The 56485-nt window shown below is 61.7% G+C and carries 57 protein-coding genes (2 of these 57 only partly in view); 48 read left to right on the top strand and 9 right to left on the bottom strand.

What is annotated here, in order from left to right; translation table 11 throughout:
* Positions 1-1165: the start of a ribonucleoside-diphosphate reductase subunit alpha gene (locus OPU96_RS16560; protein WP_226457549.1), read on the bottom strand. 1730 nt of this gene lie to the left of the window's left edge; 1165 of the gene's 2895 nt are visible here — the first part of the coding sequence; the start codon lies at positions 1163-1165; the stop codon falls past the left edge of the window.
* A gap of 684 nt (positions 1166-1849) precedes the next feature.
* On the opposite strand from OPU96_RS16560, the gene OPU96_RS16555 reads away from it, so the two are divergent.
* Both OPU96_RS16555 and OPU96_RS16550 read left to right on the top strand, forming a co-directional pair.
* Positions 1850-2575 carry a response regulator gene (locus OPU96_RS16555; RefSeq protein WP_192300662.1) on the top strand — a complete coding sequence of 242 codons (726 nt, stop codon included), beginning with the start codon at positions 1850-1852 and terminating at the stop codon, positions 2573-2575.
* Positions 2572-4182, top strand: a complete 1611-nt coding sequence (locus tag OPU96_RS16550; protein WP_226457550.1) for an ATP-binding protein — start codon at positions 2572-2574, stop codon at positions 4180-4182. Before OPU96_RS16555 ends, OPU96_RS16550 begins: the two co-directional genes overlap by 4 nt.
* A gap of 98 nt (positions 4183-4280) precedes the next feature.
* Here the strand turns inward: OPU96_RS16550 and OPU96_RS16545 are convergent, their stop codons facing one another.
* Positions 4281-4997, bottom strand: coding sequence for a 4'-phosphopantetheinyl transferase family protein (locus OPU96_RS16545; RefSeq protein ID WP_226457551.1), 717 nt, complete (start codon positions 4995-4997; stop codon positions 4281-4283).
* A 110-nt stretch (positions 4998-5107) separates the two neighbouring features.
* On the opposite strand from OPU96_RS16545, the gene OPU96_RS16540 reads away from it, so the two are divergent.
* Genes OPU96_RS16540 through OPU96_RS16530 form a run of 3 tightly spaced genes read left to right on the top strand, consistent with a single transcriptional unit; the run spans position 5108 to position 7455 of the window.
* On the top strand, positions 5108-5416 hold the full coding sequence (locus tag OPU96_RS16540; RefSeq protein ID WP_192300665.1) for a hypothetical protein: 309 nt from the start codon (positions 5108-5110) through the stop codon (positions 5414-5416).
* Between the two features lie 18 nt (positions 5417-5434).
* A complete protein-coding gene (locus tag OPU96_RS16535; protein ID WP_192300666.1) occupies positions 5435-6112 on the top strand; it encodes a response regulator transcription factor in 678 nt (225 codons plus the stop codon).
* Positions 6109-7455: an ATP-binding protein gene (locus tag OPU96_RS16530; protein ID WP_192300667.1), complete on the top strand. Its 1347-nt coding sequence runs from the start codon at positions 6109-6111 to the stop codon at positions 7453-7455. Before OPU96_RS16535 ends, OPU96_RS16530 begins: the two co-directional genes overlap by 4 nt.
* Positions 7456-7584: 129 nt before the next feature.
* Here the strand turns inward: OPU96_RS16530 and OPU96_RS16525 are convergent, their stop codons facing one another.
* Positions 7585-8583, bottom strand: coding sequence for an AraC family transcriptional regulator (locus OPU96_RS16525; protein ID WP_226457552.1), 999 nt, complete (start codon positions 8581-8583; stop codon positions 7585-7587).
* A gap of 338 nt (positions 8584-8921) precedes the next feature.
* Here OPU96_RS16525 and OPU96_RS16520 point away from each other — a divergent pair, with 338 nt between their 5' ends.
* The 3 genes from OPU96_RS16520 to OPU96_RS16510 all read left to right on the top strand — a co-directional run bounded on the left by OPU96_RS16520 (position 8922) and on the right by OPU96_RS16510 (position 11927).
* Positions 8922-10253: a dicarboxylate/amino acid:cation symporter gene (locus OPU96_RS16520; protein ID WP_192300669.1), complete on the top strand. Its 1332-nt coding sequence runs from the start codon at positions 8922-8924 to the stop codon at positions 10251-10253.
* A gap of 124 nt (positions 10254-10377) precedes the next feature.
* Positions 10378-11331, top strand: coding sequence for an XdhC family protein (locus OPU96_RS16515; protein ID WP_192300670.1), 954 nt, complete (start codon positions 10378-10380; stop codon positions 11329-11331).
* Positions 11328-11927 carry a nucleotidyltransferase family protein gene (locus OPU96_RS16510; RefSeq protein WP_498559373.1) on the top strand — a complete coding sequence of 200 codons (600 nt, stop codon included), beginning with the start codon at positions 11328-11330 and terminating at the stop codon, positions 11925-11927. The genes OPU96_RS16515 and OPU96_RS16510 overlap by 4 nt, the downstream gene beginning before the upstream one ends.
* A gap of 74 nt (positions 11928-12001) precedes the next feature.
* On the opposite strand, the gene rne is transcribed toward OPU96_RS16510, so the two are convergent.
* The gene (gene rne / locus OPU96_RS16505; RefSeq protein WP_498559372.1) at positions 12002-15148 is read right to left on the bottom strand and encodes a ribonuclease E; all 3147 of its coding nucleotides are present in this window, start codon (positions 15146-15148) and stop codon (positions 12002-12004) included.
* Between the two features lie 759 nt (positions 15149-15907).
* On the opposite strand from rne, the gene rluC reads away from it, so the two are divergent.
* The 3 genes from rluC to OPU96_RS16490 are packed head-to-tail and all read left to right on the top strand — an operon-like array spanning position 15908 to position 18521.
* Positions 15908-16867, top strand: a complete 960-nt coding sequence (gene rluC / locus OPU96_RS16500; protein ID WP_033901273.1) for a 23S rRNA pseudouridine(955/2504/2580) synthase RluC — start codon at positions 15908-15910, stop codon at positions 16865-16867.
* On the top strand, positions 16854-17516 hold the full coding sequence (locus OPU96_RS16495) for an HAD-IA family hydrolase (protein WP_192300673.1): 663 nt from the start codon (positions 16854-16856) through the stop codon (positions 17514-17516). The genes rluC and OPU96_RS16495 overlap by 14 nt, the downstream gene beginning before the upstream one ends.
* 21 nt (positions 17517-17537) lie before the next feature.
* The gene (locus tag OPU96_RS16490) at positions 17538-18521 is read left to right on the top strand and encodes a S49 family peptidase (RefSeq protein ID WP_226457556.1); all 984 of its coding nucleotides are present in this window, start codon (positions 17538-17540) and stop codon (positions 18519-18521) included.
* A 134-nt stretch (positions 18522-18655) separates the two neighbouring features.
* Here the strand turns inward: OPU96_RS16490 and OPU96_RS16485 are convergent, their stop codons facing one another.
* Positions 18656-19234 (bottom strand): Maf family protein, encoded by a 579-nt coding sequence (locus OPU96_RS16485; RefSeq protein ID WP_498559371.1) that lies wholly within the window; start codon positions 19232-19234, stop codon positions 18656-18658.
* 105 nt (positions 19235-19339) lie between these two features.
* On the opposite strand from OPU96_RS16485, the gene OPU96_RS16480 reads away from it, so the two are divergent.
* The 20 genes from OPU96_RS16480 (at position 19340) to OPU96_RS16385 (ending at position 36912) form a co-directional block, all read left to right on the top strand.
* Positions 19340-19870 carry a YceD family protein gene (locus OPU96_RS16480; protein WP_015885435.1) on the top strand — a complete coding sequence of 177 codons (531 nt, stop codon included), beginning with the start codon at positions 19340-19342 and terminating at the stop codon, positions 19868-19870.
* A 13-nt stretch (positions 19871-19883) separates the two neighbouring features.
* Complete coding sequence (gene rpmF, locus OPU96_RS16475) at positions 19884-20066, top strand: 50S ribosomal protein L32 (protein WP_008152339.1); 183 nt, start codon at positions 19884-19886, stop codon at positions 20064-20066.
* A gap of 4 nt (positions 20067-20070) precedes the next feature.
* Entirely contained in the window at positions 20071-21081 is a 1011-nt protein-coding gene (gene plsX / locus OPU96_RS16470) for a phosphate acyltransferase PlsX (protein ID WP_192300676.1), read from the top strand.
* A gap of 126 nt (positions 21082-21207) precedes the next feature.
* Positions 21208-22146, top strand: coding sequence for an ACP S-malonyltransferase (gene fabD / locus OPU96_RS16465; RefSeq protein ID WP_021491483.1), 939 nt, complete (start codon positions 21208-21210; stop codon positions 22144-22146).
* 19 nt (positions 22147-22165) lie between these two features.
* Positions 22166-22909, top strand: coding sequence for a 3-oxoacyl-ACP reductase FabG (gene fabG, locus OPU96_RS16460; RefSeq protein ID WP_192300677.1), 744 nt, complete (start codon positions 22166-22168; stop codon positions 22907-22909).
* A gap of 192 nt (positions 22910-23101) precedes the next feature.
* Positions 23102-23338, top strand: a complete 237-nt coding sequence (gene acpP / locus OPU96_RS16455; RefSeq protein ID WP_003175607.1) for an acyl carrier protein — start codon at positions 23102-23104, stop codon at positions 23336-23338.
* A 125-nt stretch (positions 23339-23463) separates the two neighbouring features.
* The gene (gene fabF, locus OPU96_RS16450) at positions 23464-24708 is read left to right on the top strand and encodes a beta-ketoacyl-ACP synthase II (protein WP_192300678.1); all 1245 of its coding nucleotides are present in this window, start codon (positions 23464-23466) and stop codon (positions 24706-24708) included.
* A complete protein-coding gene (gene pabC, locus OPU96_RS16445; RefSeq protein WP_498559370.1) occupies positions 24708-25523 on the top strand; it encodes an aminodeoxychorismate lyase in 816 nt (271 codons plus the stop codon). The genes fabF and pabC overlap by 1 nt, the downstream gene beginning before the upstream one ends.
* Before the next feature lies 1 nt (position 25524).
* A complete protein-coding gene (mltG, locus tag OPU96_RS16440) occupies positions 25525-26625 on the top strand; it encodes an endolytic transglycosylase MltG (protein WP_192300680.1) in 1101 nt (366 codons plus the stop codon).
* 19 nt (positions 26626-26644) lie between these two features.
* Positions 26645-27277 carry a dTMP kinase gene (gene tmk / locus OPU96_RS16435; protein WP_192300681.1) on the top strand — a complete coding sequence of 211 codons (633 nt, stop codon included), beginning with the start codon at positions 26645-26647 and terminating at the stop codon, positions 27275-27277.
* A complete protein-coding gene (locus tag OPU96_RS16430; protein WP_498559369.1) occupies positions 27270-28259 on the top strand; it encodes a DNA polymerase III subunit delta' in 990 nt (329 codons plus the stop codon). Before tmk ends, OPU96_RS16430 begins: the two co-directional genes overlap by 8 nt.
* Positions 28260-28322: 63 nt before the next feature.
* Positions 28323-29108, top strand: a complete 786-nt coding sequence (locus OPU96_RS16425; RefSeq protein ID WP_226457560.1) for a TatD family hydrolase — start codon at positions 28323-28325, stop codon at positions 29106-29108.
* Positions 29109-29537: 429 nt separating this feature from the next.
* Positions 29538-30191, top strand: coding sequence for a TetR/AcrR family transcriptional regulator (locus OPU96_RS16420; RefSeq protein WP_192300684.1), 654 nt, complete (start codon positions 29538-29540; stop codon positions 30189-30191).
* A 115-nt stretch (positions 30192-30306) separates the two neighbouring features.
* Positions 30307-31275 (top strand): GTP 3',8-cyclase MoaA, encoded by a 969-nt coding sequence (locus OPU96_RS16415; RefSeq protein ID WP_192300685.1) that lies wholly within the window; start codon positions 30307-30309, stop codon positions 31273-31275.
* A 218-nt stretch (positions 31276-31493) separates the two neighbouring features.
* Complete coding sequence (locus OPU96_RS16410) at positions 31494-32099, top strand: DUF4823 domain-containing protein (RefSeq protein WP_192300686.1); 606 nt, start codon at positions 31494-31496, stop codon at positions 32097-32099.
* A gap of 16 nt (positions 32100-32115) precedes the next feature.
* A complete protein-coding gene (locus OPU96_RS16405) occupies positions 32116-32676 on the top strand; it encodes a DUF1285 domain-containing protein (RefSeq protein WP_192300687.1) in 561 nt (186 codons plus the stop codon).
* Positions 32677-32746: 70 nt separating this feature from the next.
* Positions 32747-33460, top strand: coding sequence for a GntR family transcriptional regulator (locus OPU96_RS16400; RefSeq protein WP_305391388.1), 714 nt, complete (start codon positions 32747-32749; stop codon positions 33458-33460).
* Entirely contained in the window at positions 33457-34458 is a 1002-nt protein-coding gene (locus OPU96_RS16395; RefSeq protein WP_498559368.1) for an ADP-ribosylglycohydrolase family protein, read from the top strand. The genes OPU96_RS16400 and OPU96_RS16395 overlap by 4 nt, the downstream gene beginning before the upstream one ends.
* Positions 34459-34547: 89 nt before the next feature.
* Positions 34548-36014, top strand: coding sequence for a purine-cytosine permease family protein (locus OPU96_RS16390; RefSeq protein WP_226457563.1), 1467 nt, complete (start codon positions 34548-34550; stop codon positions 36012-36014).
* Entirely contained in the window at positions 36007-36912 is a 906-nt protein-coding gene (locus tag OPU96_RS16385) for a PfkB family carbohydrate kinase (protein WP_498559367.1), read from the top strand. Before OPU96_RS16390 ends, OPU96_RS16385 begins: the two co-directional genes overlap by 8 nt.
* Positions 36913-36974: 62 nt before the next feature.
* Here OPU96_RS16385 and OPU96_RS16380 read toward each other — a convergent pair whose 3' ends face one another.
* Both OPU96_RS16380 and OPU96_RS16375 read right to left on the bottom strand, forming a co-directional pair.
* Positions 36975-37307, bottom strand: coding sequence for a hypothetical protein (locus OPU96_RS16380; RefSeq protein ID WP_498559366.1), 333 nt, complete (start codon positions 37305-37307; stop codon positions 36975-36977).
* 34 nt (positions 37308-37341) lie between these two features.
* Complete coding sequence (locus OPU96_RS16375; protein ID WP_498559365.1) at positions 37342-38544, bottom strand: MFS transporter; 1203 nt, start codon at positions 38542-38544, stop codon at positions 37342-37344.
* Positions 38545-38730: 186 nt separating this feature from the next.
* On the opposite strand from OPU96_RS16375, the gene OPU96_RS16370 reads away from it, so the two are divergent.
* The 6 genes from OPU96_RS16370 to OPU96_RS16345 all read left to right on the top strand — a co-directional run bounded on the left by OPU96_RS16370 (position 38731) and on the right by OPU96_RS16345 (position 44689).
* On the top strand, positions 38731-39210 hold the full coding sequence (locus OPU96_RS16370; protein ID WP_010208407.1) for a GNAT family N-acetyltransferase: 480 nt from the start codon (positions 38731-38733) through the stop codon (positions 39208-39210).
* Between the two features lie 180 nt (positions 39211-39390).
* Positions 39391-40212, top strand: a complete 822-nt coding sequence (locus OPU96_RS16365) for an SDR family oxidoreductase (RefSeq protein WP_226457566.1) — start codon at positions 39391-39393, stop codon at positions 40210-40212.
* Positions 40213-40244: 32 nt separating this feature from the next.
* Positions 40245-41225 (top strand): substrate-binding domain-containing protein, encoded by a 981-nt coding sequence (locus OPU96_RS16360; protein WP_192300694.1) that lies wholly within the window; start codon positions 40245-40247, stop codon positions 41223-41225.
* Entirely contained in the window at positions 41222-42721 is a 1500-nt protein-coding gene (araG, locus tag OPU96_RS16355; RefSeq protein WP_498559364.1) for an L-arabinose ABC transporter ATP-binding protein AraG, read from the top strand. Before OPU96_RS16360 ends, araG begins: the two co-directional genes overlap by 4 nt.
* A 16-nt stretch (positions 42722-42737) precedes the next feature.
* The gene (gene araH, locus OPU96_RS16350; RefSeq protein WP_305391384.1) at positions 42738-43703 is read left to right on the top strand and encodes an L-arabinose ABC transporter permease AraH; all 966 of its coding nucleotides are present in this window, start codon (positions 42738-42740) and stop codon (positions 43701-43703) included.
* 182 nt (positions 43704-43885) lie between these two features.
* Entirely contained in the window at positions 43886-44689 is an 804-nt protein-coding gene (locus tag OPU96_RS16345; RefSeq protein WP_498559363.1) for an IclR family transcriptional regulator, read from the top strand.
* Here the strand turns inward: OPU96_RS16345 and OPU96_RS16340 are convergent, their stop codons facing one another.
* Entirely contained in the window at positions 44690-45742 is a 1053-nt protein-coding gene (locus tag OPU96_RS16340) for an NAD(P)-dependent alcohol dehydrogenase (protein WP_498559362.1), read from the bottom strand. It lies immediately after the preceding gene.
* A gap of 183 nt (positions 45743-45925) precedes the next feature.
* Between OPU96_RS16340 and OPU96_RS16335 the strand changes: the two genes are divergently transcribed.
* Positions 45926-46819 (top strand): AraC family transcriptional regulator, encoded by an 894-nt coding sequence (locus OPU96_RS16335; protein WP_192300699.1) that lies wholly within the window; start codon positions 45926-45928, stop codon positions 46817-46819.
* Positions 46820-46985: 166 nt separating this feature from the next.
* Here OPU96_RS16335 and OPU96_RS16330 read toward each other — a convergent pair whose 3' ends face one another.
* Positions 46986-48650 carry an electron transfer flavoprotein-ubiquinone oxidoreductase gene (locus OPU96_RS16330; RefSeq protein WP_226454833.1) on the bottom strand — a complete coding sequence of 555 codons (1665 nt, stop codon included), beginning with the start codon at positions 48648-48650 and terminating at the stop codon, positions 46986-46988.
* Between the two features lie 505 nt (positions 48651-49155).
* Between OPU96_RS16330 and OPU96_RS16325 the strand changes: the two genes are divergently transcribed.
* From OPU96_RS16325 to OPU96_RS16280, 10 genes are all read left to right on the top strand, one after another.
* Entirely contained in the window at positions 49156-49905 is a 750-nt protein-coding gene (locus tag OPU96_RS16325; RefSeq protein ID WP_024076934.1) for an electron transfer flavoprotein subunit beta/FixA family protein, read from the top strand.
* Positions 49906-49907: 2 nt separating this feature from the next.
* Positions 49908-50837: an electron transfer flavoprotein subunit alpha/FixB family protein gene (locus OPU96_RS16320; protein ID WP_498559361.1), complete on the top strand. Its 930-nt coding sequence runs from the start codon at positions 49908-49910 to the stop codon at positions 50835-50837.
* Positions 50838-50910: 73 nt separating this feature from the next.
* Complete coding sequence (locus OPU96_RS16315; RefSeq protein ID WP_226454834.1) at positions 50911-51726, top strand: substrate-binding periplasmic protein; 816 nt, start codon at positions 50911-50913, stop codon at positions 51724-51726.
* Between the two features lie 9 nt (positions 51727-51735).
* On the top strand, positions 51736-52098 hold the full coding sequence (locus OPU96_RS16310; RefSeq protein WP_192300703.1) for a DUF4398 domain-containing protein: 363 nt from the start codon (positions 51736-51738) through the stop codon (positions 52096-52098).
* Positions 52095-52910, top strand: a complete 816-nt coding sequence (locus tag OPU96_RS16305) for an OmpA family protein (RefSeq protein WP_226454836.1) — start codon at positions 52095-52097, stop codon at positions 52908-52910. Before OPU96_RS16310 ends, OPU96_RS16305 begins: the two co-directional genes overlap by 4 nt.
* A 287-nt stretch (positions 52911-53197) precedes the next feature.
* Positions 53198-54637, top strand: a complete 1440-nt coding sequence (locus tag OPU96_RS16300; protein ID WP_192297207.1) for an aminotransferase-like domain-containing protein — start codon at positions 53198-53200, stop codon at positions 54635-54637.
* 104 nt (positions 54638-54741) lie between these two features.
* Positions 54742-55209, top strand: a complete 468-nt coding sequence (locus tag OPU96_RS16295) for a translation initiation factor 2 (RefSeq protein WP_226454837.1) — start codon at positions 54742-54744, stop codon at positions 55207-55209.
* A 162-nt stretch (positions 55210-55371) separates the two neighbouring features.
* Positions 55372-55626: a YkgJ family cysteine cluster protein gene (locus OPU96_RS16290; RefSeq protein WP_015885398.1), complete on the top strand. Its 255-nt coding sequence runs from the start codon at positions 55372-55374 to the stop codon at positions 55624-55626.
* A gap of 41 nt (positions 55627-55667) precedes the next feature.
* Positions 55668-56273: an START domain-containing protein gene (locus tag OPU96_RS16285; protein ID WP_192297205.1), complete on the top strand. Its 606-nt coding sequence runs from the start codon at positions 55668-55670 to the stop codon at positions 56271-56273.
* 103 nt (positions 56274-56376) lie between these two features.
* A protein-coding gene (locus OPU96_RS16280) for a hypothetical protein (protein WP_226455214.1) crosses the window boundary here: on the top strand, positions 56377-56485 show its 5' end (the start). It continues 128 nt past the right edge of the window; the window shows 109 of its 237 coding nt (coding positions 1-109); the start codon lies at positions 56377-56379; its stop codon lies off the right edge, out of view.

The raw sequence follows: 56485 nt of genomic DNA, 5'->3' as shown, positions 1-56485 counted from the left end.
CGTGGTAGATGCCCGACAGGTCATCCGGCACGGTGGTCAGGTAGCAGCTGGACAGCTGTGGACGCAGGGTGCCGGCGTTGAACAGGGTCGGGGTCGACGACATGTAGTCGAAGGACGACAGCAGGTTGTAGAACTCGATGGCACGGTCTTCTTTGTGCTTCTCTTCGATCGCCAGGCCCATGGCCACGCGCATGAAGAACACTTGTGGCAGTTCGAAGCGGATACCGTCCTTGTGGATGAAGTAACGGTCGTACAGGGTTTGCAGGCCCAGGTAGGTGAACTGCTGGTCACGCTCGTGGTTGATCGCCTTGCCGAGTTTTTCCAGGTCGAAGCTGGCCAGGACCGGGTTGAGCAATTCGAATTCGATACCCTTGGCGATGTAGGCCGGCAGGGCCTTGGCGTACAGGTCGGCCATCTCGTGGTGGGTCGCGCTGTCGGCCACGCCGAGGAAGCCCAGGCCTTCGGCACGCAGGGTGTCCATCAGCAGGCGCGCGGTCACGAACGAGTAGTTCGGCTCACGTTCAACCAGGGTACGGGCGGTCATCACCAGGGCGGTGTTGACGTCGGTCAGGGCTACGCCGTCGTACAGGTTCTTCAGGGTTTCGCGCTGGATCAGGTCACCGTCGACTTCTTCCAGGCCTTCGCAGGCCTCGGTCACGATGGTGTTCAGGCGGCCCAGGTCCAGCGGTGCAAACGTGCCGTCGGCCAGGGTGATGCGGATCGATGGGTGAGCTTGTACCGCGGCGTCTTCGGCCGGGGTGCGGACAGCGCGTTCCTTGGAGCGGGCGTCACGGTAGATCACGTAGTCGCGGGCGACTTTCTGTTCGCCGGCACGCATCAGGGCCAGTTCGACCTGGTCCTGGATTTCTTCGATATGGATGGTGCCGCCCGACGGCATGCGACGCTTGAAGGTCGCGGTGACTTGTTCGGTCAGGCGGGCAACGGTGTCGTGGATGCGCGACGAGGCAGCAGCGGTGCCGCCTTCAACTGCAAGGAACGCTTTGGTGATGGCGACGGTGATTTTGTCATCGGTGTAAGGAACGACAGTGCCGTTACGCTTGATCACGCGCAATTGGCCTGGTGCAGTGGCGGACAGATCCTGGTTCGAATCAGCGGCCTGCGGCACGGAGCCTTGCGGGTTCTCGCGAGTTGTGTCGGTTTGCATGGGGGGTTGTCTCCGCGTTCTATATTTGATTGCGAGTGCCAGGCTTTTCCTGCAACACCCGTACCGTTTTCCATATCGGGGATGGGAAACAGCTGCCATCCGCGTGAGCGGTTTGGTCTACTGAAAAATCGGTTGGTTCCCTACTGCGCTAGCAATAAAACCCTTGAATATCGAACCACTTGTGTGGTTGGGCGCTTTGCGCAAAAACCCTACATATAGGGTCTGCTGTGTCGCCGAGGTACAAGATAATGCGTTTCGGAAGGGTTGGCAACGCAGTAACCTGTGGATAACGCTGTGGGTAAAATGTGTATGAAAGGCTGAATGTGTGTGTAGGCCGCATTACTGCTGCGTTGCACCGTTTGTCATGAAATATTTCCGACCTAAAACAGCTGGGCCGTTTTCGAAGGGCGCGAACCCTATCACAAAATATCGCGATCACCGAATGGATTTCCCGCCTTGTGCTACAGGCCGTGAGCATGGCTACAATCGGCTTTTGTTATGCCTCTGAAACATGACAAACAGGGTATGACCGATGGAAATCAAACTGTGGGAGCGGGCTTGCCCGCGAAGGCGATGTATCAGCAACAGATTCGGTGACTGACACTGCGCTTTCGCGGGCAAGCCCGCTCCCACATGCAGATATCCCTGGGTAAGAAGAATGTCTAATAACAACGAGGACCGCCCGTGGAGCAAGAAGCCTGGCAGATACTGATCGTCGAGGACGACGAGCGATTGGCCGAGTTGACCCGTGATTACCTGGAAAGCAACGGCCTGCGCGTATCGGTGGAAAGCGACGGTGCCCTGGCCGCGGCGCGTATCGTTGCCGAACAACCTGACCTGGTGATCCTCGACCTCATGCTCCCCGGCGAAGACGGCCTGAGCATCTGCCGCAAGGTGCGTGAGCGCTACGACGGCGTGATCCTGATGCTCACCGCGCGTACCGACGACATGGACCAGGTGCTCGGCCTGGACATGGGCGCCGACGACTACGTGTGCAAACCCGTGCGTCCACGCCTCTTGTTGGCGCGCATCCAGGCCCTGCTGCGGCGCAGCGAACCGGCCGAAGCGGCCATCGTCGAAAACCAGCGCCGCCTGCAATTCGGCCCGTTGGTGGTGGACAACGCCCTGCGCGAAGCCTGGCTGCATGACGGCGGCATCGAGCTGACCAGCGCCGAATTCGACCTGTTATGGCTATTGGTGGCGAATGCCGGGCGCATTCTGTCTCGCGAAGAAATCTTTATCGCCCTGCGCGGCATCGGCTACGACGGCCAGGACCGCTCCATAGATGTGCGTATCTCGCGCATCCGCCCGAAAATAGGCGATGACCCGATCCACCCGCGCCTGATCAAGACCATCCGCAGCAAAGGCTATCTGTTCGTCCCCGAAGCCGCTGCCGATATGCCGCTGTGAACTCGATCTTCCTGCGCATCTACGGCGGCATGTGCGCGGCGCTGATCCTGGTGGCGCTGCTCGGCGTACTCGCCCTGCACCTGCTCAACGAAGTGCGCAGCGGCCAGTACCGCGAGCGCCTGGCCCACGGCACGTTCGCCCTGATGGGCGATAACCTGCAACCCATGAGCGCCATCGAGCGCCAGCGCGCCCTGGCGGTGTGGGAGCGCTTGCTCGGTATTCCCCTGGAGTTGCGCAGCCTCAGCGACGCGCAGTTGGACCTCAGCCAACGCAATCGCCTGCAGCGCGGCCAGGTGCTGGTGCAGCAGACCGGCCCCCATGCGGCGCGCGTGTTGCGCCTGGTCAGCGAGCGCGAATCCCTGGTGCTGACCGGCGAAGTGCAGCAGATCAGCGAGCAATTGGCCCGGGCGACCATTTACCTGCTGGCCGACGAACTGGTGCGTTTTCCGGTCGCCGAACAGCCGCAACGCCTGGCGGACATAAAGGAAGCCAAGGGTTTTGGCTTCGAGATGCACCTGATGGCCCTTGACCAGACCGATATGGACGACGACCAGCGCCGCCGCGTATCAGAAGGCGATACGGTGATGGCCCTTGGCAAGGGCGGTGATTCGATCCGCGTGTTCGCCGGCATGGTTGGTACGCCGTGGGTGTTGGAAATCGGCCCGCTGTATCAGATGAACCCGTACCCGGCGCAATGGCTGATCCTGATCGCGTTGATCGGCCTGACCCTGATCGGTTTGATCGTCTATCTATTGGTGCGCCAGTTGGAGCGCCGCTTGCGCGGCCTGGAAGCCGCCGCCACACGGATCGCCAAAGGCAGCCTGGAGGTGCGCGTGCCGGCCCGTGGCGCCGACTCGGTGGGGCGCCTGGCTGCCGCCTTTAATGGCATGGCCGAGCACTTGCAGCAATTGCTGGCGATCCAGCGCGAACTGGTGCGCGCGGTGTCCCACGAACTGCGCACCCCGGTGGCGCGCCTGCGCTTCGGCCTGGAGATGGTGGGCGATGCCACCACGCCCGAGGCTCGACACAAATACCTGGAGGGCATGGACAGTGACATCCAGGATCTCGATGGCCTGGTCGATGAAATGCTCACCTATGCCCGCCTGGAACAGGGCGCGCCGGAGCTGAATTTCCAGCGTGTCGACCTCAACGCCTTGCTCGATCAGGTGATCGGCGAATTATCGCCACTGCGCCCGCAAGTCTCGGTCGCCCGTGGCATTTGCCTGTCCTCGGCGCATTGGGACGACGCCTGGGTCGACGCCGAGCCGCGCTACCTGCACCGCGCCCTGCAAAACCTGGTGAGCAACGCCATGCGTCACGCCCAGGGGCAGGTGCTGATCAGTTACCAGGTGGGCCAGGTGCGTTGCCGCATCGATGTGGAGGATGACGGACCGGGTGTGCCGGAAAGCGCCTGGGAGCGCATCTTCACGCCGTTCCTGCGCTTGGATGACAGCCGCACCCGTGCTTCCGGTGGGCATGGGCTGGGGTTGTCGATCGTGCGGCGGATCATCTACTGGCATGGCGGGCGGGCGTTGATCGGCAAGAGCAACAACCTGGGTGGGGCTTGTTTCAGCTTGAGTTGGCCCAGGGATCAGGAGAAACCTTGAGGCCGCTTTCGCGAGCAAGCCCGCTCCCACACTCGACCGAGTTCCAGTAGGGGAATGCATTCAAATGTGGGAGCGGGCTTGCTCGCGAAAGCGGTCTATCAGGCGCCGACCGCCACCAGGCTCAACAACTGCCCATCCGCCAGCACAAACTGCCCCACCAACTCCTTGCCATAACACCACTCGCTGGACAGGTCCGTCAGCAAGCGTAACCGCACAGCCCCTGACTCATCCCACTGCACCACCTCGGCGTGTTCAAAATAAAAGCGCTTCTGCACAATCGGATACAGCGCCTTGAACAAGCTCTCCTTGGCCGAAAACGTTAGCGTCACCAGCAACGCAACCTGCTCGCGCGGCACATGCGCCATGCGCTTGAGTTCATCGGCGGTGAGGATTTCGCCCGCCAGCCGTTCGGCGCGCTCCAGCGGCATCACGTTCTCCAGGTCCATCCCCAGCCCGCGCCACTGCGCCTTGTGCCCGACAATCGCTGCGGCATGCCCGGTGCTGTGGGTGATGGAGCCGCTGATATGCCCAGGCCACACGGGGGCACGGTCTTCGCCGATGGCCGGGATGCAATCGAGCTGATCCAGCTGCTGCAACGCGGCACGGGCGCACAAGCGGCCGGCAAGGAACTCGGCCTGGCGCTTGGCCACTGAGCGCTGGATGCTCGGCGGTGGCGGCACGGCGCTGCGCTGGAAATCGCCCTCGGCCAGTAAGGTCGGGTCGAAGCGAGTGCTGAGCAACACCGTGCCCGGCAAGGGTTCGGGCAGCGACCAATGGGCGTCGAGTGGGGTGCAGCAAGCGGGTAAAGGAGTCATGGGCGGTATTCTGCCGAGTTGGCGGGCCAGAGGATAGCCCGCTGTTCAGGGGGAGTTCAGGGGCGCCTGCGTAGTCTGGCCCTACAGCCAAACGCATAGAGGTAAGCACCATGACTGCGATCAAAAAGCTGATGTTGGCGTTAACCATGCTCAGCGCCACCGCCGGGGCCCAGGCCTCGGACGCGGCCTTTGCTGCATTCGGTAGCGAAAAAACCAAGAAATCCAGCACGCTGATCCAGCGTGTCAGCTTTGAAGATGCGGGCAGCCAGCCTACGCCGTGGGGCCAGGCCCTGGGCTTGACCGCCGCGCAACCGGCCTACCGTGCCGGCTACGCACACCTGACGGGCCACTACAATGGCACTAAACTGCGCCCGCAAGACTTGCAGGGCCGCTATGATGTCCCTCTGTCGGACAGTTGATTTGCCTTGGAGAGCCTTATGAAATTGCTGGTGGTGGAAGATGAGGCGCTGCTGCGCCATCACCTGTTGACCCGCCTGACCGACAGCGGGCATGTGGTCGAGGCCGTGGCCAATGCCGAAGAAGCGCTGTACCAGACCGGCCAATTCAACCATGACCTGGCGATCATTGACCTGGGCCTGCCCGGCATGGGCGGCCTGGATCTGATCCGCCAACTGCGTACCCAGGCCAAGACCTTCCCGATCCTGATCCTCACCGCCCGTGGCAACTGGCAGGACAAGGTCGAAGGCCTGGCCGCCGGGGCCGACGACTATGTGGTCAAACCGTTCCAGTTCGAAGAGCTGGAAGCGCGGATGAACGCCTTGCTGCGCCGCTCCAGCGGGTTCACGCAGTCGACCATCGTCGCCGGGCCCTTGTTGCTGGACCTCAATCGCAAGCAAGCGTCCCTCGATGAACAGCCGTTGGCGTTGACCGCGTACGAGTATCGGATTCTCGAATACCTCATGCGTCACCATCAGCAAGTGGTCGCCAAGGACCGCCTGATGGAACAACTCTATCCGGATGACGACGAGCGCGATCCGAACGTGATCGAAGTGCTGGTCGGCCGCCTGCGCCGCAAGCTGGAAGGCCCGGGCGGGTTCAAGCCGATCGACACCGTGCGTGGCCTGGGCTACCTGTTCAATGAGCGCTGCCTTTGATTCGCTCGCTGCGCGTGCGCCTGATGCTGGCGGCCGCCACCCTGGCCGTGCTGTTTATGCTCGGTTTGCTGCCGGCGATGCAAGGCGCGTTCAGCCTGGCGTTGCAGGATTCCATCGAGCAGCGCTTGGCGTCGGACGTCACCACCCTGATTTCCGCCGCCCGTGTGGAAAACAACCGCCTGCTGATGCCGGCGCAGTTGCCGGACGAGCGCTTCAACCTCACCGATAGCCGCCTGCTCGGCTATATCTACGACCGTGAGGGCCACCTGGTGTGGCGCTCGCGGGCGACCAAAGAAGAGAACATCAACTACAAGCCGCGCTACGACGGGCGCGGCAATGAGTTTGCGCGGATTCGCGAGGCCAATGGCCAGGAGTTCTTTGTCTATGACGTCGAGGTCAAGTTGCTCGGTGGCAAGAGTGCGGCGTTCAGTATCGTCGCCCTGCAACCGGTGCGTGAATACCAGCTGACCCTCGAAGGCCTGCGCGAAAACCTCTACCTGGGGTTCGGCGCGGCCTTGCTGGTGCTGCTCACGCTATTGTGGCTGGGCCTGACCTGGGGCCTGCAAGCCTTGCGACGCTTGAGCCAGGAACTGGACCAGATCGAAGGCGGCACCCGTGAAAGCCTTTCCGAAGAACACCCCCGCGAACTGCTGCGTCTTACCGGTTCCCTCAACCGTTTGCTGGCCAGCGAGCGCGAGCAGCGGGCGCGCTACCGCGATTCCCTCGACGACCTGGCCCACAGCCTGAAAACCCCGCTCGCTGTGCTGCAGGGCGTGAGCGAAGACATGGCCCAGCGCCCGGAAGACCGCGACCAGGCCTGGGTGCTGCAATCGCAGATCGAGCGCATGAGCCAGCAGATCAGCTACCAACTGCAGCGCGCCAGCCTGCGCAAAAGTGGCCTGGTGCGCCATCAGGTCCGTCTGGAACCGGTGCTGCAAAGCCTGTGCGACACCCTGGACAAGGTCTACCGCGACAAGCGCGTCAGCGTGTCCTTCGATTTGCCGGACGAGTGCTATGTGCCGATCGAGAAGGGCGCCTTGCTTGAACTGCTCGGCAACCTGCTGGAAAACGCCTACCGCCTGTGTGTACGCCAAGTGCGTATCCGCCTGGTGGAAAGCCTCGAAGGCATCGAGTTGTGCGTCGAGGATGACGGGCCGGGCGTGCCGCCGGATCAGCGTGCACGGATTCTGCAACGGGGTGAGCGGCTGGACCGCCAGCATCCGGGGCAGGGGATCGGGTTGGCGGTGGTCAAGGACATCATTGAGAGCTACGGTGCGCGGCTGACCTTGGGGGATTCGCCGTTGGGTGGGGCTGCTTTCAAGATCCACTTTCCGGCTGTTTGATCTTTATTGGTCATGCTGGCCTCTTCGCGAGCAAGCCCGCTCCCACATTCGACCGAGTTCCAACGTTGGAATGCAATCAAGTGTGGGAGCGGGCTTGCTCGCGAAGACGCCAGTACAAGCAACACACCTCTAACTCTCCTGCGCCCGGTAAGCCCCTGGCGTCACCCCCGTCCACTTCTTGAACGCTCGGTGAAACGCCGACGGCTCGGAAAACCCCAACTGCTCGGCAATCTGCTGCAACGACAAATCCGCCCGTCCCAGGTGATAGATGGCGATGTCCCGCCGCAGCTCATCCTTGAGTGCCTGAAAGCTGGTGCCCTCTTCGCGCAGGTGCCGCCGCAGTGTCTGCGGGCTGATGTGCAGGTGCTGGGCAACCGCTTCCAGGTCCGGCCAGGGCGTGCGGTCGCGGCTGAGCAAGCGGCGCAGTTGGCTGCTGAGGCTGTCGCCTTCGTCCGGGCGTGACAGCAAGTCGGCAGGCGAGCGTTCGAGGAAGTGCTTGAGCGTGCGCTCGTCCTGCAACAGCGGCAGGCTCAGGTAGCGCGCGGGAAACACCAGGCTGCTGTGCGGCGCGCCGAACACCAGGGGGCAGGGGAACAGCAGGTCGTACTCTCCGGCATGGGCTGGCCTCGGGTAGCTGAAGGTGGCCTGGTTCAGTCGGATGCGCTGCCCGATCAGCCAACTGCCGAGGCGATGCCAGATCACCAGCAGGCATTCGCTGAGGAAGTGATCCGGGTCCCACAGCTGTGAGTCGTCCAGGCTCAAGCGGGCCATGTCGCCTTCGCGTGTCAGCTGCCAGCGCGGGCCCTGTGGGAATAGGCTATAAAATAATAAGCCGCGTTCCAGCGCCTTCTCCAGGGTGCGGCAGTGGATCAGCGCGTGGCACATCATGGCGAAGGTGCCGCGCTTGCTCGGGCCTTCGGCAAAGCCCAGGTATTCGTCATCCAGCCCCAGCCAGAGCATTTGCAGCAGCCGGGTAAATTGCTCCGGGGCAATGCGGGCGCGCGGTTCGCTCAGCAGTTCGGGGGTGATGCCCAGTTGTTGCAGCAGGCCCGAATAGTCGTAACCCGCCCGGCGCGCACCGCCGAGGGCTGCTCGGGCGTAATGACTGGCGATGGTACGTTCACGCATGCGAAGGCCTCGTCCATGGAATGGCGGATGGTAGCCAGCCGGGGGGAGGGCGACAAGGCGGATATCCGCCAAATTGTAGGACGTGATTGGACGAGTGGGCGGAAATCCGCCACCTGATTCGGCGCGCTGGAGGGCGCCTGAAAAGCCTCAGCCCTGATGTCTAAAGGCCTTCAGGGTTTTTCAGAGAAGTGGCACGACGTTTGCGATATAGATTACAGCGCAGGCCGCTCCGACAGGCCTCGCAAACAACAAATCCCTCCAGTGCAGGAGGGTTCGCAATTCAAGTGTCGTGGGCAATGGCGGATCTTTGCCACACGGGACGATTGAGGAATTTTGCAATGACGACTCGTCAGCCAATCTACAAATCCCTGTATTTCCAGGTGATCGTTGCAATCGTTATCGGTATTTTGCTCGGTCACTTCTATCCGGATACCGGCGTGGCCCTCAAGCCATTGGGTGACGGGTTCATCAAACTGATCAAAATGGTCATCGCCCCGATCATCTTCTGCACCGTTGTCAGCGGCATCGCTGGCATGCAAAGCATGAAATCGGTCGGCAAGACTGGCGGCTACGCGCTGCTGTACTTCGAAATCGTTTCGACCATCGCGCTGCTGATCGGCCTGGTCGTGGTCAACGTTGTACAACCGGGCGCCGGCATGCACATCGACGTGGCTACCCTGGACGCTTCGAAAGTCGCGGCCTACGTGACTGCCGGTAAAGACCAGAGCATCGTTGGCTTTATCCTCAACGTTATCCCGAACACCATCGTCGGCGCCTTCGCCAACGGCGACATCCTGCAAGTGCTGATGTTCTCGGTGATCTTCGGTTTCGCCCTGCACCGCCTGGGTGCCTACGGCAAGCCGGTACTGGACTTCATCGATCGCTTCGCCCACGTGATGTTCAACATCATCAACATGATCATGAAGCTCGCGCCAATCGGTGCCCTGGGCGCCATGGCGTTCACCATCGGTGCCTATGGCGTAGGTTCCCTGGTGCAACTGGGCCAGCTGATGATCTGCTTCTACATCACCTGCGTGCTGTTCGTGCTGGTGGTGCTGGGCGCTATCTGCCGCGCTCACGGTTTCAGCGTGATCAAGCTGATCCGCTACATCCGTGAAGAGCTGCTGATCGTTCTGGGTACTTCGTCTTCCGAATCCGCACTGCCACGCATGCTGATCAAGATGGAGCGTCTGGGCGCGAAGAAATCCGTAGTAGGCCTGGTGATCCCGACTGGCTACTCCTTCAACCTCGACGGTACGTCGATCTACCTGACCATGGCGGCCGTGTTCATCGCCCAGGCGACCGACACCCACATGGACATCACCCACCAGATCACGCTGCTGCTGGTGCTGCTGCTGTCCTCCAAAGGCGCTGCGGGCGTGACCGGTTCGGGCTTCATCGTACTGGCTGCAACCCTGTCGGCCGTAGGCCACCTGCCGGTTGCCGGCTTGGCGCTGATCCTGGGTATCGACCGCTTCATGTCTGAAGCCCGCGCCCTGACCAACCTGGTTGGTAACGCCGTGGCCACCCTGGTTGTGGCCAAGTGGGTCAAGGAACTGGACACCGACAAGCTGCAAAGCGAGCTGGCGTCCGGCGGTACCGGTATCTCGGAAACCCGTGAACTGGATGACCTGGGCGTGGCCGAAGGCCCTGCACCTACCGTCAAGTAAGCTGCTGCCGGCGTGAACTGACGCCGACCGCGATACACAAACGCCCCGACCTGTTCGGGGCGTTTGCGTTTCTGGTTTACAGTGGGTGAATCTGTTTGCCGTTGTAAAGCTTGCTGGAGGTTTGATGGACAGCGTTGATCTGAATGTCCTGCGCAGCGTGCTCGAATGGCGTCGCGCCGGGCAGCGTGTGGTGTTGTACAGCGTCGTGCAGACCTGGGGCAGTGCGCCACGGCCGCCGGGGGCAATGTTGGCCTTGCGTGGTGATGGTGTGGTGATCGGCTCAGTGTCTGGCGGTTGCATCGAGGATGACCTGATCGCGCGGCTGCAAGACGGTCGCTTGCCGGCCGATGGGCCGCCGGTGCAGTTGGTGACTTACGGTGTCACCCGCGATGAGGCGGCGCGTTTTGGCTTGCCGTGCGGCGGCACCCTGCGCCTGACCGAGGAGCGTGTTGATGAGTGGGAGTGGGTGTCGCAATTGCTGGAGCGCTGCGAGGCCCACCAGATTGTCGCCCGTGAACTTAACCTGGCGACCGGCGAGGTGACACTGAGCGAGGCGAACAAGACCGATGCGGTGACCTTCGACGGCGAGCGCCTGCGTGCGATTTACGGTCCGCGTTGGCGCCTGTTGCTGATCGGCGCCGGCCAACTGTCGCGCTACGTGGCGCAAATGGCGCGGCTGCTGGATTTCGAGGTACTGATCTGCGACCCGCGGGAAGAGTTCGTCTACGGCTGGGAGCAGCAGCACGGCCGCTTCGTGCCGGGCATGCCGGACGAAGCGGTGTTGAATATCCACACCGATGAACGTACGGCCATCGTCTGCCTTACCCATGACCCGCGCCTGGATGACATGGCGTTGCTGACGGCGTTGAATTCGCCGGCGTTCTACATTGGCGCCCTGGGGTCGCGGGTCAATACGCAGAAGCGCCGGGAAACCTTGGCGGCGCTGGGGTTGTCGGCAGAGGCGATTGCGCGTTTGCATGGGCCGATTGGTTTGTATATCGGCAGCCATACACCGGCGGAAATCGCGCTATCGCTGCTGGCGGAAATTGTCGCGATCAAAAATGGCGTGGTGTCGTGACGGTCACTGCGCTTGTATTGGCGGCAGGGCAGGGCAGACGGTTCCGCGCTGAAGCGGGCGATGCCCAGGACAAACTGTTGGCCGCCTGCATGGGCCTGGATGGCGTGATGCGACCGGTGATCGAGCAGGTGCTGCTGAACCTGCCGGCGAGCATTGTACGGCGCTGGGTGGTGACTTCATCGGGGCGGGATGAGGTGGTTCGTCTGGCCAGGGCGTATGGCTGTGAGGTGTTGTTGCTGGAGTCTGCAGGTATGGGCGACAGCCTTGCGGCGGCGGTTGCGGCCAGTGGTTCGGCTGACGGTTGGCTGGTGGTGCTGGGGGATATGCCGTTTATTCAGCCTGCGAGTATTGAGCGGGTGGTGGAGGGGCTGGAGGTGGATGGCATTCGTGTGCCGGTGCAGAGCGGGCGGCATGGGCATCCTGTGGCGTTTGGGGCCGCGTTTGGGCCGCAGTTGATGGCGCTGAGCGGTGATCGTGGAGGGCGGGCGTTGTTTGTGTCGGCATCGGTGCAGGAGGTGCTGGTGGACGACCCGGGGGTGCTTTGGGATGTCGACTTGCCGCAACTCTTGAGCTTCACACCACCTCGCTCGGATTGAACTGCATGGCAAATTGGAAGCATCAAAAAGCCCCGCCTGATCACTCAGGCGGGGCTTTTTAGTCGCTGCTGGAATCAGGCGAGAGGTTTGCTCTCGTGTTCTGCTTCCTGTGCAGCGGCAGCGGCGGCTGCTTCAGCTTCCTTGCGACGACGACGCACTTCACGTGGGTCGTTCGGCGCACGGCCGTTTTCGGTCAAGGCGCTGGCCGGGGCTGCTTCAACCACCGGAGCGGCGACTTCGGCAACCACTGGCGCTTCAACCACGGGTGCAGGCTCGACAACCGGTGCTGGCTCAGCCACTGGAGCAGGTTCTGCAACCACGACAGCTTCGGCAACCGGAGCCGGCGCTTCTTCTACCACAGGGGCAGGCGCTGGCGCTTCAACCGGGGCGGCTGGCTCGGCGGTCCACTGGAAGGCGGTCTGCTCTTCACGAACTTCACGAACTTCCGGGGCGGCTTCGACAACGGGTGCTTCAACCACGGCTTCAACCACTGGCTGAGGCTCAACGACCGGTGCCGCTTCTACCGCAATCACTTCGACTTCTGGCTGGGCTTCGTGAACCGGTGCCAGTTCGACTTGCGCAACAACCGGCGCTTCGACTGGTGTGGTTGCTTCTACAGCCGGCGCTTCGGCAACAGGCACTTCAACAGCCGGCGCTTCTACCACTGGGGTTTCGGCGACGGGTGCTTCAACTGCGGCGGTTTCTTCGACAGCAGCGGTCGCACGTTCAGCCTGCTCGTGGGCCTGGGCTTCAGCCGATGCGCTGATGACCGAGCTGGCAACGGCCGCGGTCACGGCCAGGCCGGCAGCCAGTTCGGTGCCAGTGGCTGCTTCTGCGTTCTCGCCGGCTTCTTCCGAGCCTTCGATCACGTTGCCGTTGGCGTCACGTTGACGCTCACGACGGTTGCTGCGACGACGCTGGCCACGGGAGCGGCGGCGTGGGCGATCGCCTTCGGCGCCGTCCTGACCGTCTTCCTGCGACTGCTCTTCAGCGCTCAGTACTTCTTCGTCTTCGCTGGCAGCGGCGGCCTGTTCGGCACGTGGCTGACGCTCTTCACGCGGTGGGCGTGGCTGACGTTCTTCACGTGGCGCACGCTCTTCTCGTGGCTGGCGAGCCGGGCGCTCTTCAGCAACAGCGGCGGCACCAGCAGCGGCGACGGCAGGTGCTGCGTCCAGCGGTTCACGCAGTTCACGCACGCGTTCTTCACGCTCGCCACGTGGCTTGCGATCTTCACGTGGGGCACGTGGGGTGCGTGGTGCGCGTTCTTCACGCGGTGCACGCTCTTCGCGGGCTACGGTTGGAGTCTCTTCACGGGCTTCGCGAGGAGCACGCTCTTCACGTGGTGCGCGCTCTTCACGCGGTGCACGTTCTTCGCGTGGCTTGCGCTCTTCGTCACGGCGGCCGTTGCGGTTACGGCTCTGCTGGCGACCGTTGCGACGTTCTTCGTTGCGCGCCGGGCGCTCGGCCGCTGGTTTTTCAACCACAACCGGAGCAGCAGGCTCTTCCTTGGTGGCAAACAGGCTGACCAGCGACTTCACCAGGCCCTTGAACAGGCTTGGCTCAGGCAGGGCGGCCGGTGCGGCAACCGGAGCGGCGGCTTCAACCGGGACCGGTGCGTTGGCACGGGCTGGCGCGGTCTTGACGGCGGCTTCCTGGCGAACCAGGGTGCGGGTCGCAGCGGCTGGCTGGACTTCTTCCACTTCGGCAGCAGCAGCGGCGATTTCGTAGCTGGACTGGCCGCTGTGGGCTTCCGGGCTGTCATCACGCAGGCGCTGCACTTCGAAGTGCGGCGTTTCGAGGTGATCGTTCGGCAGGATGACGATACGGGCACGGGTGCGCAGTTCGATCTTGGTGATCGAGTTGCGTTTTTCGTTGAGCAGGAACGCGGCAACCGGGATCGGCACTTGCGCGCGGACTTCGGCGGTGCGGTCTTTCAGGGCTTCTTCTTCGATCAGGCGCAGGATTGCCAGGGACAGCGATTCAACGTCACGGATGATGCCGGTGCCGTTGCAACGCGGGCAGACGATGCCGCTGCTCTCGCCCAGGGATGGACGCAGGCGCTGACGGGACATTTCCAGCAGGCCGAAGCGCGAGATGCGGCCGACTTGCACGCGGGCACGGTCAGCTTCCAGGCATTCGCGGACTTTCTCTTCCACGGCGCGCTGGTTCTTGGCTGGGGTCATGTCGATGAAGTCGATCACGATCAGGCCGCCGATGTCACGCAGGCGCAGCTGGCGGGCGATTTCTTCAGCCGCTTCCAGGTTGGTCTGCAGGGCGGTTTCTTCGATGTCGCTGCCTTTCGTTGCGCGCGCCGAGTTGATGTCGATGGACACCAGGGCTTCGGTCGGGTCGATCACGATGGAGCCACCGGAAGGCAGTTCGACTACGCGCTGGAAGGCGGTCTCGATCTGGCTTTCGATCTGGAAACGGTTGAACAGCGGCACGCTGTCTTCGTACAGCTTGATCTTGCTGGCGTACTGCGGCATCACCTGGCGGATGAAGGTCAGGGCTTCGTCCTGGGCTTCAACGCTGTCGATCAGCACTTCGCCGATGTCCTGGCGCAGGTAGTCGCGGATGGCGCGGATGATCACGTTGCTTTCCTGGTAGATCAGGAATGGCGCGGAACGATCCAGGGACGCTTCTTTGATGGCGGTCCACAGTTGCAGCAGGTAGTCGAGGTCCCACTGCATTTCTTCGCTGCTGCGGCCAAGGCCGGCGGTGCGAACGATCAGGCCCATGTCGGCCGGTGCAACCAGGCCGTTCAGCGCTTCACGCAGTTCGTTGCGCTCTTCGCCTTCGATGCGACGGGAAATGCCGCCGGCACGTGGGTTGTTCGGCATCAGGACCAGGTAACGGCCAGCCAGGCTGATGAAGGTGGTCAGGGCTGCGCCCTTGTTGCCACGTTCTTCTTTTTCCACCTGGACGATGACTTCCTGGCCTTCGCTCAGGACGTCCTTGATGTTCACGCGGCCTTCAGGGGCTTTCTTGAAGTATTCGCGGGAGATTTCTTTGAGTGGCAGGAAGCCGTGGCGCTCGGAGCCGAAATCGACAAAGGCAGCCTCAAGGCTTGGTTCGATGCGAGTAATACGGCCTTTATAGATGTTGGCCTTCTTTTGCTCGCGTGCACCGGATTCGATGTCCAGGTCGTAGAGGCGTTGGCCATCTACCAGTGCAACACGCAACTCTTCGGGTTGAGTTGCGTTAATCAGCATTCTTTTCATGTTGTACCGTCGGTTTCCGGGCTGCCGGAAACGGCGTTCGGCACACACGACTTCTCACGGTCGGTGTCAGGTGCGTCAAGAGTGGTTGGCCACTCCAGTGTCCAGCGACATCTGCCCAAAGGGGGCAACGGCGCGACGGACGCGTCCTGCTTGTTTGCTGTGGTGACCAAGGCACCACTTCAACAAAAGCTAAGGTCAGGAGGAGGAATCAACCGGCGACTGTGGACGAGATGAAGCGTCTAAATATAAGCCTAGTGCTACACGGTCCGACGGTTGTGCATCTCCACCCTACACGTATCCCTGATAATTCGGGTGCTGCCGCGCGCAGAATCCGCAGCGGGTTGGCATTTACCGTGTTTTCCAATGGGGAGAACACGCTCATGGCTAAACAAGACTAGGTGTGGGCGACTGCGCTCTCACTCAGCTCTTAACAGGCGTTGTTTCCGAAGCATTCGCCATGGTCTGGCCCAAGACTGACTGCACTTTGTGAACTGGCCGTAAATATCGGCGCAAAACGCGAGTATTCACTCTGCTTTCTGCACTCGCTTCAGGCCTCATGTCACCTGCGCTCGTTACAATCCTGAACCTTCCAAGGTGGCGAAAGCCCCGTAGGACGGCCTCGCGTCCTGATGAATTGCGATGGTCAGGGCCGGCTGTATGCCGCATGTCCTCTGGCCAGGCCGCTTTTGGCGGCGTTCGCGACTATAGCAGCAATGATTAAGTGCTTCAATTCCATAAAAAATTGTTATCATCGCCGCCATGACGACTACCGCCCCCCAGACCCCCAGCGTCCAGCTGCTCGAGGTCTCGCCGGAATATGCCGGCCAACGCATCGACAATTTTCTCCTGGCCAGGCTCAAAGGCGTGCCCAAGACCTTGATTTACCGCATCTTGCGTAAAGGTGAAGTGCGGGTGAACAAGGGCCGGATCAAGCCCGAGTACAAGCTGCAGGCGGGCGATATCGTCCGTGTGCCGCCGGTGCGCGTGCCGGAACGTGACGAGCCTGTGCCGCTGGCCCAGGGCCTGTTGCAGCGCCTGGAAGCCTCGATTGTCTTCGAAGACAACAAGCTGATCGTGATCAACAAGCCTTGCGGCATTGCCGTCCACGGCGGCAGCGGCCTGAATTTCGGCGTGATCGAAGCCTTTCGTCAGTTGCGTCCGGATGCCAAGGAGCTGGAGCTGGTCCACCGCCTGGACCGTGACACTTCCGGCCTGCTGATGATCGCCAAGAAGCGCAGCATGTTGCGCCACCTGCACACCGCCCTGCGTGGCGATGGCGTGGACAAGCGCTACATGGCGCTGGTGCGTGGCAACTGGGCCAGCTCGATCAAGAGCGTGCGGGCGCCACTGCAGAAGAGCAACCTGCGCTCCGGCGAGCGCATGGTGGAGGTGGACGAGGAGGGCAAAGAAGCCCTGACCCTGTTCAAGGTGCTGCGCCGCTTCGGCGACTTTGCCACCATGGTCGAAGCCAAGCCGGTCACTGGGCGAACCCACCAGATTCGTGTGCACACCCTGCATGCCGGGCATTGCATCGCCGGTGATACCAAGTACGGCGACGAGGATTTCTCCAAGGAAATCCGCGACCTGGGTGGCAAACGCCTGTTCCTGCACGCCTACATGCTCACTGTGCCGCTGCCGGATGGCGGCGAATTGAAGCTGCAGGCCCCGGTCGACGAGATGTGGGCCAAGACCGTGGAGCGTTTGAGTGTCGCACCCTGACTACAAGCTGCTGATTTTTGATTGGGACGGCACGTTGGCCGATTCGATTGGCCGGATCGTCGAGTCGATGCACGCTGCGTCGACCCGCTCGGGTTACGCGTTGTGCAGCGATCATGCGGTCAAGGGCATCATCGGCCTGGGCCTGCCCGAAGCGATCCGCACCCTGTACCCCGAGATCAGCGATGCTGAGCTGATCGCGTTCCGTGAACATTACGCCGACCACTACATCGCCCTGGAGGCCGAGCCTTCGCCGTTGTTTGAGGGGGTGGTGCATTCCCTGGCCGCGTTCCGCGCCGAGGGTTACCACCTGGCGGTCGCTACCGGCAAGGCCCGTCGCGGGCTGGATCGCGTGCTCAGGGCCCATGGCTGGGAAGATTACTTCGACATTACCCGCGCTGCCGATGAAACCGCCAGCAAGCCGCACCCGTTGATGCTGGAGCAGATCCTCGCCCATTGCGGCGTAGCGCCGCGCCAGGCGTTGATGGTGGGCGATGCCTCCTTCGACCTGATGATGGCGCGCAACGCGGGCATGGACTGTGTTGCGGTCAGTTATGGCGCCCAGTCCGCTGAAGCCTTGCAGCAGTACGAACCACGGCTGACGATCAATCATTTTTCCGAATTGCAGGCCTGGCTCGGTCAGGCTCACTAAGTCTTTGCTGGGGTTATTGGCATGAGTGATGAGTGGAAAGCGCCTGAAAAGGCCGAGAATGGTGAAGACAAGAGCTGGAAGCTGCTGGAGAAGACCCTCCTGGCTGGCGTCCAGGAGCAGCGTCGTGCGCGGCGGTGGGGGATTTTCTTCAAGCTGCTGACCTTCACTTACCTGCTCGGCATGCTGGTGCTGTTCAGTCCGCTGGTGGACATGGAGAAGAGTGCCGCCCGTGGCAGCAACTACACCGCCTTGATCGAGGTGCGTGGGGTGATTGCCGACAAGGAGGCTGCCAGTGCCGACAACATCGTCAGCAGTCTGCGCGCGGCGTTTGAAGATCCCAAGGTCAAGGGTGTGATCCTGCGTATCAACAGCCCGGGCGGCAGTCCGGTGCAGTCGGGTTACGTGTATGACGAGATTCGTCGCCTGCGCGGCCTGCACCCGGATACCAAGCTGTATGCGGTGATTTCCGATCTGGGTGCCTCGGGTGCCTATTACATCGCCAGTGCCGCTGACCAGATCTACGCCGACAAGGCCAGCCTGGTCGGTTCCATTGGCGTGACGGCGGCCGGTTATGGCTTTGTCGGCGCCATGGAGAAGCTGGGTGTGGAGCGTCGCACCTATACGTCGGGTGAGCACAAGTCGTTCCTGGACCCGTTTCAGCCGCAGAAGCCTGATGAGACCCAGTTCTGGCAGGGTGTGCTCGACACCACGCATCGCCAGTTCATCGCCAGCGTGAAGCAGGGGCGCGGGGATCGGCTGAAGGATAAGGAGCATCCGGAGCTGTTTTCCGGCTTGGTCTGGTCTGGCGAGCAGGCGCTGCCGTTGGGCTTGATCGATGGGTTGGGCAGTGCCAGCTCGGTGGCGCGGGACGTGGTCGGCGAGAAAGAGCTGGTGGACTTTACTGTGCAGGAATCGCCGTTTGATCGGTTCTCCAAGAAGCTGGGTGCCAGCGTGGCGGAGAAACTCGCGCTGTACATGGGCTTTCAGGGCCCGACCCTGCGCTGAGATTTCGAACCTGGTGTAGATCAAAATGTGGGAGCGGGGTTGCCCGCGAATGCGGTGTTTCAGTCATCTGATGTATTGGCTGATCCACTGCATTCACGGGCAAGCCCGCTCCCACATTTGGTTTTGTGGTGGGCTTAGGGGATTTGTACGCCTTCGACCAGCAGCATATCCACCAGTCGAATCAATGGCAGCCCGATCAGGCTGGTGGCATCCGGCCCTTCGGTGCTCTGGAACAGGCTCACGCCCAGCCCCTCGGCCTTGAAGCTGCCTGCGCAGTCATACGGCTGCTCAATGCGCAGGTAACGCTCGACTCGCTCGGCGTCCAGTACGCGCATCTGCACCGTGAATGGCACGCAGTCCACCTGGCAGTGGCCGGTGTTGCTGTTGAGCAGGGCCAGGCCGGTGAGGAAGCTGACGCGCTTGCCGCTCGCCGCCAGCAATTGTTCACGGGCGTTCTCGAAGGTGTGGGGTTTGCCGATGATCCGTCCGTCGAGCGCTGCTACTTGGTCGGAGCCGATGATCAAATGCCCTGGGTGCTCGGCGGCAAGGGCGCGGGCTTTTTCTGTGGCGAGGCGCTTGACCAGCTCAACGGCAGACTCATTGGCGCGATGGCTTTCGTCAATGTCCGGCGAGCCGCAGATGAACGGCAAGTGCAGGCGGCCGAGCAATTCCCGGCGATAAACCGAGCTGGAAGCGAGTAATAAAGGCAGCATGGGTGTCTCCTCAGGGCAGTCGCGGATTCTAGCGAGGACTCCTGGCGACGGACAGGGCTGAATTTCCTTTGACATGGCTGGGTGCATCCCTATAATGCTGCGCCTATGTTGAATGACCCGATTCCACCTCACGTTGACCCGCGCAAATTGGCTGATCGTGGCACTTCCCTTCAAGGTGAATTGCTGCTGGCCGATTTGGAGAGACTCTGCGACCCGCTTTCCGACACTGTCGGTACGGTGCAGGCGAAATTCGTTTTTGAACGAGATGAACGTAAATCTGTGGTAATTCACAGCTTTATCGACACCGAAGTCAAAATGGTTTGCCAGCGTTGTCTTGAGCTGGTCACCCTGCCGATTCACAGCGAATGCAGTTACGCTGTGGTAAAGGAGGGTGCGAATACCCAGTCGTTGCCGAAAGGTTATGACGTGCTGGAACTGGGCGAAGATCCATTGGATCTGCATGCACTGATCGAGGAGGAGCTTCTGCTCGCCTTGCCCATTGTGCCTGCTCATCATCCGGAAGAATGCCAGCAGCCGGAGGGGCTCGATGACGAGTCCGAACCGAGCGAGGACGAGGTAACGCGGTCCAACCCGTTCAGTGTATTGGCGCAGTTAAAGCGTGACCCAAACGTTTAGGAGTTAATCAATTATGGCTGTTCAGCAGAACAAAAAATCCCGCTCTGCCCGTGACATGCGTCGTTCGCACGACGCCCTGACGGCAAGCACTCTGTCTGTAGAAAAAACCACTGGTGAAATTCACCTGCGTCACCACGTATCGCCAGAAGGCGTATACCGTGGTCGTAAAGTGATCGACAAGGGCGCTGACGAGTAATCACTTGTCTGCTCTAGTCATCGCGATAGACGCAATGGGCGGGGACTTCGGTCCCCGCAGCATTGTTCAGGCCTGCATTGCCAGCCTGTCTGCAACGCCCTCGCTGCACCTGACCCTTGTCGGTCAACCCTCCTTACTTGAAGAACTGATTGCCAGCCATCCGGCGGTGGATCGCGCGCGCCTGACGATTACGCCAGCCAGCGAAACCATCACCATGGATGAGAAGCCGGCGGCTGCCCTGCGTGGCAAGCCTGACTCTTCAATGCGGGTGGCGCTTGAGTTGCTGCGCGATGGCAAGGTGCAAGCCTGCGTCAGTGCGGGCAATACCGGGGCGTTGATGGCGTTGTCGCGCTATGTACTCAAGACGCTGCCAGGCATTGACCGGCCGGCGATGGTCGCGGCCATTCCGACGCAGAAGGGCTATTGCCAACTGCTGGACCTTGGCGCGAACGTCGATTGCAGTGCCGAGCACCTGTTCCAGTTCGCCGTCATGGGCTCGGTGGCTGCCGAAGCGCTAGGCGTGGCTCGCCCGCGAGTGGCGCTGCTGAATATCGGCACCGAAGACATCAAGGGCAACCAGCAGGTCAAGCTCGCCGCTACGCTGCTTCAAGGCGCACGCGGCTTGAACTACATCGGCTTCGTCGAAGGTGATGGTTTGTACCGGGGCGAGGCGGATGTGGTGGTGTGCGACGGGTTTGTCGGCAATATCCTGCTCAAATCCAGTGAGGGGCTGGCGACCATGATCGCCGCGCGCATCGAGGCGTTGTTCAGGCAAGGTTTTGCGTCGCGCCTGGTCGGTGCCCTGGCGCTGCCGTTGATGCGGCGCCTGCAGGCTGATCTGGCGCCGGCGCGGCATAACGGTGCGAGCTTTCTCGGCCTGCAGGGCATTGTGGTGAAAAGCCATGGTTCGGCCGGTGTAGAAGGCTTTCAAAGCGCGATTGCGCGAGCCCTGATCGAGATCCAGGAAAACCTGCCGCAACGCTTGCATGGCCGTCTTGAAGACCTGTTGCCTTAGGCGAATCGGCCCGGAAATGCTTAAATGTGACCGGCCAGTTCAATTGACCATCCAATCTGTCAGTTTCGTGCGCTCCCATCGTAGGCGCGTTCATTTTTGACGACCAGATCATTAGGGGCTTGTTACATGTCTACATCCCTCGCATTCGTCTTTCCAGGGCAGGGTTCGCAGTCCCTCGGCATGTTGGCCGAGCTGGGCGCGCAATACCCGCTGATCCTGGACACTTTCAAGGAAGCTTCCGATGCCCTGGGTTACGACCTGTGGGCTCTGACCCAGCAAGGGCCGGAAGAGCAGCTCAATCAAACCGACAAGACCCAGCCGGCCATCCTGACCGCTTCGATCGCCCTGTGGCGCTTGTGGCTGGCCGAAGGCGGCGCGCGTCCGGCATTCGTTGCCGGTCACAGCCTGGGTGAATACAGCGCCCTGGTCGCGGCGGGCAGCCTGACCCTCGGTGAAGCGGTCAAGCTGGTCGAGCGTCGTGGTCAACTGATGCAAGAAGCCGTTCCGGCGGGGCAGGGCGGCATGGCTGCAATCCTGGGCCTGGACGACGCAGTGGTGATCGAAGCCTGTGCCGAAGCGGCCCAGGGCGAAGTGGTCAGCGCAGTGAACTTCAACTCCCCTGGCCAGGTGGTGATCGCCGGTGCCAAGGCAGCAGTCGAGCGCGCCATCGAAGGCTGCAAGGCTCGTGGTGCCAAGCGTGCGTTGCCGTTGCCGGTAAGCGTGCCGTCCCACTGTGAGCTGATGCGCCCGGCAGCCGAGCGTTTTGCCGAGTCCATCGCCGCCATCAACTGGCAGGCGCCGCAGATCCCGCTGGTGCAGAACGTCAGCGCGGCCGTGGCTGCCGACCTCGATACCCTCAAGCGCGACCTGCTGGAGCAGCTCTACAAGCCGGTACGCTGGGTTGAATCGGTCCAGACCCTGGCCGCCAATGGCGCCACCGAACTGGTCGAGTGCGGCCCGGGCAAAGTCCTGGCCGGCCTGAACAAGCGCTGCGCCGACGGCGTGTCGACCGCTAACCTCAATACCCCGGATGCCTTTGCTGCCGCTCGCGCAGCACTGGCCTGAAGAATTAGGAGAAGCCTGCATGAGTCTGCAAGGTAAAGTTGCACTGGTTACTGGCGCAAGCCGTGGTATTGGCCAGGCCATCGCTCTCGAACTGGGTCGCCAAGGCGCCATCGTGATCGGCACCGCCACTTCCGCTTCGGGCGCCGAGCGTATCGCCGCGACCCTGAAGGAAAACGGCGTACAAGGCACCGGCCTTGAGCTGAACGTGACCAGCGATGAGTCCGTGGCTGCCGTATTGGCCCAGATCACTGCGCAGTTCGGCGCGCCGGCTATTCTGGTAAACAACGCCGGTATTACCCGCGACAACCTGATGATGCGCATGAAAGACGACGAGTGGTACGACGTGGTCGATACCAACCTGAACAGTCTGTTTCGCCTGTCCAAGGGCGTTTTGCGCGGCATGACCAAGGCGCGTTGGGGCCGAATTATCAATATTGGCTCCGTAGTGGGTGCCATGGGCAACGCAGGCCAAGTAAACTACGCGTCCGCCAAGGCCGGTCTGGAAGGTTTCAGCCGTGCATTGGCACGTGAAGTCGGTTCGCGGTCGATTACGGTCAACTCGGTGGCCCCAGGGTTCATCGACACCGATATGACCCGCGAGCTGCCGGAAGCACAGCGTGAAGCCTTGCTGACGCAGATTCCGCTGGGCCGTCTGGGCCAGGCTCAAGAGATCGCGAATGTGGTCACTTTCCTGGCATCCGACGGTGCGGCATACGTGACTGGGGCTACAATCCCGGTTAACGGCGGGATGTACATGAGTTAAATTGTGACGGATTGCTTCAAAAAAATGTCATACGAGCTGTCTAAAATCCGTTATAAAGCTGCAACTTAATTTATAGGCAGGTGGCCGACCGGGTACGTGGGTGAAGCTTTCAGTTGAAAAGCTGAAAAGGCTTTCTATACACTTACCCACTGGCCAGCTGCCTGAATTTGTCCATTAGGAGTTAAACAAGGTATGAGCACCATCGAAGAGCGCGTCAAGAAAATCGTTGCCGAGCAACTGGGCGTCAAAGAAGAAGAAGTGGTCAACACTGCTTCCTTCGTAGAAGACCTGGGTGCCGATTCCCTTGACACCGTTGAGCTGGTGATGGCTCTGGAAGAGGAATTCGAGACCGAAATCCCGGACGAAGAAGCTGAAAAAATCACTACTGTTCAAGCTGCTATCGACTACGTTACCAGCCATCAGGCGTAATAGTTTTTAGTCGTCGCTTGCTGTTGGGAAAAACCGCACTGCTGTTACAGCGTGCGGTTTTTTCTTTAGCTCTGACGAAAAGTGAGCCTGAAGCAAAGTGTCGTCATTAGAAAAAGGAGAGTGCTGTGTCGCGTAGACGCGTCGTAGTCACCGGTATGGGTATGTTGTCGCCACTGGGTACGGATGTGCCGAGCAGTTGGCAGGGCATTCTGGCTGGCCGCAGTGGTATTGGTCTGATTGAACATACGGACCTTTCTGCCTATTCCACCCGTTTTGGCGGCTCGGTAAAGGGTTTCAATGTCGAGGAATATCTCTCGATCAAAGAGTCCCGCAAACTCGACCTGTTCATTCAATACGGCCTGGCCGCCGGTTTTCAGGCAGTGCGTAATGCCGGCCTGGAAGTTACCGACGCCAACCGTGATCGCATCGGCGTGGCCATGGGTTCGGGTATTGGTGGTCTGACCAATATCGAAGAAACCAGCCGCATCCTGCACGATACTGGCCCCCGTCGAATTTCACCGTTCTTCGTGCCGGGCTCGATCATCAATATGATTTCCGGCTTCCTGTCCATCCACTTGGGCGCACAGGGACCTAACTACGCCATCGCCACCGCGTGCACCACCGGTACGCATTGCATCGGTATGGCGGCGCGCAACATCGCCTACGACGAAGCTGACGTGATGATCGCCGGCGGCGCTGAAATGGCTGCCTGCGGCCTTGGCATGGGCGGCTTTGGCGCGTCCCGTGCGCTGTCGACCCGCAACGACGAGCCGACCCGTGCCAGCCGTCCGTGGGACAAGGGCCGTGATGGTTTCGTGCTGTCCGACGGTGCCGGCGCCCTGGTGCTGGAAGAGTTGGAACACGCCAAGGCGCGTGGCGCCACCATCTACGCCGAGCTGATCGGCTTTGGCATGAGCGGCGACGCCTACCACATGACTTCGCCACCGTCCGACGGTGCCGGTGCTGCACGTTGCATCACCAACGCCCTGCGCGACGCGAAGATCAATGCGGACCAGGTGCAGTACATCAACGCCCACGGCACCTCGACCCCGACCGGCGACCTGGCGGAAGCCGAGGCCATCAAGTCGGTGTTCGGCGAACACGCCTACAAGCTGGCGGTCAGTTCCACCAAGTCCATGACCGGTCACCTGTTGGGTGCGGCGGGCGCGGTCGAGGCGATTTTCAGTGTGATGGCCATCAAGGATCAGGTCGCTCCGCCGACCATCAACCTGGATGAGCCGGACGAGGGCTGCGATCTGAACTTCGTGCCGCATGAACCGCAACCGATGCCGATCGACGTGACGATCTCCAACTCGTTCGGCTTTGGTGGCACCAACGGTTCCCTGGTGTTCCGCCGGTTCGCCGAGTGATGGACAGCTGGGTCGACGGTCAGCCAGCGGACAGCGTGCCTCTGAAAGATCGCGGCCTGGCGTATGGCGATGGGCTCTTCGAGACCATCGCCGTCAAGGCTGGGCAGCCTGTGCTGCTCGACCGCCACCTGCAGCGTCTTGAAGACGGTTGCAGGCGCCTCGCTCTCGCCGCGGATCACAGTGTGATTCGCAGCGAAGTGCAGGCCTATGCCGCCGCCCTCGGCGACGGTGTTCTCAAGTTGATCCTCACCCGTGGCGACAGCCTGCGAGGTTATGGCCTCAACCCCGGCGCGCCGCTGCGCCGTATCTTGCAGGGCAGTCCGCCCGCTCCCTATCCCCCGCCCCATGGAACCGACGGCATCCGCCTGTTTCCGTGCGCCACCCGCTTGGCCGAGCAGCCCCTGCTGGCCGGCCTCAAGCACCTCAACCGCCTGGAACAAGTGATCGCCCGCGCCGAATGGCAGGATGCCGAGCACGCCGAAGGCTTGATGCTGGATACGTCCGGGCGGGTCATTGAAGGCGTATTCAGCAACCTGTTCCTGGTGCGCAACGGCTTGTTACTAACCGCCGATCTGACCCGTTGCGGCGTTGCCGGCGTGATGCGCGCCGAGATTCTGGCCCAGGCGCAAACCCTGGGCATCCCGGTGGCCGTGGCTGACATCAGCATCGAACAGTTGCAGCACGCCGATGAAGTCTTCGTTTGCAACAGCGTTTATGGCATCTGGCCGGTGCGTGCCTGCGCTGCGATGAGCTGGTCGGTTGGGCCGCTCACCCGTAAACTGCAAGGCATTGTTCGCGCGCTATTGGATATTTGAGTTGATACGAAAACTGGTTGTACTGCTGCTGGTTGGTCTGTTCTCGGCGGCTTTGCTGTTGGGCTATGGCGCCTGGAAATACGACGCTGCCCTCAAGCAGCCCCTGAACCTGACCCAGGAGCAGCTGCTCGACGTACCGGCCGGGGCGACGCCTACCGGCACCTTCAATCGCCTCGAAGCCGACGGCGTGCTCGACGGCGCCTTCTGGCTGCGTCTTTACTGGCGTTTCAATCTCGACGGCCAGCCCCTGCACAGCGGCGAATACCGCATGACCCCCGGCATGACCGCACAAGGTTTGATCGGCCTGTGGCAGCGTGGCGAAGTGGTGCAATACAGCCTGACTCTGGTGGAGGGCTGGAACTTCCGCCAAGTACGCTCGGCCCTGGCCAAGCATGAAAAGATCGTGCAAACCCTGTCAGGCCTCACCGATAGCGAAGTGATGGACAAGCTTGGCCACCCCGGCGTGTTTCCGGAAGGGCGCTTCTTCCCCGACACCTACCGTTTCGTACGCGGCATGACCGACGTCGAGTTCCTGAAAAAAGCCTACAACCGCTTGGACGATGTCCTCGCCCAGGAGTGGAGCAAGCGGGCTGCCGATGTGCCGTATACCGAGCCCTACCAGGCGCTGATCATGGCTTCGCTGGTGGAGAAGGAGACCGGCGTGCCGGAAGAGCGCGGCCAGATTGCCGGGGTGTTTGTGCGCCGGATGAAGATCGGCATGCTGCTGCAGACCGACCCGACGGTGATCTATGGCCTGGGTGAGCGCTACAACGGCAAGTTGACCCGTGCCCATCTCAAGGAAGCCAACCCCTACAACACCTACATGATTGCCGGCCTGCCGCCGACGCCCATCGCCATGGTCGGCCGCGAAGCGATCCATGCCGCGCTGAACCCGGTGCCGGGCAGCAGCCTGTATTTTGTCGCCCGTGGCGATGGCAGCCATATTTTCTCCGATGACCTGGATGCGCATAATGCCGCCGTGCGCGAGTTCCAACTCAAGCGCCGCGCCGATTACCGCTCCAGCCCGGCGCCTGCGGCAAAGCCGGCAGAAGACGCAACACCACCGGCCGATGCGCCTGCCGAACCGCAAAGCCCGCAATGACTCTGACTAAGGACTGCCCGTGACTGGCTTGTTTATTACCCTGGAAGGCCCTGAAGGCGCCGGCAAAAGCACCAACCGCGATTACCTGGCCGAGCGCTTGCGCGCTGATGGCGTCGAGGTGGTGTTGACCCGTGAGCCCGGTGGCACGCCGCTGGCCGAGCGCATCCGCGAAGTGCTGCTGGCCCCGGGTGACGAGCCGATGAATCCGGATACCGAACTGCTGCTGGTGTTCGCTGCCCGCGCCCAGCATCTGGCTGAAGTGATCCGCCCGGCGCTGGCCCGTGGTGCCGTCGTGATCTGCGACCGCTTCACCGATTCCACCTACGCCTACCAGGGCGGCGGCCGCGGTTTGTCCCTGGCGCGCATCGCCACCTTGGAAACCTTCGTGCAAGGCGATCTGCGTCCCGACCTGACCCTGGTATTCGACCTGCCGGTGGAAGTCGGCCTGGCCCGCGCCAGTGCCCGTGGTCGCCTGGATCGCTTCGAGCTGGAAGGCCGTGCATTCTTCGACGCGGTGCGCAGCGCGTTTCTCGCGCGTGCCAAGGCCGAGCCTGCACGCTACTACCTGCTGGACGCTGCCCAACCCTTGGCCCAGGTGCAGCACGCCATCGATGCCTTGCTGCCCACGTTGCTGGAGCGCGCCCGTGGCTGAAGCCTACCCGTGGCAGGCCAGCCTCTGGCAACAGTTGGCCGGCCGTGCCCAGCACGCCCACGCTTACCTGTTGCACGGGCCGATTGGCATCGGCAAGCGCCCGCTTGCCGAGCGTCTGATGGCCAGCCTGTTGTGCCAGCGCCCGGTCAATCTGGAGGCGTGTGGCGAGTGCAAATCCTGCCTGTTGCTCAAGGCCGGCAGCCATCCGGATAACTACCTGCTGGAACCTGAAGAAGCCGACAAGGCGATCAAGGTCGATCAGGTGCGCGATCTCGTCAGCTTCGTGGTGCAGACCGCGCAGATGGGCGGGCGCAAAGTCGTGTTGATCGAGCCGGTGGAGGCGATGAACATCAATGCCGCCAACGCCCTGCTCAAGAGCCTGGAAGAGCCGTCCGGCGATACGGTGTTGCTGCTGGTGAGCCACCAGTCCAGTCGTTTGCTGCCGACTATCCGCAGCCGTTGTGTACAGCAGGCCTGCCCGTTGCCGAGCGAGGCCATGAGCCTCGAGTGGCTGGCCCAGGCGTTGCCGGAGTGCAGCGCAGAAGAGCGTGGCGAATTGCTGACCCTGGCCGCCGGTTCGCCGCTGGCTGCGGTGAAATTGCAGGCCCAAGGCGTGCGTGAACAACGTGCGCTGGTGGTAGATGGGGTGAAGAAACTGCTCAAGCAGGAACTGTCCGCCACCCAGTTGGCCGAGACGGCCTGGAAGGATATTCCGCTGTTGCTGCTGTTCGACTGGTTTTGCGACTGGTCGAGCCTGATCCTGCGCTACCAGTTGACCCAGGACGAAAACGGCCTGGGCCTGCCGGACATGCGCAAAGTCGTGCAGTACCTCGCGCAGAAAAGCGCCCAGGACAAGGTGCTCAACATTCAGGACTGGATTCTTGCCCAGCGCCAGAAGGTGCTCGGCAAAGCCAACCTCAACCGCGTGCTGTTGCTCGAAGCGCTGCTGGTGCAGTGGGTCGGTTTGCTCGGCCGCCGTTAATTTCCGTGGCCGACGGGTGTATCGTCGGCCAGACACTCTCTGTGATTTAAGTCGTAACTACCTATGCTCGTAGATTCCCATTGCCACCTAGATCGCCTTGACCTCGCCCAGCACGGCGGCTCCCTTGACGCCGCCCTCGAAGCCGCGCGCCAGCGTGGGGTAGGGCACTTCCTGTGCATCGGCGTCAGCGCCGACAATGCTGCCGACGTCAAAGCCCTGGCCGAGCGTTATGCGGATGTGGACTGCTCGGTGGGGATCCACCCGCTGGACCTCAAGCCCGGCGAAGCCCCGGCCCTCGACTGGTTGCTGGGCGAACTCAATCACCCGCGTGTGGTGGCGATCGGCGAAACCGGTCTGGATTACCACTACGAACCCGAGGCTGCCGAATTGCAGCAGGCCTCCTTCCGCCTGCACTTGCAGGCCGCCCAGCAGACCGGCAAGCCGGTGATCGTCCACACCCGTGGCGCCCGCGCCGACACCCTGGCCCTGCTGCGCGAAGCCGCGTTGCCCCAGGCCGGTGTGCTGCATTGCTTCACCGAAGACTGGGACATGGCCAAGGCGGCCCTGGACCTGGGTTTCTACATTTCCCTGTCGGGTATCGTCACCTTCCGCAACGCCGACGCCCTGCGCGATGTGGCGCGCCAAGTGCCGGCCGATCGCCTGCTGGTGGAGACCGACTCGCCGTACCTGGCGCCCATCCCCCATCGCGGCAAGCCGAACCTGCCGGAGTACGTGCGGGATGTGGCGGATTACCTGGCGATGTTGCGCGGCGAGTCCTACGAGCGTTTTGCCGAGCAGACCACGCAGAACTTCAAGCGCCTGTTCCCGTTGGCCCACGTCAAATCGTAGGCAAAAAAAACCCGGGTTCTGGGGGGTGAATCCGGGTTAAGACCATTAGGAGTAAAACAGGGCACGCAGTCCGTCGGTACCCAGGGTCGGCGCGTCACTTGGGGGAGATGTCACGCCGACAGTTCAAGTATTGATCAGTATCTGATTCAGTCCAGTCGTGACTGGTCGATTTTTAAACAGATTTGGAATACACGCGCTTCGCTTGAGTTCTCATCACGCGGGTGCACAGGCGCAGTTTGTGCGTATTATTTCTGACTGAGAGCGGTGAAAACGTTGGCGCGCTGAAACTAAAGTGCATGACGGGTTCACATAGGCGTTGCCCAACGACCGTTCAGTCGGGATAATCCCTCGCACCGGGTAAATCGTATCGCCGCGTCTGCGTGGCCCTGCGCAACCCTCCCCATAGTCACCTCTGCAGACCTCTTCCTCATGCACAAAGAACCCCGTAAGGTCCGTGAGTTTCGCCGCCGTGAGCAGGAAATTCTCGACACCGCGCTCAAGCTGTTCCTCGAACAAGGTGAAGACAGCGTCACCGTCGAGATGATCGCGGATGCCGTGGGTATCGGCAAAGGCACGATCTACAAGCACTTCAAGTCCAAGGCCGAGATCTACCTGCGCCTGATGCTCGATTACGAGCGCGACTTGAACGAGCTGCTGCATTCGGCCGATGTGGACAAGGACAAGGAAGCCCTGTCCCGCGCCTACTTCGAGTTCCGCATGCGCGACCCGCAGCGTTATCGCCTGTTCGACCGCCTGGAAGAAAAGGTGGTCAAGGGCCATCAGGTGCCGGAAATGGTCGAGGAGCTGCACAAGATCCGCGCCTCGAACTTCGAACGCCTGACCCTGTTGATCAAGGGCCGCATCAGCGAAGGCAAGCTTGAAGACGTACCGCCGTATTTCCACTACTGCGCCGCCTGGGCGTTGGTGCATGGTGCCGTGGCGCTGTACCACTCGCCATTCTGGAGCAATGTGTTGGAAGATCAGGAAGGTTTCTTCCAGTTCCTGATGGACATCGGCGTGCGCATGGGCAACAAGCGCAAGCACAGCACCGAACTGCCGCCCGCTGAAACGCCCGCCAGCTAATGATTTGCTGCCACGCGTAGTACCCCAGGAATATACTCAGGCAAGGACTCTTGCTAAAAGCTGATTTTTAAGTCAGCTTTTAGCGCGCCCGAATCATCCTCTGCCGGAGTGATCCATGATCGTTGATCGTCAAGGCAGGCGTTTTCGCAATTTGCGGATCAGCCTGACCTCAGCCTGCAATTATGCGTGTACCTACTGCGTGCCCAATGGCAAGCGGTTGGTGGCTGCCCAGGACGAACTCTCGGCCGAGGCCATGGCGCGGGGTGTCGAGTACCTGATCGAAGCGGCGGGCATCGAGCGCCTGCGCATCACCGGCGGTGAGCCGCTGGTCAGTCCCAAACTGGAAGCCTTCATGGGCGCGGTGGGGCAGTTGGGCCTGAGTGACATCAGCCTGACCACCAACGGCCAACTGCTGGCGCGCAAACTGCCGTTGCTGGTGGAGGCCGGGATCAAGCGCATCAACGTCTCCCTCGACACCCTGGACGCCGCCGCCTTCCGCAGCATCGCCCGTGGCGGCGACCTGGCCAGCGTGCTCGACGGTATGGACCAGGCCCGCGCCGCCGGGATCAAGATCAAGGTCAACATGGTGCCGTTGCGCGGCCAGAACCTGGATCAGGTGATGCCACTGCTCGACTACTGCCTGGAGCGTGGTTACGAGCTGCGTTTTATCGAGTTGATGCGCATGGGCCACCTGGCCAAGGATTCCAATGCATTCCTGCAGCAATTCGTCAGCCTGCAACAGCTGCTCAGCCTGATCGGCGAACAATACGAATACCTGCAAGCCAACGCTCCGGTGGACGCCACCGCTGTGCGTTATGAAATCCCCGGCAAGGGCTACTTCGGCGTGATCGCCAACGAAAGCGTGCCGTTCTGCCGCACGTGTTCGCGGCTGCGCCTGTCGTCCACGGGTTGGTTGCATGGCTGTCTGTCGTCGAGCAACCGTCACTATGTCGGCGACCTGCTGGACAAACCGCGCCATCAGGCGCTGCCGGCGCTGCAAGGGCTGTTGATGAAGGCCTTGGGCGATAAGCAGGAAGTGGCGTTCTCGGGCGGTGCGACGATCATGAAAATTATTGGCGGCTGACCCGATATTCTTCCGCCACATTCCCCTGTGGGAGCGGGCTTGCTCGCGAATGCGGTGTATCAGAAACAGATGTGCTGACTGACACACCGCATTCGCGAGCAAGCCCGCTCCCACACAAGCCCGCTCCCACATTTGATTTGTGTCGTCTGTGAATGGCGCGGATTCTGCATCTCACGCCCATTCGCCGGTTTTCCGTCACCGGCTTCTGGAGGATTAGGATGCGTAGTCTGGTTTTGTTGCTGGCGTCGTTGGCGCTGAGTGGTTGCATGACCGTCAGCGATATGGCCGAAGGCACTCGCTATCAGATGAGTGACGCCGGGTTGCTCGACCACAGCGACACCCGCCGTACCAACTCGATCCGCCTGCAACCGGACTCCTTTGTCTTTATCGCTCAAGGCGCATTTGTGCCGCCGGGCAGTGCCTACCCGCGTCCCAACGTGGTGGCCGAAGAAGCCTTCAACGGGTTCGTCGAATACTTCCCCATGGTCCGTCGCGCCCGTCAGCCGGAAGGTCTCGAGCAGGCAATGACTGAAGCGCGCGGCGCGGGGGCCCACTACCTGCTGTATTGCCGTTTCGCGGCAGCCGATGACCGCATCGGCAACGCCGATGAATGGGCCGACCAGGAAGCCCTCGATCGCGTCGGCCTCGACAGCGGTGTGATCCAGGTGATGTTGATCGAGACCAGCACCCAGTATTTGATTGATACTGTGCGGATTCGCAGCCGTGGCGGTTTACTGACGTTCCACGACAACCGACCCCAGGATCTGATCGCCCGCCCCCTGGCGCAGTACGCCCGCAGCCTGCTGGGCATGAGCGATCAATAAGACACAGGAGCAGCCCATGACCGATTCCGCCAAGGCCAATGATCTGTTGGCCCAACTGCCCAAGGGCAAGGGACCGGCGCCAGTGCACCTATGGAACCCGGAGTTCTGCGGCCATATCGACATGCGCATCGCCCGCGACGGCACCTGGTTCTACCAAGGCACGCCGATCGGGCGTAAGCCGATGGTCAAGCTGTTCTCCAATATCATCCGCCGCGATGGCGATGAGTACTTTCTGATCACTCCCGTGGAAAAAGTCGGCATCCGCGTCGATGATGCGCCGTTCGTTGCGCTGACGCTTGACGTCGAAGGGCAGGGCGAAAGCCAGGTGCTGCGCTTTACCACCAATGTCGACGAGCAGATCGATGCCGGCCTCGAGCACCCGCTGCGGGTGGTCATTGACCCAGTCACCCAGGAACCGTCACCCTATCTGCGGGTGCGCACCAACCTCGAAGCCCTCGTGCATCGCAATGTGTTCTACCAATTGGTCGAACTGGCGGTCAGCCGTCCGATCAACGGTCAGAACTGGCTGGGCGTCTGGAGTGGCGGGGAATTCTTCAGGATTGGCCTGGAACCCTGAGGCTGGCTTTTTCATCCTCCTAAAATAATTCGCTTGCTGACAGCGGGCGCTTTCGGATATGAATTTGTACATGATTAGACATGTTCGATTTGATAAGAAAAAACGCGTCGTCGACGAGCTCATCCGCCGTATCGAGGGTGGGGTGATGGCCGACGGTTTCCTGCTCCCGGGTGAGCATCAACTGGCCGAAGAGTTCGCCGTCAGCCGGGGCACCCTGCGCGAGGCGCTGGCCGAGCTCAAGCGACGTCATTACATTGCGACCCAGAGCGGCGTCGGCTCCATCGTTACCTTTGACGGCATGATGCTCGACCAGCGCAGCGGCTGGGCACAAGCCCTGGCGGACACCGGGGCGCAGGTGAGCACCGACGTCCTGCGGTTCGAGGCCGTGAGCCGCCCGGACCTGTTCAGCCGCTTCGGCACCGAGCAATTCATTGCTCTCGACCGCCGCCGGCGCACGTCAGACGGTACCGCCGTGTCCCTGGAACGTTCGCTGATGCCGGCTTCCGGTGGCCTTGAGAGCCTGCCGGAAGTCGGTCTGATCGAGAACTCCCTGACCATCACCCTGGCAGCCTACGGCTTTGTCGGCGCCGAAGGTGACCAATGGATCGGCGCCGAGCCCCTCAGTGACAGCGACGCCGAGCTGCTTGGTCGCCCCAGCGGCAGCGTGTTTCTCAAGGCGTCGCGCACCACCTACGACCGTCGCGAGCGCTTTATGGAATACGTTGAAAGCTTGCTCGACCCGCTGCACTTTCGCCTGCATCTGCAATTTGGAAACCCGAAATGACCCCGCTCAACCGCGCGCTCGGCGCCTTCTACGGCCTGGCCTTGGGCGATGCCCTGGGCATGCCCACCCAGTCCCTGAGCCGCGAACAGGTGCGCGCACGCTTCGGTGCGATCACCACCCTGGAAGATGCCGACGCCAACCAGCCCATCGCACCGAACATGCCCGCCGGTTCCATCACCGATGACACCGAGCAGGCGATTCTGATCGGCGAGCTGCTGGTCGAAGGCCGAGGCACCATCGAGCCCACCGTGCTGGCCAAGCGCTTGATCGCGTGGGAAGCGCGGATGCGCGCCAAGGGTTCCCAGGACTTGCTCGGCCCATCGACCAAACGTGCGATCGACATGATCCTCGCCGGTCACACCCCGCAGGAGTCCGGGCGTTATGGCACCACCAACGGTGCCGCGATGCGCATCACTCCGGTCGGTATCGCCGCTGATGTCAGCGATCCGATGCGGTTTATCCAGGCTGTGATCCAGGCGTGCCAGGTCACCCACAACACCAGCCTGGGCATCTCCAGCGCGGCGGCGGTGGCGGCGGTGGTCTCGGCCGGGATCAACGGCGTGGATTTGGGCGAAGCACTGAACATCGGCACCCAGATCGCCCAGCAGGCGCAAAGCCATGGTCACTGGATTGCCGGAGGACGCATGTCCACCCGCATCAGTTGGGCGCGCACCCTGAGTGTCGGCAGTGGCGACAAAGCGCTGTTTGCCGATTTGCTCTACGAATTGATCGGCACCTCCGTCGCATCCCAGGAGTCGGTGGTGGTCTCGTTCGCCCTCGCGCAGCAAGTGGCGGTGGGCGACATGAGCGCGTTTGAAGCCTTGTGCCTGGCTGCCAGCCTGGGCGGCGACACCGATACCATCGCCGCGATTCTCGGCGCCATGCTGGGTGCCTGCCTGGGCATGCAGTGCTGGCCACAGGCGATGGTCGAGCAGGTCAAGCGGGTCAATGGTCTGGACTTGCAGCCACTGGTCCAGGCACTACTCGCCATGCGCTGACTGGCACAGATCCACCCGCTCCCACAGTTGATCGACTGCATGGAACACTTGCCACAACCACAACAAGACAGGCACCAGGAGCATCCTTCATGAGCAGCACCCCTAGCGGCCAAAGCGCCGGGCAATTGGAAACACGTGGCATCGAACCGGTTCCGGAAGGCGAGTGCAACGGCCATCCGCTGCAACTGTTCTGGGTCTGGTTCGCCGCCAATATCAGCATCCTCGGCCTGCCGCTGGGGGCGACGCTGGTGGCGTTTCGCGGCCTGGCCATCTGGCAGGCAATCATCGTCGCGATCCTCGGCGCGGCCGGTTCGTTCGCGGTGGTGGGCATCATCTCCATCGCCGGTCGACGTGGCCGTGCGCCGAGCCTGACCTTGTCCCGGGCGATCTTCGGTGTGCGCGGCAACATCGGCCCGACGCTGGTCTCGCTGATGTCGCGCCTGGGCTGGGAAACCGTGAACACCACCACAGCCGCGTTCGTGCTGCTGTCGTTGTGCTCGATCCTGTTCGGCTCGCCGGTCGAGGCGAAAAGCGCACCGGTTCTGACGCTAGTATTCATCGCCATCTTCGTGCTGCTGACCCTGTCGGTATCCGGCCTCGGTCACGCCACCTTGCTGGTGATCCAGAAGTGGGCGACCTACGTGTTCGGCGCCCTGAATATCCTGGTGGGCGGCTTCCTCTGCGCCACCATCGACTGGAGCGCGGTGTTCAACGCTACGCCGGCGCCGCTGAGCGCGATGATCATCGGCGTCGGCACCATGGCCGCCGGCACGGGTATCGGCTGGGCCAATGCCGGCGCCGACATGTCGCGCTACCAGCACCGCAGCGTCAAGGCCGTGCGCCTGGTGGCCTCGGCCGCGTTTGGCGCGGGCATCCCGCTGGTGCTGCTGATCACCCTCGGCGGCCTGCTCTCGGTGGGCAACAACGACCTGGCCTCGGCCACCGACCCGATCATCGCGATCCGCGACATGTTGCCGACCTGGATGGCCGTGCCGTACCTGATCACCGCGTTCGGCGGGCTGCTGCTGTCGAACAACCTGTCGGTGTACTCGGCGGGCCTCACCACCTTGACCCTCGGCTTGAAGGTCAAGCGCGTGCACGCAGTGATCGTCGACATCGTGGCGATCTTCGCCGGCTCGATCTACTTCATGCTGATCGCCGACAGCTTCTACGGCCCGTTCATCACCTTCATTTCGCTGTTGGCGGTACCGATCACCGCGTGGGTCGGGATCTTCGTGGTCGACCTGATCCACCGTCACCACTACAGCGCCAATGACCTGCTGGACGTCAGCCCGAGCAGTGCCTATTGGTACCGCGGCGGCGTGGAATGGCGCGCGTTTGGTGCCTGGGCCGTGGCGATCGTACTGGGTTTCAGCTTTACCACCATCGGCACCACCGCCGAAAACATCTGGTTCGCCGGGCCTTTGTCCGACTCCTGGCTGGGCCACAACGGCCTGGGCTGGATCGTCACCTTCCTGGTGGCCGGCGGGATTTATGCCGTACTGGGCGGCGCATCCGACCGTCGCCCGGCGTTAGTCGAGCGTCGTCATGTCTAGATTGCTGCACACCGGCCAGGTCATTGTCGATCTGGTCATGGCCCTGGAAACCTTGCCCGCGACTGGCGGTGACGTGTTGGCACAATCTGCCAGTTTCGAAGCCGGCGGTGGTTTCAATGTGATGGCGGCGGCACGGCGCAACGGCTTGCCGGTGGTGTATCTGGGGCGCCACGGCAACGGGCGCTTTGGTGACTTGGCCCGCGCGGCGATGCAGGCCGAAGGTGTCGAGATGGCCCAGGCCGCCAGCCCCGATAAAGACACGGGCTTGTGTGTGTCCCTGACCGAGGCGACGACCGAGCGCACGTTCATTTCCCATCTTGGTGCCGAGGGCGAGTTGACGGCCGAGGATTTGGCGCGGGTTGTCCCGCAGGCGGACGATTATGTCTATGTCAGCGGTTACAGCCTGTTGCTCGAAGGCAAGGCCCAGGCGTTGCTCGATTGGCTGTTGGCGCTGCCGCGTGAGATCACCGTGGTGTTCGATCCGGGCCCGCTGGTCAAGGCGCCGGAGTCGGCGCTGATGGCAGCGTTGCTGCCGCGTATCGACATCTGGACCAGCAATGGTCCGGAGGTGTTGGCATTTACTGGTGCGGCTACGTTGGCGCAGGCCTTGAACGCCTTGCAACGGCATCTGCCCGAGGGCGCATTGCGGGTGGTGCGCGATGGCCCGAATGGCTGCTGGGTGAATGCCGAACATGTGCCGGGCTTCAAGGTGACGGCGGTGGACAGCAACGGAGCGGGCGATGCCCATGCTGGGGTGTTTATCGCAGGCTTGGCCAATGGCCTCGCACCCGCCCAGGCGGCGCGCCGTGCGAACGCTGCGGCAGCCTTGGCCGTGACACGCTGGGGCCCGGCCACTTCTCCTGGCACCGCCGAGGTCGACGCGCTATTGGCGCGCTGAACCGCGGCAAGAATGTGGCAGGAGGCAAGCCCCCTGCCACATTGGGTTTCGGAACATGTCTTCTACGGCGCAGGCTGTTTCGGCGCGCCCGGCAGGTTGGAGCCATCGCCTTTGTTGATCGTCGGCTCGTTCACCGAGGGGCCCATCTTGCCATTGCCCACCGCAGTTGGCGCCTGGCGTTCCGCGTCGTGCCCCTTGGTGTGCGGGTCGGCGCCGTTGGAGTTTTCGATCACCGCCCCATTGTTGATTTGCAGCCCCGTGCCCATGGATTTCTGGGACTCGGTGGTCGCGTCAGGGGTGCTCGTGCCGGTGGACGAGGTGGCCGCAAAACCGCTCAGCGAAACCGACGACAACAGGCCTGCAAAGGCGAGGGCAGCCAACTTGGAATGCTTCATGAGGGAATCTCCATAGAGTTATTGTCCTTACCCTCTATTGGTCCGCCCGCAAGGCTGGTTGGTGCCTCGATGGCGACGAACGGCGCAGTACCAGCCGAACAACGCTGATCAGCCAATTGAGCGCCGCCACCGCCGTCACACTCAACAACAGCGTGGGCATGCCGTGTTCGACGATAATCTTGCCCGCCAGCAACGGAAACCCGAACACCCCGACAAAGTACGCCAGGCTGAACAACAGCAACGCCTGGGAGGTGCTGCCCGGCGGTGCTTCGTTCGCCACCAACCCGTTGATCACCGAATACGTCAGGCCGTAACCCACCCCCAACGTAATCGCCGCCAACAGGTAACTGAAACTGCCTGACACACCGAAGCCAAACATCAACACCGACACCAGCATCAACCCCGACAGCACACACGCCGCGCGGTACGCATCCCGCTTGACCACGAAGCCGGCGATCAACAACCGGCTGCTGATCGCGGCGCTGAGAAAACCCGCAAAAAACAGCGAATAGTCCAGCGAGTGCGCCGCTGCGTAGCTGGTCTGGAACGACGACAACCCGCCAAACACACAACCGCCCAGGCCGACCATGACAATCGCGAATGCGGCTTTGGACGACAGCACCTGACGCGTGGCGCGCCAGGAGATTTTGGCCACCGCAGCCTCTTGCCCGAGATGGGCCCCCAGGCGCCAGAACATCAGCACACCGATCAGGCTGGCGCATGCAGCGATCAGAAATGCGCTGGTCAGCGCCAGCCCCAGGGCGTTGGCCGCCCGCCCCAGCAACGGCCCGGCGCCGATGCCGCTCATCATGCTGCCCGACAGCAACGCAAAATATTTGGCCCGTTGTTGCGGCGCCACCAACATCGCCACGATGATCGGCCCCAAGGTGTAGAACACCCCCCAGCCCAGTCCCAGGGCCAGCCCGAACACCATCAGGCTTTCGCCAACGCCCGGCGTCAGCGCAAAGCCCAGGCATGCCACTACCAACAGCAGGCCCATACCGGCAATCGCGCGCGCCGCACCCAGGGCGTCGGACAGATGCCCCGAGACCATCACCGCGACAAAGGTGCTGAGCATCGCCATGGAAATCACACTGCCCGCATCGTGCTCATCGCCGCCGCGTGTATGCATCAGCAGCGACAGCAAAAAGGTCGAGCCGTAAGACAACGACAGCAGAAAACTGGCGAGACAGAACAGGGCGAACAGCTTGTTGCTCACCGGGGGTGTGGAGTGCATGGGGGGCGGCCTGGAAGTCGTTGGAGTTATGCCGGTTTTTTTACCATGGTGGCATTGGTCGATTGTTGTGCGGTTGCTGGTGCCAGCGTTAGCTGCCGACGGAGTAACGGCAGCGATGAAAATGCACTGCAATCAGTCATGAATCCCCCTTAGTATGTGTGCTTTGAAATTGCCCAAGGCTCGACCATGACCATCGAGATTCGCCCCGCGGTGCCCAGCGATGCTGCGCAGATCCTGACTTTCATCACCGAACTGGCCGAGTACGAAAAGGCCCGGCATGAAGTGATCGCCAGTGTCGTGGACATCGAGCGCAGCCTGTTCAGCGAGGGCGCCACCGCCCATGGCCTGATCTGTTTGCGCGACGGCTTGCCGATTGGTTTCGCGGTGTTCTTTTTCAGCTACTCCACGTGGCTGGGCAGCAACTGCCTGTACCTCGAAGACCTCTACATCAACCCGGAACAACGCGGCGGCGGTGCGGGCAAGAAGTTGCTGCGCCACCTGGCGAAGATCGCCTTTGACAACGGTTGCGGGCGCTTCGAATGGAGCGTGCTGGACTGGAACGAGCCGGCGATCGCCTTCTACAAATCCATCGGCGCGCAGCCTCAGGAAGAGTGGGTGCGCTACCGCATGGAAGGCGATGCGTTGCGCGACTTTGCCTTGGGCTGAGATCACTTTTTAGAAAGCACTGAAGTTCAAATGTGGGAGCTCCGACATAAGCCGGCTCCCACTTTTTTTGCGCGACTGCTCATTATGTGGGATGCAAATTTATATATTGAGATATTTCAAAAGATAGGTTTATAGTCGGCGGCATCAGCACTCACTACCAAAAATAAAACAGGTGAAGCGATGCAGGCACAACCGTTGTCCCTCCCCGCCGTGCCCGAGCCAACCTACGGCGAGCGGCTCAAAGACAAGGTGGTGATCATCACCGGCGCCGCCCAAGGCATCGGCGAGGCCATCGTCGCGTGCTTCCAGGCCCAGCAGGCGCGCCTGGTCATCGCCGACATCCAGGCTGAAAAAGTCCAAGCCGTTGCCGCCCACTGGCGCGAACGCGGCGCTGCAATCCACGCCCAACCCGTCGACATCACCTCAAAAGAGCAATGGCAAGCGCTGGTCAACCTGGCCATCGAGCGTTTTGGCCGTGTGGACGTGCTGGTCAACTGCGCCGGGGTCAACGTGTTCCGCGACCCGCTGCAAATGAGCGACGAAGACTGGCGCCGCTGCTTCGCCATCGACCTCGACGGCGCCTGGTTCGGCTGCCGTGCGGTGCTGCCGCATATGATCGAGCAGGGCATCGGCAACATCATCAATATCGCCTCCACCCATTCCAGCCACATCATCCCCGGCTGCTTTCCCTATCCCGTGGCCAAGCACGGCCTGCTTGGCCTGACCCGCGCCCTTGGCATCGAATACGCGGCCAAGGGCATCCGCGTGAATGCCATCGCGCCGGGCTATATCGAGACTCAGCTCAACGTCGACTACTGGAACGGTTTCCCCGACCCCCACGCCGAGCGCCAGCGCGCCTTCGACCTGCACCCGCCCAAGCGCATCGGCCAGCCGGTGGAAGTCGCGATGACCGCGCTGTTTCTGGCGACCGACGAGGCGCCCTTTATCAATGCCACCTGCCTGATGATCGATGGCGGGCGGTCTGTGATGTACCACGACTAAAGCGTTCTCCAATAACAAGAAGGAGGTGGTTCATGTTGAAGAAGACACTCGGCACCCTGGCGCTCGCCGTCGCGTTCAGCGGCGTTGTTTCGGCTGAAGAAGTGAAGATCGGCTTTCTGGTCAAGCAGGCTGAAGAACCGTGGTTCCAGACCGAATGGGCCTTCGCCGAAAAAGCCGGCAAGGACCATGGGTTTACCGTGATCAAGATCGCCGTGCCCGATGGCGAGAAAACCCTTTCGGCCATCGACAGCCTCGCGGCCAATGGCGCCAAGGGCTTTGTGATCTGCCCGCCGGATGTGTCCCTCGGCCCAGCGATCGTGGCCAAGGCCAAGGCCAATGGCTTGAAAGTCATGGCGGTGGATGATCGTTTCGTCGATGCCAAGGGCAACTTCATGGAGGACGTGCCGTACCTGGGCATGGCCGCTTTCGAAGTCGGCCAGAAACAGGGTGCGGCCATGGCTGGCGAAGCGAAAAAGCGCGGTTGGGACTGGAAGGACACCTACGCGGTGATCAACACCTATAACGAACTCGACACTGGTAAAAAACGCACCGACGGCTCGATCAAATCCCTGGAAGAAGCCGGCCTTCCCAAGGACCACATCCTCACCGCCGCCCTGAAAACCCTCGACGTGCCGGGCAGTATGGACGCCACCAACTCGGCCCTGGTCAAGCTGCCCAGTGGCGCGAAAAACCTGATCATCGGCGGCATGAACGACAACACCGTGCTTGGCGGCGTGCGCGCCACCGAAAGCGCCGGCTTCAAGGCGGCCAACGTGATCGGCATCGGTATCAATGGCACCGACGCCATCGGCGAGCTGAAAAAGCCTGACAGTGGTTTCTTCGGTTCGATGCTGCCGAGCCCGCATATCGAGGGCTACAACACGGCGCTGGCGATGTATGAGTGGGTCACCACCGGCAAGGAACCGGCGAAGTACACGGCGATGGACGAAGTGACGCTGATCACCCGCGAAAATTTCCAGGCAGAACTGACCAAAATCGGTCTGTGGAAATGAGCGGCGCGGCCCTGCGTTTCAACGGCATCGGCAAGGAGTTTCCCGGGGTCAAGGCCTTGACGCAGATCAGCTTTGAAGCGCGACCGCACGCGGTACACGCGCTGATGGGCGAGAACGGCGCGGGCAAGTCGACGCTGCTGAAAATCCTTGGCGGCGCCTACATCCCAAGCAGCGGCACAGTGCAGATCGGCGCGCAGACCATGGCCTTCAAATGCGCCGCCGACAGCATCGCCAACGGCGTGGCGGTGATCCACCAGGAGCTGCACCTGGTGCCGGAAATGACCGTCGCCGAAAACCTGTTCCTCGGGCATTTGCCGTCGCGGTTCGGCGTGGTCAATCGGGGCCTGCTGCGCCAGCAGGCCCTCGCTTGCCTCAAGGGCCTGGCGGATGAAATCGACCCGACCGAAAAGCTCGGCCGCCTGTCCCTGGGCCAGCGCCAACTGGTGGAAATCGCCAAGGCGCTGTCCCGTGGCGCGCATGTGATCGCGTTTGACGAACCCACCAGCAGCCTGTCGGCGCGGGAGATCGACCGCTTGATGGCGATCATCACGCGCCTGCGCGACGAGGGCAAAGTGGTGCTCTACGTGTCGCACCGCATGGAAGAAGTGTTCCGCATCTGCAACGCGGTGACGGTGTTCAAGGACGGCCGCTTCGTGCGCACCTTCGACGACATGAGCGCGCTGACCCATGACCAGTTGGTGACGTGCATGGTCGGGCGCGACATCCAGGACATCTACGATTACCGCCCGCGTGACCACGGCGAAGTGGCGTTGAAGGTCGACGGTTTACAAGGCCCCGGCTTGCGTGAACCGATCAGCTTTGACGTGCGCAAGGGCGAGATTCTCGGGCTGTTCGGCCTGGTCGGGGCAGGGCGCACCGAACTGTTGCGCCTGCTCAGCGGTTTAGAGCGCACCAGCGCCGGTCGCCTGGAGCTGTGCGGCGCGCCGCTGCAACTGCGCTCACCGCGCGATGCCATCGCCGCCGGGGTGCTGCTGTGCCCGGAAGACCGCAAAAAGGAAGGCATCATCCCGCTGTCCAGCGTCGCCGAGAACATCAACATCAGCGCCCGTGGCGCCCATTCGGCGTTCGGCTGGTTGTTGCGTGACGGCTGGGAAAAGGGCAACGCCGAGCACCAGATCAAGGCGATGAAGGTCAAGACGCCGAATGCCGAGCAGAAGATCATGTACCTCTCCGGCGGCAACCAACAGAAGGCCATTCTCGGCCGCTGGCTGTCGATGCCGATGAAGGTGCTGCTGCTTGACGAACCCACCCGCGGCATCGATATCGGCGCCAAGGCCGAGATCTACCAGATCATCCATACCCTGGCGGCAAGCGGGATTGCGGTGATCGTGGTGTCCAGCGATTTGATGGAAGTGATGGGCATCAGCGACCGCATCCTGGTGATGAGTGAAGGCGCCTTGACCGGCGAATTGACCCGCGCCGAAGCGGACGAAGCACGGCTGTTGCAACTGGCTCTCCCGCGTTCGCGGGCTTGATGAATTCGAGGTGAGTATGTCCGAGGTAAAAACTGCAAAGGGCTTCTGGCCGGGTTTCAACCAGCGCAAGTTCCTCGATGACTGGGTGATGTTGCTCGCGGCGCTGGGCATCTTTGTGCTCAGTGCGTTGTTTATCGACAACTTCCTTTCGCCGCTGAACATGCGCGGGCTGGGCCTGGCGGTTTCTACGGTGGGCATCGCCGCCTGCACCATGTTGTTCTGCCTGGCGTCGGGGCATTTCGACCTGTCGGTGGGCTCGGTAATCGCCTGCGCCGGCGTGGTGGCCGGCATCGTGATCCGCGACACCGACAGCGTGGTGCTCGGCGTGTCGGCCGCGTTGGCGATGGGCCTGGTGGTGGGGCTGATCAACGGCATCGTGATTGCCAAGCTGCGCATCAATGCGTTGATTGCGACGCTGGCGACCATGCAGATCGTGCGCGGCCTGGCCTACATCTTCTCCAATGGCAAGGCGGTGGGGGTGATGGATGAACGTTTCTTCGTGTTCGGCAACGGCCAACTGCTGGGTGTGCCGGTGCCGATCATCATCACCGTGCTGTGTTTTGTGTTCTTTGGCTGGCTGCTCAACTACACCACCTACGGGCGCAATACCATGGCCATTGGCGGCAACCAGGAAGCGGCGCTGCTGGCCGGGGTGAATGTGGATCGCACCAAGATCATCATCTTTGCCGTACACGGCTTGGTGGGTGCGTTGGCCGGGGTGATCCTCGCCTCGCGCATGACCTCGGGCCAACCGATGATTGGCCAGGGCTTCGAGCTGACGGTGATTTCGGCGTGCGTGCTGGGTGGGGTGTCGTTGAGCGGCGGGATCGGCATGATCCGGCATGTGATCGCCGGGGTGTTGATCCTGGCGATCATCGAGAATGCGATGAACCTGAAGAACATCGATACCTTTTACCAGTATGTGATTCGGGGCTCGATCTTGTTGTTGGCGGTGATCATCGATCGCATGAAACAACGCTAAGCCATGCCATGTGAGGACTAAATGTGGGAGCGGGCTTGCTCGCGAATGCGGTGGGCCAGCTAGCTCATCAGGTGACTGACACACCGCATTCGCGAGCAAGCCCGCTCCCACATTTTGATCTTCGCTGTGCTCAGGTTCAGCTTTTGCCATAATGCCCGCGCTTTCACACTTATAGGCCCGATATGCAGGAAAACGCCCACACCCCCGTCAAAGAAGCCGCCCCCACCGGCACCCAGACCCTGCTCCGTGGCCTGGGCGTGGTACAAGCGGTGGCGGCCGGTGCGCGGGATCTCAAAGAGATCGCCAAACGCATCGGCACCACCCGCAGCACCACCCACCGCCTGGCCAGTTGCCTGGTGGAGGAGCGCTACCTGCGCGTGGTGCCGCAAGTCGGTTACCTGCTGGGGCCCAAATTGATCGAGCTGGGTTTCCAGGCGCGTGAAGAGCTGCCGTTGGTGACGTTGGCGGTGCCGTACCTGGACGAATTGTCGGCGTTGACCGGGGACACCATCCACCTGGCCATCCGCGAGTACGACGACGTGCTCTACCTGCACAAGAACCCCGGCCGCAATGGCCCGGAAATGCGCTCGCGGGTCGGCCACCGCATGCCGCTGGCGCGTACGGGCATCGGCAAGGCATTGCTGTTGGATGATTCGGTCGAAGAGTGGCAGCGCCTGTACGACGTCAGCTTGCCGGCTGCAGGGAAAAGCCCGCAGTGGCCGCAGCACCCGGAGCAGTCCTGGGCCCAGTTCGAGCAGCGCATGCGTGAATACGTGGTGGGCGGTTATGCGTTCGACCTGGAAGACAACGAACCGTCGATCCGTTGTGTCGCGGCACCTGTGCGCGATGCCAGCCGGCGGATTATCGCCGGCATCAGCATCGCCAGTACCGTGCCCTACATGCCGCTGGAGAAAATGGCCGAGCTGATCCCTGTGATCAAACAGGTCGCAGCGCGGCTGTCAGCGGAGTTGGGCGCGAAGGCCTGATCAGGCCTTGAGGGTCGCCATGTCGATGACAAAGCGGTACTTCACATCGCCGGCGATCATGCGGCTGTAGGCTTCGTTGATGTTGCGGATGTCGAGCATTTCGATGTCGCAGCTGATGCCGTGTTCGGCGCAGAAATCCAGGACTTCCTGGGTTTCGGCAATGCCACCGATCAGCGAACCGGCCAGCACCTTGCGGCCCAGGATCAGCTTGGCGGCGTTGACCGGCGGGTCGACCGGCTCGATCAGGCCGACCAGGATGTGCACGCCGTCAAAGCGCAGCACGTCGAGGTAGGGGTTGAGGTCGTGCTGCACCGGGATGGTGTCCAGCAGGAAATCGAACTGCCCGGCAGCAGCTTGCATCTGCGCAGCGTCGGTGGACACGATCACGTGGTCGGCGCCCTGACGACGGCCTTCCTCGGCCTTGCTCGCCGAGCGGGTGAACAAGGTCACTTCGGCGCCGATCGCCTTTGCCAGCTTGATGCCCATGTGGCCGAGGCCGCCCATGCCCAATACGCCGACCTTGTCGCCAGCCTTGATGCCGTAGTGCTTGATCGGCGAGTACATGGTCACGCCGGCGCAGAGGATCGGCGCGGCGCTGGCCAGGTCGAGCCTGGCCGGGATCTTCACCACGAAGTGTTCGCTGACCACGATGCTGTCGGAGTAGCCACCCATGGTGTTGCTGCCGTCGACGCGGTCCGGGGTGGCGTAGGTCATGGTCGGGCCTTCGAGGCAGTATTGCTCCAGGTCCGACTTGCACGCGTCGCAGTGACGGCACGAGTCGACCATGCAGCCCACGCCGACCAGATCGCCGACTTTGTGCGCGGTGACGTTGGCGCCAACGGCGGTGACTTTGCCGACGATCTCGTGGCCGGGCATCAGCGGGTACACGGCGATGCCCCACTCGTTGCGTGCCTGGTGGATGTCGGAGTGGCACACGCCGCAGTACAGGATCTCGATGGCCACATCATCGACGCGCGGGCTGCGGCGCTGGAAGGACATGGGGGCGAGGGGAGTGGTGGCCGACTGGGCGGCATAACCGATGGCGGTGTACATGGGAAAAACCTCGCAAAAAGCAATGACAGGTGAGGCGGCGCATTCTCCGCGCCGGGCCTTGCAGCGGCCATGGCGATTGCTCCGAGTCTCATGCCTATTCGTCCGGAGGTGCCCCGGGTTTGGGTTTTTGTGTCGCCGGACCTGCGATGATGCGTTCATCCCTTTTTCGCGAAGTTTTTTGCCATGTTGTTGACTCGCCATCTTGATGCCAACGCCACGCTGGTTTCCTTGATTGAGGGGCTGACGCCCTGCGACGGTTTCTCGCCGACCCACCTGCCGGGCGTGAAGGTATTGCGCGCCAGCTGCGATGTGGCGCGCGGCCCGCAGATCTATGAGCCCAGCCTGATGTTCGTGGCCCAGGGCAGCAAAGTCGCCTACCTGGGCCCGCGCACGCTGGAGTATGGCGCCGGGCACTATTTGATCCAGGCCATGCCGGTGCCGTTCGAGTGCGAGACATTTGCCATGGCACCGGATGCGCCGCTCTACGGGGTGACGGTGGGCATCGACCGTGTGGTGCTGGGGGAGTTGGTGATGGCCATGGGCATTCAGGCCGGGCCGCCGCCGACGGCGCAGACGTTGGAGTCGATGAGTTCGGTGGTGCTGGATGACGCCATGCGTGGCTGCGTCGAACGGCTGCTGCAGTGCCTGCATGATCCGCTGGAAAGCCGGATCATGGGCCCGGCGCGGGTGCGTGAATTGTTGTTCACCGCGCTGCGCGGGCCGCAGGCCGATGTGTTGCGCGCCTTGGTGGAACAGCAGGGGCAGTTTTCGCGAATCGCCACGTCATTGAATCACCTGCACGCCCATTATGCCGAGCCGCTGAATATCGAGACATTGGCGGGGTATGCGCACATGAGTGCGTCGACGTTTCACGAGCATTTCAAGCGCTGCACCTTGTTGTCGCCGGTGCAGTACCTGAAGCGATTGCGCTTGTTGAAGGCGCAGCAGTTGCTGATGGTGGAAGGCATGGGGGTGGCGCAGGCGGCGCATAGCGTGGGGTATCAGAGTACGTCGCAGTTCAGTCGCGAGTACAAGCGCTACTTCGAGCGTAACCCCGGCGAGGAGCGCGTCGCCTAGATCTTACTGATTCAATGGGTCAATGTGGGAGCGGGCTTGCTCGCGAAAGCGGTTTGTCAGTCAAATATGCTCTAACTGACCCACCGCTTTCGCGAGCAAGCCCGCTCCCACATTTGACCGAGTTCCTGCCACAAAAAAGGCTCCCATTTGGGAGCCTCAGTTGGCGTTACATATTCGGGTAAGTCGGCCCACCCGCGCCTTCCGGCGTTACCCAGGTGATGTTCTGCGAAGGGTCCTTGATGTCACAGGTCTTGCAGTGCACGCAGTTCTGGGCGTTGATCTGGAAGCGCTTGGCGCCGTCTTCCTGGGTGATCACTTCATACACGCCCGCCGGGCAGTAGCGCTGCGCCGGTTCATCGTAGAGCGGCAGGTTGGTGCCGATCGGGATGCTCGGGTCTTTGAGCTTCAAGTGGCACGGCTGTTCTTCTTCATGGTTGGTACCGGAGATGAACACCGAGCTCAACTTGTCGAAGCTCAGCTTGCCGTCGGGTTTGGGGTAGTCGATCTTCTTGCTGTCCTTGGCCAGCTTGAGGCAGGCGTAGTCCGGCTTGGTGTCGTGCAGGGTGAACGGCATCTTGCCGCCGAGGATGTTCTGGTCGAACCAGTTGAAGCCGGCGCCGAGGATCGGGCCGAACTTGTGCATCGCCGGGCCGAAGTTGCGGCTGGCGAACAGTTCTTCGTAGAGCCAGCTGGACTTGAAGCTGTCGACGTAAGCGGTCAGTTCATCACCGCCTTCGGATTCGGCAAACAGGCGGTCGGCCACGGCGTCGGCGGCGAGCATGCCAGACTTCATCGCGGTGTGGCTGCCCTTGATCTTGGCCACGTTCATGGTGCCCAGGTCGCAGCCGATCAATGCGCCGCCCTTGAACACCATCTTCGGCAGCGAGTTGATGCCACCTTTGGCCAGGGCGCGGGCGCCGTAGCTGATGCGCTTGCCGCCTTCGAGGTACTGGGCCAGCACCGGGTGGTGCTTGAGGCGCTGGAACTCATCGAACGGCGACAGGAAGGTGTTGCTGTAGGACAGGTCGACGATCAGGCCGACGACCACCTGGTTGTTTTCCAGGTGATAGAGGAACGAACCGCCGGTGTTCTCGTTGCTCATGATGTCCAGCGGCCAACCGGCGGTGTGCACCACCAGGCCTGGTTGATGCTTGGCTGGGTCGATTTCCCAGATTTCCTTGAGGCCGATGCCGTAGTGCTGGGCGTCGGCGTCGCTGTCCAGGTTGAAGCGCTGGATCAGCTGCTTGCCGATGTGGCCACGGCAACCTTCGGCGAACAACGTGTACTTGCCACGCAGTTCCATGCCCGGGGTGTAGACGCCTTCTTTCGGGTTGCCTTCGCGGTCGACGCCGAGGTCGCCGGTGATGATCCCGCGTACCACGCCGTTTTCGTCGAACAGCGCTTCCTGGGCGGCGAAGCCTGGGTAGACTTCCACGCCCAGGTTCTCGGCCTGCTGGGCCAGCCAGCGGCACAGGTTGCCCAGGGAGATGATGTAGTTGCCTTCGTTGTGCATGGTCTTGGGCACAAAGAAGTCAGGAACCTTGGTGGAGGCTTCGGGGCTGCGCAGTACATAGATGTCATCGCGCACCACGGGGGTGTTGAGCGGGGCGCCGAGTTCTTTCCAGTCCGGGAACAATTCGTTCAGGGCGCGGGGTTCAAACACCGCACCGGAGAGAATATGTGCGCCCACTTCGGAGCCTTTCTCGACCACGCAGACGCTGATTTCCTTACCGGCTTCGGCGGCCTTCTGCTTCAGTCGGCAGGCGGCAGACAGGCCCGCCGGGCCAGCGCCGACGATGACCACGTCGAATTCCATGTATTCGCGTTCCACAGGTTATCTCCTACTCAAGGCTCAACAGGCTTTTTTTCTAATGGATGGAGGTTCGGTGTCGTCTGGCGCAAAGGCCTGACCCACCTTTCTCTCTAGGTGGCGCATTATATATAGACCACTGCGAGCGTCCAATACAAACGTTTGTTTGAATTGCCCGCAGGCTAGGTAAATCAAAGCAACGCGGCTTATGACTGGCTATTTTGCCGTATTGACCAGAATAGGCGTTCCGGTCAATATACGGTCGGTTTTGCGCTTACCGTAGGCAGACAGCAGGTTTCAAGAGCACGTCCAAAAGCAAGACAGGTGACGCGCGCCGAAACTCGGGCGCGCAGTTTACACGCTGCGATAAAGAATGACCTCTCAGTCACCACTGACGAACGGTCGTCATTTCCCGTGAGCAAGGTCATCCGCCGAAGTTTTTGGAGGTGCCCTTGTGTGCCGATGAGCATCAACCGCCAGGTTCGCCTAGGCGACTTTCTTTTCACCGGAGAGTAACGAGGAATCCATGAAGGTTCTTGTAGCTGTCAAACGCGTTGTCGATTACAACGTGAAAGTTCGCGTCAAGGCGGACAATTCCGGCGTCGATCTTGCTAACGTCAAGATGTCGATGAACCCGTTCTGTGAAATCGCCGTGGAAGAAGCCGTACGCCTGAAAGAGAAAGGCGTGGCAACTGAAATCGTCGTGGTTTCCATCGGCCCGACCACTGCTCAAGAGCAGCTGCGTACCGCCCTGGCACTGGGTGCCGACCGCGCCATCCTGGTCGAGTCCGCTGAAGAGCTGACCTCCCTGGCCGTGGCCAAGCTGCTCAAGGCTGTTGTCGACAAGGAACAGCCTCAGCTGGTGATCCTTGGCAAGCAAGCCATCGACAGCGACAACAACCAGACTGGCCAGATGCTGGCTGCACTGACCGGTTACGGCCAGGGCACCTTCGCGTCCAAAGTCGAAGTGAGCGGTGACAGCGTCGCTGTGACCCGTGAAATCGACGGCGGCGCCCAGACCGTTTCCCTGAAACTGCCGGCCATCGTCACCACCGACCTGCGTTTGAACGAGCCGCGCTACGCGTCCCTGCCAAACATCATGAAAGCCAAGAAGAAGCCTCTCGAAGTGCTGACTCCGGATGCTCTGGGCGTTTCCACCGCGTCCACCAACAAGACCGTCAAGGTTGAAGCACCGGCTGCACGCAGCGCGGGCATCAAGGTCAAGTCGGTCGCTGAACTGGTCGAGAAACTGAAAAACGAAGCGAAGGTAATCTGACAATGACTATCTTGGTAATCGCTGAACACGACAACAAGGTCGTGGCCCCGGCCACCCTGAACACCGTGGCTGCTGCCGCTAAAATCGGTGGCGATATTCACGTGCTGGTTGCAGGTCAGGGCGCTGGCGCCGTGGCTGAAGCCGCCGCGAAAATCGCTGGCGTGAGCAAGGTGCTGCTGGCCGACAACGCCGCGTACGCTCACCAGTTGCCGGAAAACGTTGCCCCTCTGGTTGCAGAGCTGGGCGCTGGCTACAGCCACATCCTGGCTGCCGCCACGTCCAACGGCAAAAACATCCTGCCACGCGTCGCCGCGCAGCTGGACGTTGACCAGATCTCCGAGATCGTTTCGGTTGAAAGCGCTGACACCTTCAAGCGCCCGATCTACGCCGGTAACGCCATTGCCACCGTGCAATCGACGGCCTCGGTGAAAGTCATCACCGTGCGTGCCACCGGTTTCGACCCGGTTGCCGCCGAAGGTGGTTCGGCTGCCGTTGAAGCCGTTGCAGTTGCCCACAACGCGGGTACTTCCAGCTTTGTTGGCGAAGAGCTGGCCAAGTCGGATCGTCCTGAGCTGACCGCTGCCAAGATCGTCGTCTCCGGCGGGCGTGGCATGCAGAACGGTGACAACTTCAAGCACCTGTATGCCCTGGCCGACAAGCTGGGCGCTGCGGTCGGCGCTTCCCGCGCGGCCGTCGATGCAGGTTTCGTACCCAACGACATGCAGGTCGGCCAGACCGGCAAGATCGTGGCGCCACAGCTGTACATCGCCGTCGGTATCTCCGGCGCGATCCAGCACCTGGCCGGCATGAAAGACTCCAAAGTGATCGTTGCGATCAACAAGGACGAAGAAGCGCCGATCTTCCAGGTAGCCGACTACGGTCTGGTGGCAGACTTGTTCGAAGCCGTACCCGAGCTGGAGAAGCTGGTCTAATCCAGTCGCTTCACTTATAAAGAGCCCGGTCCTTGTGACCGGGTTTTTTTTTGACTTGCTGGAGCACCTCGCCATGGAACTGCGCCCCTGGACCTTACTGCTGAGCCTCACGCTACTGCCAGGCCTGGCGCTGGCCGCCGGCAAGTGCGAGCGCCTGGTGATCACCGGCAGCCCCGACGCACCGCCTTTGCTCTGGCGCGACCCCCAAGACCCCACACGCCTGATCGGTGCCACCGCCGATGTGCTGCAACAAGTGGGCAAGGACCTCGGCCTGAAAATCGACCTGCTCTACGGCGGCAAACGCTCCCTGGCCCTGGACGAAGTGCGCAGCGGGCGCATGGACATCCTCGCCGACGCGCCGCTGAACCTGGGCGAGTTGGACACCCTCGATTACATCCATCCGGCACTGGTGCAGACCGACTACCTGGTCTGGACCCGCAAGGACTCGGCACTGGCCTACACCACCGCCGCTGACCTGCACGGCCACAAAGGTGCGGCCTCTGAGCGTGCACGGTTGAGCGCCGCCTTCGAAACGTTCGCCGGGCAGCAGCTCACCCTGCAACGCTTGCCGAGTCTGACGCCGGCGTTTCAGAAACTGCTGCTCGGGGAAGTGGACTACGTCCTTGCCGGTCGTTACTCCGGCATGGCCATGGCCCAGACCCTGGGGATGAGCAATGACTTGATTGCGCATGAGGTGCCCATCGATCAGCCCGGCCTGTACCTGGCGATTTCCCACAACTCTGCCTGCAATGATCCGTGGCTGCGCGGACAGCTGGCGAAAAAGATGACAGAATTGCCCGCGTCCGGTGTGGTGCAAGCGGCAACGCAGCGCAATCTCGAGCGCTGGAAAGCGCAATTGCAGCAACCTGTCGGCACTCCAGCAAAGTAAGGATTTTCAGTGACTCTTCGACCTCTTTTCGCGGCCCTCGCCGTTGTCGCTTTGGCGGGATGTGCGGCCGATCCTGCGCCGAATGAACAAATGCGCCTCACCCAGCAAGCCTTGGAACAAGCCAGCGCCGTGGGTGCCAACACCGATGAATCGCCCGAGTTGAAACTGGCCGAAGCCAAATTCGCCCGGGCCAAGGGCAGCATGGCCGACGAGTCCTACAAGAACGCCCGTATGCGCTCTGAGCAAGCCGAGCTGGACGCGCGCCTGGCCGAAGCCAAGGTGCTGACCCGCAAAAGCCAGGAACAGTTGAACGTGCTCAACACCCGCATCACACGCCTGCGCAAGCAGTTGCAGTTGGGGGAAGCCCAATGAGCCCGATGATCCGTGGTTTGAGTGGTGCGCTGCTGTTGGTTTCGGCGGTGTTGGGCGGTTGCGCCAGTCACCCTGATAGCGAGCAGGCTTTGCAGCAGGCGGGCAACGACTTCCAGAAGGTCAAGGAAGACGCCAACGTGCTGCGCTTTGCGCCCAAGGACGTGATCCGCGCCGGTGAATCCCTGGCCCGTGCCGACCGCCTGTCGAGCTACTGGGGCAGCGGCGCCGACGTCGCGCATTACGCCTATCTGAGCCAGCGTTACAGCGCGATTGCCCGCGAACACACCGAGCAGGCGCTCAATGCCGAGCGCGGTGCCAAGCTCGAGTTGGAGCGCCAGCGCCTGCAACTGGCCCTGCGTGAAAGCAAGCTGACCAGTGTGCAGCAACAGGGCAAATGGCTCGAAGAACAGATCGCCAGCCTGACCACCACCCAGACCGATCGTGGCTTGGTGATGACCCTGGGCGACGTGCTGTTCGATACCGGTGAAGCGGAACTGAAAAACTCCGCCAACCGCACCGTGCTGAAAATCGTGCAGTTCCTGCAACTGAACCCCAAGCGCGTGGTGCGTATCGAGGGTTACACCGACAGCACCGGCGGCGAGCAGGAAAACCTCAAGCTGTCCCGTGACCGTGCGCAATCGGTGGCCGATGTGCTGGTGGACCTGGGGATCGACGAAAAACGCATCCAGGTTGAAGGTTATGGTGACCAGTACCCGGTCGAAGCCAACGCTTCCGAGCGGGGCAGGGCGCAGAACCGGCGGGTAGAAATCGTGTTCTCCGACGAAAAAGGCCAGTTGGGCGCCGCCCGCTAGACGCCACACACAAATCCAAATGTGTAAGTGAGCTTGTGTGGGAGCGGGCTTGCCCGCGATTGCGGTAGGTCAGCCAGAGTTGTTTCTGCTGATACACCCCTATCGCGGGCAAGCCCGCTCCCACATTTTGTTTGGTGTACACCCAAAAGGCTCTTAAGCACCCTTACAGTTTTTACTGTCACTCCCGCCCGCGCTCGACTATTGTGGCAACTGTCCCCGTACACTTTTAAACTGTGCCGGTATGTTTCACACAAAAATAAAATACCCGTGAAATCGAGTGCTGCGTCATGACCAATCTGTTGCTCTACCAACGTATCGCCCAGCAACTGGCCGAGGACATCCGGCGCGGCGTCTATCAACCGGGCGAGCGTGTGCCTTCGGTGCGCAAGATGAGCTCCCAGCTCAACGTCAGCCACGCCACGGTGTTGCAGGCTTATGCCAACCTGGAAGACCAGGGGCTGATCCGCGCACGCCCGCAGTCGGGCTACTACGTGCACCAGACGCCGGCGCTCACCGCGCCAACGCCAGACATCGCCCGCGTCGAGCGCCCAGGGTTGGTCACCCGCAGTAGCATTATCCAACAGGTATTGGTCGAATCGCGCCGCGAAGGGGTGTTCCCGTTGGGCGCCGCCGTGCCGAGTGTCGATTACTTGCCGGTGCGCGCGTTGCACCAGCAGTTGGCCAAGGTCACGCGCTTCCAGAGCCCACGGGCGTTCAGCTACATGTTCAGCCCCGGTTTCGAGCCGCTGCGCCGCCAGGTGGCGATCCGCATGCGCGATGCGGGCGTGGTGGTCGACCCGTCCGAAGTGGTGATCACCCATGGCTGCGTCGATGCGCTGCAGATGTCGCTGCGCGTGCTGACCCGGCCTGGCGACCTGATCGCCGCTGAATCGCCGACGTATTACGGCTTGCTGCAACTGGCTGATCTGCTTGGCCTCAAGGTCATCGAGATCCCCAGTGATCCAGCCTCCGGCATGAGCCTGGAAGCCTTGCAACTGGCGGCCAACCAATGGTCGATCAAGGCCCTGGTGCTGACCACGCGCCTGAGCAATCCCCTCGGTGGCACCATGCCCGAGGAACGGCAAAAACAGTTGCTGCGCCTGGCGTCGGATTTCGATATTCAGATCGTCGAGGACGACATTTACGGCGAATTGATGTTTGAAGTCGGTCGCACCAAGGCCCTCAAGGCCTACGACCGCCTGGACCGGGTGATCTACTGCTCGAGCTTCTCCAAGACCCTGTCACCCGGCGTGCGGATCGGTTGGATGATTGCCGGCAAGTACCAGCAGGAAATCCAGCGCCTGCAGATGTTCAGCACCCATTCGGCGTGCAGCGTCACGCAGATGGGCGTTGCCGCGTACCTGGAGAACGGGGGCTATGATCGCCACCTGCGTTACATCCGCCAGGAGTACCGCAAGAACCTCAACGCCTTCCAGCTCGCCGTGCAGCAGTACTTCCCCGAAGGCACGCAGATGACCCGTCCCAGTGGTGGTTTTATCCTGTGGGTCAGTTTGCCGGGACGGGTCAATACCCAGGAACTGCACGTACGCGCCTTGCAACAAGGCATCAGCATTGCACCGGGGCTGATCTTCAGTAACACCGAGCAGTTCAACCACTGTATCCGTCTCAATTGCGGCACAGCGTGGAACCGCGAGGCAGAGCGGGCGCTGATGACGTTGGGGATGCTCGCCAGCCAACTTTGCCAGGAAACCGCCGCCGGCTTTTGAGCCCGGGAATAGGGACGTGACCGGCCGCTGGCCAATCACCGCGCTTGTCATGCTGCCCACAACAAGCGAGCATATGGCCCTCTGCCGTTAATGCTGTAGGCGATATGACCTGTATTTTTCGCGCTGTCTTGGTGATTGGCCTGTTAAGCCTGTGTAACGTCAGCACAGTGCTGGCGGCAGCACCTGTGACCCAGGGCAAGGTCACCGCCGGCGCCACGCAGAAGGCCCCGGCCAAAAAGGCCGTCGAGGCCAAGAAAAAAGCCGCTGCGGTGAAAAAGCGTACGACAAGCAAGTCGAAGTCGTCCCAGGAAGTTACCCAGACCAAATTGCCACCGGCACAGTTGGACCTGTCCCTGCCTTCGGACATGGTCAGGCACTTGCAACCCATCGGCACCATGCCCAAGCCCCAGAGCGTGCCCCTGCTGCCGCCGATGTTTGGCGAGAAACCGGCAGGCAACAGCGCCTTCCAGATCAACGGTCGCCTGCTCAGCAATGAGATGAAGCTGCAACTGCGCAACGAAGAGCGGCGTGACGTTGAAGGCGCGGCGTTGGAATTCGAGTTCAAGCAGTAAACTTTTCCTGCAAACGTGACGTGGCTCTTCGACCATGTGTCGGAGACTGGTCAGTCATTTTTGTTTTCTGCGAAAAACCCCTGTTAGACCATTTTAAAACGGCTGTTTAAGGGCGTACTCTAGCCCGGCCATCCACATTGAGTCGTCGAGGACCTGCCTGTCATGAATTGCCGTGAAGGCTGTGGCGCGTGCTGCATCGCCCCCTCCATCAGTTCGCCATTACCGGGAATGCCACAAGGCAAGCCGGCAGGCGAACGCTGCCTGCACCTGTCGGTCGAACAACTGTGCCTGCTGTTCGGGCAGCCGGAGCGGCCGGCGGTATGCAGTGATTTCAAGGCGGACATCGAGGTCTGCGGTACCGACCAGGCCGATGCGATCCGCTTGATCGGTTGGTGGGAGCAGATGACGGCGGCTTGATGGGCTTTACTATCGGAACTTCAACAATAAGGAATACAACAATGGGTTCGCTGAAACGAATGGCTGTGCTGTGCGGGTTTACGGTGTTGTTTGCTGCTACGGCCCAGGCTGAGGATTGGCAGGTCGCCAAAGATGAAGACGGGATCAAGGTGTCCTTGAGCGAAGTGGCCGGCTCCAAGTACAAGGCCTATCGCGGCGTGACCACGATCAAGGCGCCGGTGGCCAAGATCCAGGCACTGCAAGAAGACGTTGCGGGTGCCTGTGCCTGGATTCACGAGTGCAAATCGCAAAAACTGCTTAAGCAGGAAGGCGACAAGAGCTGGACCTACACCCAGTTCAAGGCTCCGTTCCCGGTCACCGACCGTGACTCCATCCTGGAGATCACCACCTCCAAGGCCGCTGACGGCACCCTGACGCGCAAGCTGCTGGAAGTGCCGACCTACCAGCCGGAAGTCAAAGGCTATGTGCGTGTGGCCCAGGTCGAGGGCTTCTGGAAACTGGTGCCCAAAGGCGACAACCTGACCGAAGTCACTTACCAGGTGCACACCGAGCCAGGCGGCAGCGTGCCATCGTGGTTGGCCAACAAATTCGTGGTGGATGCGCCGTTCAACACCTTGAAAGCCCTCAAGGACCACGCCGAGAAGTAAGCGCAACTGATCCGGTGCCTCCAGCCTTGAGTGGAACGTTTGGCGATCCCTCAAGGTCCAGATGGATGTGAGCCCACACATGGGCTTTATCGAGGAGGCACCGATGCAAACGTGGAACATTACCTTCGTTGATGATCACGGCGAGACTTCGGTGGAGCAGTTCACCTGCAATGAAAAGCCCAGCCTTGAAGAAGCTGCGCACATGATCCGCA

It is taken from the genome of Pseudomonas sp. RP-B7 (assembly GCF_059803535.1).
Note: the sequence above shows the minus strand (reverse complement) of the source record. Positions and strands in the feature narration are given on the sequence as shown.

Bases quoted from the DNA above. Each gene is read 5' to 3' on its own strand.
- OPU96_RS16315 (WP_226454834.1), top strand. From the start codon at position 50,911: ATGGAACTGCGCCCCTGGACCTTACTGCTGAGCCTCACGCTACTGCCA.
- OPU96_RS16300 (WP_192297207.1), top strand. From the start codon at position 53,198: ATGACCAATCTGTTGCTCTACCAACGTATCGCCCAGCAACTGGCCGAG.
- acpP (WP_003175607.1), top strand. From the start codon at position 23,102: ATGAGCACCATCGAAGAGCGCGTCAAGAAAATCGTTGCCGAGCAACTG.
- OPU96_RS16340 (WP_498559362.1), bottom strand. From the start codon at position 45,742: ATGTACACCGCCATCGGTTATGCCGCCCAGTCGGCCACCACTCCCCTC.
- OPU96_RS16420 (WP_192300684.1), top strand. From the start codon at position 29,538: ATGCACAAAGAACCCCGTAAGGTCCGTGAGTTTCGCCGCCGTGAGCAG.
- OPU96_RS16325 (WP_024076934.1), top strand. From the start codon at position 49,156: ATGAAGGTTCTTGTAGCTGTCAAACGCGTTGTCGATTACAACGTGAAA.
- OPU96_RS16490 (WP_226457556.1), top strand. From the start codon at position 17,538: ATGAGTGATGAGTGGAAAGCGCCTGAAAAGGCCGAGAATGGTGAAGAC.
- OPU96_RS16295 (WP_226454837.1), top strand. From the start codon at position 54,742: ATGACCTGTATTTTTCGCGCTGTCTTGGTGATTGGCCTGTTAAGCCTG.
- OPU96_RS16380 (WP_498559366.1), bottom strand. From the start codon at position 37,307: ATGAAGCATTCCAAGTTGGCTGCCCTCGCCTTTGCAGGCCTGTTGTCG.
- OPU96_RS16400 (WP_305391388.1), top strand. From the start codon at position 32,747: ATGATTAGACATGTTCGATTTGATAAGAAAAAACGCGTCGTCGACGAG.
- OPU96_RS16405 (WP_192300687.1), top strand. From the start codon at position 32,116: ATGACCGATTCCGCCAAGGCCAATGATCTGTTGGCCCAACTGCCCAAG.
- araH (WP_305391384.1), top strand. From the start codon at position 42,738: ATGTCCGAGGTAAAAACTGCAAAGGGCTTCTGGCCGGGTTTCAACCAG.
- OPU96_RS16335 (WP_192300699.1), top strand. From the start codon at position 45,926: ATGTTGTTGACTCGCCATCTTGATGCCAACGCCACGCTGGTTTCCTTG.
- OPU96_RS16360 (WP_192300694.1), top strand. From the start codon at position 40,245: ATGTTGAAGAAGACACTCGGCACCCTGGCGCTCGCCGTCGCGTTCAGC.
- OPU96_RS16365 (WP_226457566.1), top strand. From the start codon at position 39,391: ATGCAGGCACAACCGTTGTCCCTCCCCGCCGTGCCCGAGCCAACCTAC.
- OPU96_RS16545 (WP_226457551.1), bottom strand. From the start codon at position 4,997: ATGACTCCTTTACCCGCTTGCTGCACCCCACTCGACGCCCATTGGTCG.
- OPU96_RS16520 (WP_192300669.1), top strand. From the start codon at position 8,922: ATGACGACTCGTCAGCCAATCTACAAATCCCTGTATTTCCAGGTGATC.
- OPU96_RS16370 (WP_010208407.1), top strand. From the start codon at position 38,731: ATGACCATCGAGATTCGCCCCGCGGTGCCCAGCGATGCTGCGCAGATC.
- OPU96_RS16425 (WP_226457560.1), top strand. From the start codon at position 28,323: ATGCTCGTAGATTCCCATTGCCACCTAGATCGCCTTGACCTCGCCCAG.
- OPU96_RS16285 (WP_192297205.1), top strand. From the start codon at position 55,668: ATGGGTTCGCTGAAACGAATGGCTGTGCTGTGCGGGTTTACGGTGTTG.
- fabD (WP_021491483.1), top strand. From the start codon at position 21,208: ATGTCTACATCCCTCGCATTCGTCTTTCCAGGGCAGGGTTCGCAGTCC.
- rne (WP_498559372.1), bottom strand. From the start codon at position 15,148: ATGAAAAGAATGCTGATTAACGCAACTCAACCCGAAGAGTTGCGTGTT.
- OPU96_RS16395 (WP_498559368.1), top strand. From the start codon at position 33,457: ATGACCCCGCTCAACCGCGCGCTCGGCGCCTTCTACGGCCTGGCCTTG.
- rpmF (WP_008152339.1), top strand. From the start codon at position 19,884: ATGGCTGTTCAGCAGAACAAAAAATCCCGCTCTGCCCGTGACATGCGT.
- OPU96_RS16480 (WP_015885435.1), top strand. From the start codon at position 19,340: ATGTTGAATGACCCGATTCCACCTCACGTTGACCCGCGCAAATTGGCT.
- OPU96_RS16415 (WP_192300685.1), top strand. From the start codon at position 30,307: ATGATCGTTGATCGTCAAGGCAGGCGTTTTCGCAATTTGCGGATCAGC.
- pabC (WP_498559370.1), top strand. From the start codon at position 24,708: ATGGACAGCTGGGTCGACGGTCAGCCAGCGGACAGCGTGCCTCTGAAA.
- OPU96_RS16515 (WP_192300670.1), top strand. From the start codon at position 10,378: ATGGACAGCGTTGATCTGAATGTCCTGCGCAGCGTGCTCGAATGGCGT.
- OPU96_RS16535 (WP_192300666.1), top strand. From the start codon at position 5,435: ATGAAATTGCTGGTGGTGGAAGATGAGGCGCTGCTGCGCCATCACCTG.
- OPU96_RS16540 (WP_192300665.1), top strand. From the start codon at position 5,108: ATGACTGCGATCAAAAAGCTGATGTTGGCGTTAACCATGCTCAGCGCC.
- OPU96_RS16290 (WP_015885398.1), top strand. From the start codon at position 55,372: ATGAATTGCCGTGAAGGCTGTGGCGCGTGCTGCATCGCCCCCTCCATC.
- OPU96_RS16385 (WP_498559367.1), top strand. From the start codon at position 36,007: ATGTCTAGATTGCTGCACACCGGCCAGGTCATTGTCGATCTGGTCATG.
- OPU96_RS16320 (WP_498559361.1), top strand. From the start codon at position 49,908: ATGACTATCTTGGTAATCGCTGAACACGACAACAAGGTCGTGGCCCCG.
- araG (WP_498559364.1), top strand. From the start codon at position 41,222: ATGAGCGGCGCGGCCCTGCGTTTCAACGGCATCGGCAAGGAGTTTCCC.
- rluC (WP_033901273.1), top strand. From the start codon at position 15,908: ATGACGACTACCGCCCCCCAGACCCCCAGCGTCCAGCTGCTCGAGGTC.
- OPU96_RS16525 (WP_226457552.1), bottom strand. From the start codon at position 8,583: ATGCGTGAACGTACCATCGCCAGTCATTACGCCCGAGCAGCCCTCGGC.
- OPU96_RS16485 (WP_498559371.1), bottom strand. From the start codon at position 19,234: ATGCTGCCTTTATTACTCGCTTCCAGCTCGGTTTATCGCCGGGAATTG.
- OPU96_RS16345 (WP_498559363.1), top strand. From the start codon at position 43,886: ATGCAGGAAAACGCCCACACCCCCGTCAAAGAAGCCGCCCCCACCGGC.
- OPU96_RS16305 (WP_226454836.1), top strand. From the start codon at position 52,095: ATGAGCCCGATGATCCGTGGTTTGAGTGGTGCGCTGCTGTTGGTTTCG.
- fabG (WP_192300677.1), top strand. From the start codon at position 22,166: ATGAGTCTGCAAGGTAAAGTTGCACTGGTTACTGGCGCAAGCCGTGGT.
- OPU96_RS16390 (WP_226457563.1), top strand. From the start codon at position 34,548: ATGAGCAGCACCCCTAGCGGCCAAAGCGCCGGGCAATTGGAAACACGT.
- OPU96_RS16410 (WP_192300686.1), top strand. From the start codon at position 31,494: ATGCGTAGTCTGGTTTTGTTGCTGGCGTCGTTGGCGCTGAGTGGTTGC.
- OPU96_RS16375 (WP_498559365.1), bottom strand. From the start codon at position 38,544: ATGCACTCCACACCCCCGGTGAGCAACAAGCTGTTCGCCCTGTTCTGT.